The following is a 43,699-nucleotide window of genomic DNA, read 5'->3' as shown; positions in this document are numbered from 1 at the left end:
CCCCGGCGCCAGGCACAGGCTGTCGGTACCGCCACTGGCCGCTTCGACACAGACGAATTCGCTGACCTCATCCCAACTCACCCCCAGCAACGGCCGCGTGCCGGGATGCCAGACCACGGTGTCGGCACTGTCGCCGGTGTCGATGCGCAATTCGCGCTGCCAGGCATGATCCTTGAGCTGCAATTCACCCTCATGCTGGAACACCCGCTGGCAGCCGCCCTCGACCCGCAACTCGCCTTCCTGCTGGCAAACCGCACGGCTCAACTGGTCATAACCCTGGGCACCTTCAAGCCCAGACAGCGCTACCTCACCGACGTCACCGATACGCCAATAGGCGTGCAAGGCCTGGCTCAACTGGCACGGCAGGCTGTCCTGGTGCTCGGTGCTCAAGCGCAGTTCCATGCGCTCACCCAGGTCGGCGTACAAGTCCACTTGCCAGTCGCACAATTGCAGTTGCCAGTGCAGATACACACCGTCTTCATCACTGCGGCTGTCGAGCAGCTTCCAATCGATCAACCGCGCCCAACCATGGGACGGCCAGGCGTTTTCGCTGGGATGACGGCCATACCATGGCCAGCACACCGGTACTCCGCCACGGATCGCACCGACGTGTGGCCATTTGGCCGCGCACCACAACCAGGGCTTCTGGCCTCGGGGCTGGAAGTGCAGCAACTGCGCGCCCTGGCGACTGAACACCGCCTGGCACAACGGGTGATCGATCACCAACACATCGCGTTGCCGATAGCGCTCCCACGCAAATACCGGGCGTTCGCGCAAGGATCTGAAAAAGCGTTGTAGCGGATGCTCATGCATGGGCCGCGGTCCTGGAAGTCATTCAATACTCAACTGTGTACGACTCTTCTTTTTTGTGGCGAGGGAGCTTGCTGTGGGAGCAAGGCTTGCCCGCGACGAAGCTGACGCGGTTTGCCCTGGAACCGAGGCGCCTGTGTCGCGAGCAAGCTTTGCTCCCACAGCTCCCTCGCCACAGGCTCCCCATGCACCCCAACGTGCTCCCCAAAAAAAAGCGGACAGCCTTGGCCGTCCGCAAATATGCGCACATAGAGAGGAGCTTATCGCAACAGCGTTAGAACACCGACTGAATTTTCAGGCCGGCCACCAGCGCGTTGTCGACTTCATCAACACCACCTGGGTGAGTGATGTACTGCAGGTTCGGACGCACGGTCAGCCAGTTGGTCACGTGGAAACCGTAGTTGACCTCGTAGTTGTACTCGGTGTCACGCAACGGCGCGAACAGCGGATTATCGTAGTCGCTGACGCCATTGGCGGCGTTGACCAGTTCAGAGTTTTTCTTCACATCTTCGTTGACATGGATACGGGAGAAACCGATGCCGACATCGTCTTTTGGACGCGCATCGAATGGTCCCTTGTACACGAACATCAGCGACTGGTAGTTGTCGACGACGTTGGTTTCCTTGTCATGGAAGGTGGCGTTGGCCGCGATGTTCAGGCCGCGCGAAGCATCACCGTTGTGGGTAGTGAGTTGTTGTTGCGCGACGAACCAGTAGCCGTCCTTGCTGCTGTGGCTGCGATAGGCGTTGCCGGTGGTCGCGGCGTCGTTGCCATTGTCGTCCTCACGGACGTCATCGGCCTTGGCCGTACTTTTGTAGTAACCGACACGGTACTCGCCCGGCAGGCTATTGATGGTGGGTGACCAGACCAGCTCGACGGGAATGAGGGTACCCTTGGTACCGCTGCCGCTGAGCTTGTAGCGGTTCTTGTTTTCCAGTTGCGAAGGGTTCTGGTTGTATGCACCGATTTGCACATAGAGCTCAGGCGTGAGGTTGTACTTGACGCGAATCGCCGCCTGCATGATCGGCCAGTTGTACCAGATGCCGGTCGCCCAGTTACCCGCTTGTGAACCGCAGAACGCCAGGTTCTGGAACTCGCACGGGAAGGTGTTGAAGTCTTCGCCCTCACCGAAGTAACCGGCTTTGACATCCAGTTTGCTGTCGAAGTACTTCTGTTTGATCCACAACTGGGTCAGACGAGTGGTTTGCCCACGGCCCCAGACTTCCTGGGAAGAACTGAGGGTACCGGCACGTGGATCACCGATACGATCGTTGGAGATGTTGCGACCGTCACGCCGGGTGAACTGGATCTTGGCTTCCGTATCGCCCCAGCCTGCCAGCTTCTCCAGATCGAGCGCGACGCCCAGGCCAAACTGCTGGGACCAGCGCGCGGTCTTGTCATCGTTGTAGCCGCCGTGGAGGTTGGCACCCATCTCCCCGACAAAGTCAGCCTTGATATCGATACCTTGCTCGATCAGCTTGGTCCGCTCACCGCCCCAATCGCCCGTCATCCACCTCGAGTCGGCGCTGAACGCGTCGGCTGCGTGTGCGCTACCGGCCAGCATCATCGCCGCAACGGCTGACAACTGGCAGATAAGCTGGGCGTTGTTTTTCTTTTTCATCCCTACATCCTCGTCTTTATTTATTGTTATTAACTGTTTTTATCTAACGCGGTTTACAACGATTGCGGCGAATGTCCCCATCCACCGCATACTCCTTTCCTGTGGGAGCAAACCTGTTCCCACACTTATTCTTCACCGCCCCTTGAACTGCGCTACGTTTGCAGTCCGGGCATCTGTTTGCGGCTGACCGGCCACGCCCAGGCGTTCGCCGGACTGGGCATCGAACAGCAGCACTTTCGATGGATCGAATTGCAGCGTCAGGGTCTCCCCGACTTGCGGCGCCACGTCGGGTGCCAGGCGGCAGCAAACCTTGGTGTCGTTGAGGCTGACGAACACCAGGGTGTCCGGCCCGGTAGGCTCGGTGACCTGCACTTCGGCGCGAATGGTCGGCAAGCCATTGGGCTCGCTGCCCGCCAGCATGATCTGCTCCGGGCGCATGCCCAGGATCACTTCGCGGTCTTCCAGGCCGGCGTCCTGCATGCCCATCGGCAGTTCGCAACGGGCCTGGCCGCTGTCTAGCAGCGCCAGCAGGCGACCGTCCTTGCGTTGCAGGCGCAGCGGGATGAAGTTCATCGGCGGCGAACCGATGAAGCTCGCCACGAACAGGTTGGCCGGGTTGGTGTAGATGTCTTTCGGGGTGCCGAATTGCTGGATGATCCCGTCCTTCATCACCGCCACTTTGTCGCCCAGGGTCATGGCTTCGATCTGGTCGTGGGTCACGTAGACCGTGGTGGTCTTCAGGCGCTGGTGCATCAGTTTCATTTCAGTGCGCATCTCGACCCGCAGCTTGGCGTCGAGGTTGGACAGCGGTTCGTCGAACAGGTAGATCTTCGGCCGCCGCGCCAGCGCCCGGCCCATGGCCACGCGCTGTTGTTGGCCGCCGGAAAGCTGGCCGGGCTTGCGATTGAGCAGGTGCTCGATCTGCAGCAGCTTGGCCACGCGGTTGACTTCTTCGTCGATGGCCGACTGGTTCATCTTGCGGATTTTCAGGCCGAACTCGATGTTCTCGCGCACGCTCATGGTCGGGTACAGCGCGTAGGACTGGAACACCATGGCGATGTCACGATCCTTCGGGCTCATGCCGCTGACATCCTGGTCACCGATCATGATCGCGCCGCCGGTAATGGTCTCGAGGCCGGCGATGCAGTTCATCAGCGTCGACTTGCCGCAGCCCGAAGGTCCGACGAGGATCAGGAACTCACCGTCCTTGATCGACAACTCGATGTTCTTCAGGGTGTCCGGCAGGCCGGCACCATAGGTCTTGTTTACATTGCGAAGTTCAAGCGTTGCCATGATTACCCCTTGACTGCGCCGGCCGTCAGGCCGCGCACGAAATACTTGCCTGCGACCACATAGACCAGCAGGGTCGGCAGCCCGGCGATCATCGCCGCCGCCATGTCCACGTTGTATTCCTTGGCCCCGGTACTGGTGTTGACCAAGTTGTTCAGCGCCACTGTGATGGGCTGCGAATCACCGCTGGAGAACACCACGCCGAACAGGAAGTCGTTCCAGATCTGCGTGAACTGCCAGATCAGGCACACCATGATGATCGGGGTGGACATCGGCAGGATGATCCGCCGAAAGATGGTGAAGAAACCCGCACCGTCCAGTCGCGCCGCCTTCACCAGTGCATCGGGAATGCTCACGTAGTAGTTACGGAAGAACAGTGTGGTGAACGCCAGGCCGTAGACCACGTGCACGAACACCAGGCCCGTGGTGGTGCTGGCCAGGCCCATCTTGCCGAGGGTGAACGAGGCCGGCAGCAGCACAGTCTGGAACGGCAGGAAGCACCCGAACAGCAACAGGCCGAAGAACAACTGCGAACCGCGAAAGCGCCACATCGACAACACGTAGCCGTTCAAGGCACCGATGGCGGTAGAGATCAGCACCGCCGGGACGGTGATCTTGATCGAGTTCCAGAAGTAGCCGTCCACCGTGGCCCAGGCCTTGACCCAGCCGATGCCGCTGACCACGGTCGGCCAGCTCAGCAGGTTGCCGGTGCTGATGTCTTCCGGCGTCTTGAAGCTGGTCAGCAACATGACCACCAATGGCACCAGGTAAAGCAGTACGGCGAGGATCAGCACCGCGTAGATCGCGATGCGACTCAGGCTGATGGAAGGTTTGGCAGCGAGACTAGTCATGACGCTTGGTCCTCAGCTCGGAGTACAGGTAAGGCACGATGATTGCGAGGATCGCACCGAGCATCAGGATTGCGCTGGCCGAGCCCATGCCCATCTGGCCGCGACTGAAGGTGAAGGAATACATGAACATCGCTGGCAGGTCGGAGGAATAACCCGGGCCACCGGCCGTCATCGCCGCCACCAGGTCGAAGCTCTTGATCGCGATGTGCGCCAGGATCATCACGGCGCTGAAGAACACCGGGCGCAGGCTCGGCAGCACCACTTTCCAGTAGATGCGCGGCATGCTCGCGCCATCGATCTGCGCGGCACGGATGATCGATTGATCGACACCCCGCAGGCCGGCCAGGAACATCGCCATGATGAAGCCCGAGGCCTGCCACACCGCCGCGATCACCAGGCAGTACACCACGCGGTCCGGGTCGATCAGCCAGTCCAGGCGGAAGCCTTCCCAACCCCAGTCACGCAACAATTTGTCCAGGCCCATGCCCGGGTTGAGCAGCCATTTCCAGGCCGTACCGGTGACGATCATCGAGAGCGCCATCGGGTACAGGTAAATGGTGCGGATGAAACCTTCGCGACGAATGCGCTGGTCGAGAAACACCGCCAGCAGCACGCCGATCACCAGGGTGATGCCGATGAACATGCCACCAAAGAGCACCAGGTTCTTGCTCGCCACCCACCAGCGGTCGTTGTCCATCAGCCGGGCGTATTGCGCCAGGCCGGCCCATTTGTAGTTCGGCAAGAACGTCGAGGTGGTGAACGACAGGACGAAGGTCCACAAGATATAGCCATAGAAGCCCACCAGAACGATGAACATGCTCGGCGCCAGCACCAGTTTCGGGAGCCAACGCTGTAATGCATCGAACGGCGAGGCCTTGCTGAACACAGCGACAGAACTCATGGGAAGATCCAAAACAAGGTTACAAGGGCATCCCTTTGTGGGAGCGAGCTTGTGTGGGAGCTGAGCGTGCTCGCGATGAAGGCGCCTCGGTCTTTCTAATGACCGCGTTATCGTTCATCGCGAGCAAGCTTTGCTCCCACAGGCTCGTTCCCACAAGGGACCGCGGCGCAAATTACTTGGCAGACTGAACCGCTGCGCCCAGTTTCTTGGCAGCATCGGCCGGGTCGGCTTTCGGGTCGTTGATGTAGTTGGTCACCACGTCAAAGAACGCACCCTGTACCGCCAGCGTGGTCGCCATGTTGTGCGCCATGCTCGGTTGCAGGCCGCCGGACTTGGCGTCCGTCAGGAAGTCCTTGGCCGCGGTCTGGGCGCAGGAATCGAAACCGTACTTGGCCATGTCGCCCAGCATGTCGTTGCGCACCGGGATCGAGCCTTTGTTGATGCTGAAGACTTTCTGGAAGTTCTCACCCAGCACGACCTTGGCGATATCCTGCTGGCCGGCCGCGGTGCCCGCGTCCTTCTGCTTGAACACCGCCAGGGAGTCGATGTTGTAGGTGAAGGCCTTGTCGGTGCCCGGGAAGGCCACGCACTCGTAGTCCTTGCCGGCGACTTTCTTCGCCGCGGTCCACTCGCTCTTGGCCCAGTCACCCATGATCTGCATGCCGGCCTTGCCGTTGATGACCTTGGCCGCTTCCAGGTTCCAGTCCTGGCCCTTGCCGTCGGCGTCCATGTAGGTCGCGACTTTCTTGAGTTCGGTCAGTGCCTTGACCATTTCCGGACCGGTCAGGGCCTTGTTGTCCAGGTCGACCAGGGCCTTCTTGTAGCCATCTGCACCCATCACCGAGAGCACCACGGCTTCGAACACGGTGCTGTCCTGCCAAGGCTGGCCACCGTGGGCGAGCGGAATGAAGCCCGCAGCCTTGAGCTTGTCGCCGGCCGCGTAGAATTCTTCGAGGGTGGTTGGGTTCTTGGTGATACCGGCTTTCTTGAAGACTTCCGGGTTGATCCACAGCCAGTTGACGCGGTGGATGTTCACCGGCACGGCAACGTAGTCACCGTCGTACTTCACGGTATCGGAGACTTTCTTGTCGAGCAGGCTGTCCCACTTCTCGGCCTTGGCAACGTCCTTGAGGATGTCGGTGTCGAGCAGCCCGGTGGACGCCCATTCCTGGATGTCCGGGCCCTTGATCTGGGCGACACCCGGTGGGTTGCCGGCCACGGCACGGCTCTTGAGCACGGTCATGGCAGTGGAACCGCCACCACCGGCGACAGCGCCGTCCTTCCAGGTAAAGCCGTCTTTCTCTACCTGGGCCTTGAGCACATCGACCGCGGCTTTTTCACCACCCGACGTCCACCAGTGGACGACTTCCACGGAACCTTTGGATTCGGCGGCAAGGGTAGTGACAGGGAAGGCTGCGACGGGAAGCAGGGAAGCAAGAGAAATGACAGTAGCGAGGCGAGAAATCGCATTCATCTAGAATTACCTTTCTTGTTGTTATGCATGCAAGTCTGGTGCTTGCGCTGCATGGATTCTAATCAGAGGGAATCCCTTCGCAGGTAACGAAGGGACGTGCAAATGTCACGACATGGTTACACAGGCGCTGGGCTGGATAACCGCGCCAGGGCTGACGCCATGCTCGGTGCCAGGGGCAGGCGCGGGATCAGGACCGCCTGCCAGGCGTGATACAAGTCCGGCTTGCCCGGCCAGATATCGGCGCTGGGACGGTTTTGCGGATCGAGTTCGTGATGCCAGCTGCCGTTGCAGCGATCGATGAAATGTTTGTCGCAGAATTCCCAGAAGCACCGGTACCAGGCTTCGTACTTCGCCTCGTCGGTGCGCTTGAGCAAGGCGCTGGCAGCGGCCGCCGCTTCGGCGTGAACCCAATGCAGGCGGTGACGAACCACCGCGCGGTTGTCCCAGTCCAGGGTGTAGACAATGCCCGGCGCGCCATCGACGTCCCAGCCATGGCGGCAGTTCTGGTCGAAGAGTTTTTGCGCGTCCTGGGCCAGCCACCCTGGGGTCAGCATGCCGATCTGGACCCGTGCGGCTTCAAGGTGCAGCAGCAGCCGCGCCCATTCGAAACCGTGGCCGGGGGTGGTGCCATAGGGGCGGAAACCATCGGCAGGATTGTCCTGGTTGTATTCGCGCAGCGGCTGCCAGTGACGGTCGAAATGCTCCACCACCAGATAGTCGTTGGCGGCGGCATGGCCGTGGATCACCCGCTCGACGATACGCAGGGCACGAACCAGCCAACGAGGATCGTCGGTGGCATCGGCCAGGGCCAGGAAGGCTTCGGTGGCGTGCATGTTGCTGTTGGCGCCGCGATAGGACTCTTCCTCGCTCCAGTCGCGGTTGAAGGATTCGCGCAACGCGCCCTCCTCCTCACACCAGAAATGCTCATCGATGATCCGCACCGCTTCGTCCAGCAACGCCGCAGCGCCAGGACGCTGGGCCACCACCGCGGAACTGGCCGCCAGGGCAACGAATGCATGCAGGTAGGCCGCCTTGCCAGCACCGTCTTCATCAGGCCGCGTCGTGGCGAACCAGCCACCGTGCTCGGCGTCGCGCAAACGGCCATTGAGTGCCTGGATGCCGTGGTCCACCAACTCGGCAAAACCCGGCAGGCCCTGGATGTGAGCCATGGCGAAGCTGTGGGTCATGCGCGCGGTGTTCATGGTTTCGGCCCGGGCATCGGCCGGCAGGCGCCCAAGCTCATCCAGGTTGCCAAAGCCGTCCGGCAGCTTCGAGGCCTTGGCGAACGCCAGCAGCCGCAAGCCTTCGGCGGCAAGCCATTGCTGGTGGGCAGGGGCATTCAGCCAACTGCTGAAGGCCGGTTGGAAGGTGTCCATCGGGGTACCTTTTTTGTTGTTTTGACGCAGGGAGTCTAAACAAGGGATGGCGGGTGGCAGGTAACGAAAGGGGCGAGTTATGTCACTGACTCGTGACATTTGACTGGGAGAGATGGGTTGAGACGAATGGCGCCATCGCGAGCAAGCTCGCTCCCACAGGGGTTTTGTGAACGCCGAAGATCCAGTGTGGGAGCGAGCTCGCTCGCGATGAACGATGACGCGGTCTGATCAATCCACACTGCGAGGCAACTGCAAGGTCACCCGCAACCCACCCTCACGCAGGTTTTGCAGGCTCACCTCCCCCCCATGGCTGTGGGCGATATTGCGGGCTATGCCCAGGCCCAGGCCATAGCCCTGCTGTTGCCCGGCGAGGCGGAAGTGCGGTTCGAAGACTTGCTCCAGGCGCTGCTCCGGCACACCCGGCCCTTCGTCGTCGACGTGCAGGATGAACGCGGTTTCATCGTCATCGATGTGCAGGTGGGCGTTCTGTCCGTATTTCAAGGCATTGTCGATCAGGTTGCCGATGCAGCGCTTGAGGGCCAGCGGCTTGCCGGGATACGGCGCCAGCGCCCGACCATCCTGGGTCACCCGGCCGTTGCCGTTGGGTGCCAGGTAAGGCTCCACCAGGCAATCGAGCACATGGTTGAGGTCCACCGGCTCGATGTTTTCGTGGATGTCGGTGTCCTTGACGCATTGCAGCGCGCCTTTGACCAGCAGCTCCAGCTCATCCAGGTCACGGCCGAACTTGGCTTGCAGGTTTTCGTCCTCCAGCAGCTCGACCCGCAGCCGCAATCGAGTGATCGGTGTGCGCAAGTCGTGGGAAATCGCGCTGAACAACTGGCTGCGCTCCGTCAGGTAACGGCTGATGCGTTCGCGCATGGCATTGAACGCTCGCCCCACTTCCACCACTTCGCTGCCACCGCCCTCGGCCACCGGTTCCACTTCGGCCCCCAGGGACATGTCGCGCGCGGCCCGGGCCAGACGCTTGAGGGGCCGGCTTTGCCAATGCACCAGCAAACCGATGAACAGCAACAACAGGCTGCTGGTGAGCACGATGAAACCGACCTGTTGCTTGGGCAGGTCTTGTTCTTCGAGGCTGGTGTAGGGTTCGGGCAGCAACGAGGCGATGTACAGCCATTCCCCCGGCGCCATCTGGATCTGCGTGACCAGCACCGGCGGATTCACCGGTTCCAGCGTCAGGGCATAGTGGGCCCACGAACGAGGCAGTTCATCGAGCTTGAGCCCGGCATTGAAAATCCGCAGGTCGTCGGGGCTGACAAACGTCACCGAGATGTCGGCGTTAGTGCCCAAGGAGCGACGCAGCACTTCATCCACGGCCTTGAGCACCGCCTGCTTGCGCGGCGTCACCGGCAGCACGTCCATGCCCAGGGGCTTGTCGTTGAGGGTGACGACGAACCGCGTACCGCCCATGCTGCGCAGTTGGTCCAGCACCAATGGCCGGTACGCCACCGGCAGCGAACGCAAGTAACTGACGCTGGCGGTCATCGAATGGGCCAGGCTACGGGCGCTGGTGACCAGGCCTTCGAGCTGGGTGGCGCGCAGTTGCGAGACCCAGATCAGGCTGGACAGGGTCTGGGCGAACAACACCACCAGCAAGGTCAGCAGTAGCATGCGGCCCAGCAACGAGCGCGGTACCGGTACCCGCCGGGCGATTTTCCTGATCCAGTCAATGCCCATTGCTGGCAACCACGCTGGCCGCCAGTTGATAACCGCTGCCACGCACCGTGCGAATCAGCCGCGGTGGTTTGTCGGTGTCACGCAGGCGCTGGCGCAGGCGACTGACCGCCATGTCGACGATCCGGTCCAGGGGCATCAACTCACGACCACGGGTCGCATTGCCGATGGTGTCGCGGTCGAGGATTTCCTGGGGATGATCGAGAAACAGCTTGAGCAGGGCGAAGTCGGCGCCGGAGAGAATCACTTCTTCACCGTCGGTGTGGAACAGCCGATGGCTGACCATGTCCAGCCGCCATTCATCGAAGGCCAGCACTTCACCGCCGGAGCGTTCCTGGCCGAATTGCGCCCGGCGCAGCAGCGCCTTGATGCGCGCCTGCAACTCACGCGGGCTGAACGGTTTGCCCAGGTAATCATCGGCGCCCAGCTCAAGGCCGATGACCCGGTCGGCCTCGTCGGAACTGGCGGTGAGCATGATGATCGGCACATGGGCCTGGCGTGGGTGCTGGCGAACCCAGCGGCAAAGGCTGAAGCCGTCTTCATCGGGCAGCATCACATCGAGGATCACCAGGTCGCTCGGCGCATCGTTAAACGCCTGGCGAAACCCGGCGCCGTCGGGCGTGGTACGCACCTGGAACCCCGCACGGCTGAGGTAGGTGTCCAGCAGTTCGCGAATCTCCTGGTCGTCGTCGACCAACAAAATCGATTTGTTTACTGAACTCACGGGCCTCGTCCTTGTTGTTTGGATTGGGGCGATTATGCCTGATGGACAAGGCCTACAAACACACCACAAAAACTCTGTGGGAGCGAGCTTGCTCGCGATAGCGGTGCAACAGTCAACCTCAACGGCGACTGCCACTCCATCATCGCGAGCAAGCTCGCTCCCACAGGGGTGGGGTACCTATCGAACCTTAGGCGGCGGCGGATTGCTCCAACGCCACGCCCGCGCCCATCAGGCCGGAGTAGGGTGCGGTCACCAGCCAGACCGGAATGCCCTTGAAGTAATCGCTCATGCAACCCTTGTCGGCGAAGCAGCGGGCGAAACCGCTTTCGAGGAAGAAATCGGCAAAACGCGGGACCACGCCACCGACGATGTAGACGCCGCCGCGTCCGCCCAGGGTCAACACGTTGTTGCCGGCCACGCGCCCCAGCCAGCGGCAGAACTGCTCGAGCACTTCCAGGGCGATGGGGTCGCCGGCCAGGCCGGCCGCGGTGATGGATTCGGGGGTGTCGAGTACCGGCACATGGCCGTCCACTGCGCAAATGGCCCGGTACACCCGAGGCAAACCGCTGCCGCTCAAGGCGGTTTCGGCGCTGACGTGGCCGATCTCGTTGTAGATGTGCTGCCACAGCTGGGTTTCCCGCGGGCTGCTCATGGGCAGGTCGACATGGCCGCCCTCCCCCGGCAACGCGGCGAAACGGCCCTCACCCAGGTCCAGCAGCGTGCCGACGCCCAGCCCGGTGCCCGGCCCGATCACCACCGCCGGACGCATCGGCTCCGGGGTGCCTTCGCACACGACCCGGTACTCATCGGGACGCAAGCAGGTCATGCCCAAGGCCATGGCCGAGAAGTCGTTGACCAGCAACAGCTTCTCCACCTGCAGGGTCTTGCAGAACGCCAGATTGCTCAGGCGCCAGTGATTGTTGGTAAAGCGAAACTCATCGCCGCTCACGGGACCGGCCACCGACAGGCACACCGAACCGATGGCGCCCGGTTTCAGGCCCAGACCGCTCAGGTACACCTGGATGGCATCTTCCGGGCAGGCGTAATCCGCCGTTGCCAACACCTGGATGTTTTCCAGGGTGTGGTTTTTCCACAGCGCGAAGCGTGCGTTGGTCCCACCGATGTCACCGACCAAAGCCAGTTTCAATTAAGCGTCTCCAGGGCAGATGTGAAGGCGCTGGCGCCCTGCTCCGCCGAGCTGAAGGCCATGCGCATGAAACCGAACAGCTCGCGACCGGTGCCGATGTTGTTGCCCAACAGGCCCTTGGCCGGCGTGCGCGCGGCGAATTCCTCGGCGTCCACCTTCAATTCCAAGGTGCCTTTGACGCCATCGACACGGATGATATCGCCCTCCTGCACCCGGGCCAACGCACCACCGACATAAGCTTCGGGGCTGACATGAATGGCCGCCGGGATTTTCCCCGACGCGCCGGACATGCGCCCGTCGGTCACCAGCGCCACTTTGAAGCCACGGTCCTGCAACACACCCAGGAATGGCGTCATCTTGTGCAGCTCCGGCATGCCGTTGGAGCGCGGGCCCTGGAAGCGCATCACCGCGACAAAATCCTTTTCCAGCAGGCCGGCCTTGAACGCGTCTGCCAGGTCCTGCTGGTCCTGGAAGACCATGGCCGGGGCTTCGACAATCTGGTTTTCCAGGGCCACGGCCGAGACCTTCATCACCCCACGGCCCAGATTGCCTTCCATCACGCGCAACCCACCTTCTGGCGAGAAGGCGCGGGCCACCGGGCGCAGGATGTTTTCGTCGAGACTTTCGATCGGGCCGTCGCGCCATACCAACTCGCCATCCTCCAGGAACGGTTCCTGGGTGTAGCGGCTCAGGCCGTGGCCGAGCACGGTGTTGACGTTTTCATGCAGCAAGCCGGCTTCCAGCAACTCACGGATCAGGAACGACATGCCGCCGGCAGCCTGGAAGTGGTTGATGTCGGCCTTGCCGTTCGGGTAGACGTGGCTCAGGGTCGGCACCACCTCGGAGAGGTCGGCCATGTCTTGCCAGGTCAACTGGATACCCGCTGCCATGGCGATGGCCGGCATGTGCAGGGTGTGGTTGGTGGAACCGCCGGTGGCGTGCAGCGCAACGATGGAATTGACCAGCGAGCGCTCGTCGACGATTTCGCCGATGGGCATGAAATTGCCGCTTTGCTTGGTCATGCGCGTCACCTGGAACGCCGCTTCACGGGTCAGGGCATCGCGCAGCGGCGTGTTCGGGTTGACGAACGAGGCGCCCGGCAAGTGCAGGCCCATCACTTCCATCAACAACTGGTTGGTGTTGGCGGTGCCGTAGAAGGTACAGGTGCCGGGGCTGTGGTAGGACTTCATCTCCGATTCCAGCAGCTCTTCGCGGGTGGCCTTGCCTTCGGCGTAGCGCTGGCGCACGTCGGCTTTTTCCTTGTTGGAAATGCCCGAGACCATCGGCCCGCCTGGCACGAAGATCGTCGGCAAGTGACCGAAGCGCAGCGCGCCCATCATCAGGCCCGGGACGATCTTGTCGCAGATGCCGAGCATCAGCGCACCGTCGAACATGTTGTGGGACAGCGCCACCGCCGTGGAGAGCGCGATCACTTCGCGGCTCGGCAGGCTCAGTTCCATCCCCGCCTCGCCCTGGGTCACGCCGTCGCACATCGCCGGCGTGCCTCCGGCGAACTGGCCGACCGAGCCAATCTCGCGCAGGGCTTTCTTGATTTGTTCCGGGAAGGTTTCGTAGGGCTGGTGGGCCGAGAGCATGTCGTTATAGGACGACACGATGGCGATGTTGGCGGCGTTCATCATCCGCAGGTGGTGTTTGTCTTCGGTGCCGCAACCGGCCACGCCGTGAGCGAAGTTGGCGCACTGCAGCTTGCCGCGCATCGGACCGTCGCTGGCGGCATCACGGATCAATGCAAGGTAAGCCTGACGCGTGGCGCGGCTGCGGGCGATAAGCCGTTCGGTGACCTCAAGAACGCGGGGATGCATGTGTAGAACTCCAGGCTAACGGGTGTGGCGACCTGATTGTCTATGCTGGTCAAAAGCCCGCTGCGCGCTGTGTGGAAGGCGAGGCGACAGACGATTTTTGACCATTCGGACCAGTTGATTCAGGTCACTCGTTGTAGATAAAACAAAATATTGCCACTAAAAAGGCTTGTTTTCTATTTTTATGCGAATAATCTTGTAATTCCAACAACAAATCGACGGCGGCGCAGTTAATGACTCTTCGAATCGCAATCAATGGTTTTGGCCGCATCGGCCGCAACGTCCTCCGTGCACTGTATACCCAAGGCTATCGTCGCGACCTGCAGATCGTCGCCATCAACGACCTGGGCGACAGTGCAATCAATGCCCATCTGCTCAAGTTCGACACCGTGCATGGCACCTTCGACGCCGACGTCCAGCACGATCACGAAAGCCTGACGGTCAATGGCGACCGCATCTCGGTCAGCGCCATCCGCAACCCGGCCGAACTGCCTTGGGCGGCCGAGAAGATCGACGTCGTGTTCGAATGCACCGGTCTGTTCACCGACCGCGCCAAGGCCGCCGCCCATATCAGCGCCGGCGCCCGCAAGGTGATCATTTCGGCCCCGGCCAAGGGCGCCGATGCCACCGTCGTGTATGGCGTGAACCACGACATCCTGCGCCAGTCCCACCAGATCATCTCCAACGCTTCGTGCACCACCAACTGCCTGGCCCCGGTGGCCCAGGTGCTGCACCGCGAGCTGGGCATCGAAAGCGGCCTGATGACCACCATCCATGCCTACACCAACGACCAGAACCTGACCGACGTCTACCACAGCGACCCGTACCGTGCTCGCTCGGCCACGCAGAACATGATCCCGAGCAAGACCGGCGCCGCCGAAGCGGTGGGCCTGGTGCTGCCGGAACTGGCCGGCAAGCTGACCGGCATGGCGGTGCGCGTACCGGTGATCAACGTCTCGCTGGTGGACCTCACCGTGCAGCTCAAGCGCGAAGCGTCGGCCGAGGAAGTCAACGAACTGCTGCGCCAGGCCAGCCAGCATTCGAAGATCCTCGGCTACAACACCCTGCCGCTGGTCTCCAGCGATTTCAACCACAACCCGCTGTCGTCGATCTTCGACGCCAACCACACCAAGGCCAGCGGCAAGCTGCTCAAGGTACTGGCCTGGTATGACAACGAATGGGGTTTCTCCAACCGCATGCTGGATAACTGCCTGGCGTTGTGTAACGCCGAATAACTGACACGGCAGTATTGAGCCTTTCTGTGGGAGCGAGCTTGCTCGCGATAGCGGTGTATCAGCCAACATCGATGGCGACTGACACGCCATCATCGCGAGCAAGCTCGCTCCCACAAGGGTTCACACTCGTGAAATGAATCAAGGCTTGACCCGCAACGTAGATGATAAGCATTATCATCCACTCGAACCGGATCGGGCCCTACCGTGAGTCAATCGCGCTTTCATCACGTCTTCCTCGCCCAGCGCACGCCGCTGCTGCGCACCCTCGAGCGCATGGTCAGCAACCCCAGTACCGCCGAAGACCTGCTTCAGGAAACCTACCTGCGTGTCACCCGTGCACTGGCCGAACACACGGTCGAGCACCTCGAACCCTTTGTTTTCCAGACCGCCCGCAACCTGGCGCTGGACCATTTGCGTGCCCGGCGCATCCAGGCCCGAACCCTGCTGGATGACGTGCCGCTGGAAGTCGTCCAAAACGTCGTCGCCCCCCAGAGCAGCGCCGAGGACGCCGCCCATGCCCAGCAACTGCTCGAGCGCCTGAATGTCAGCCTGCAGGCCCTGAGCCCGCGACAACGGCAGATCTTCATCCTCAACCGCCTGCATGGCCACAGTTACCAGGAAATCGCCGAACGGCTGAGCGTGTCCCTGAGCACGGTGCAAAAGGAACTGAAACTGATCATGGCGATCTGTGTGGGTGTGGCTGAACGCAGTCTATAGTTTCACGTTGCGCACAGGCTTGCCTCCTACTGCCTGCGGCTTGTAGCTTGTGCTGGCCGCTAATACGAGAACCCACCGTGACGGACAACTCCCCTTCTCCTGCGCCGACGCCGGAAACCGCCCATGCCATGGAGCAGGCGCTGGACTGGCTGATCCTGCTGGACAGCCCCAGCGAGGAACAGACGCGGCAGTTCCAGGCCTGGCTGGCGGCCGATCCACGTCATGGCGAGGCCTTCGCCCGGGCCCACGCGATCTGGAATGGCCCACAGGTGATGGCCAGTGCCCGTCGACTTGAAACCGCGCCCAAGGTCACCGCGCTGTCGCGCCTGCGTGCCCACTGGAAACCCCTGGCCACCGCCGCCGTGTTGTTTCTCGGCCTGTTCAACTTCAGCGACCTGCCCCTGCGCTTGCAGGCCGATCACCTGACCGTGGTCGGTGAGCGCCAGCGCCTGCAATTGGAAGACGGCTCCAAGGTCCTGCTCAACACCGACTCGGCGTTCTCCAGCACGTTCAACGAACAACGGTACGTGGCCCGCTTGTACAAGGGCGAGGCCTTCTTCGAAGTCCCGGGCAACCGTACCCTGCCGCTGGAAATCGACGCCGGCCCGGTCACCGCCAGCGTCAGCGACACCACGTTCGCCGTGCGTTACCTCGACGGCGTGGCCCAAGTCCAGGTGCAGCGCGGCGATGTGGATCTGCGGGCCAACCGCAACGACACCCATGTGCGGCTGTCGGCCGGGGAGAGTATCCGCATCGGCCCCAATGGCTTCGACCGCCCGGCCCGTCTCGATGCCAACACCGACCTGGCCTGGGTCCAGGGTCGGCTGGTGTTCGAGAACCGGCCGCTGAGCCAAGTACTGGCCGAGCTGCGCCGCTACTACCCCGGCTGGATCATCAACAGTAACGAACAGCTGGCCAATGTCGCGGTGACCGGCAATTACCGCCTCGATCAGCCGCTGGACGTGGTCCGCTCCCTGGCCCATATCACCTCGGCGCGGCTTCAGGAATTCCCAGCGCTGGTGATCTTGAACTAAATGAGAATTATTTTTACTCGATAGGCTCCGCTGGTTCGTCTCGTTATAGCCAATGCAATTGATTCGCATCCAGCGATGCGATCTGCACCTATAACAGATGCGACACGGAGCGCTATCGATGTCCTCTCGCCTTACTTGCCGGTTTCTTGCCCCCTCTTGCACGCTGTCATTGCTCACCGCCGCCATCCTGATGGCCGGCACTGCGCCGCTCGCCCTGGCTGCCACCGCCGTACAACCCCCTGCCCGCAACATGGGCGACTACACCTTTGCCATCGCCCGACAGCCACTGGTCTCGGCCTTGAATGCATTCACCGCGGTCACCGGCTGGCAAGTCGGCATGCCGGCGGAACTGGCCGAAGGCGTCGCCTCGCCAGGGGTGAACGGCTCGCTGCCGCCTGAAAAAGCCCTGGAGCGCCTGTTGGTGGGGACCCAGCTGGGCTACCGCAAGCTGGGCGACAACAGCATCGTGCTGGAAAAGCGCAGCAGCGGCAGCGCGATGGAGCTGCAACAGGTGACCATCAGCGCCACCCGCCAGGAACAGGACATCACCAGCGTACCCAGCACGGTCACCGTCCACGACCGCCAGGAACTGGACCGCAACAACGTCAATACCCTCAAGGACCTGGTGCGCTATGAACCGGGCGTGTCGGTGGGCGGTGCGGGCCAGCGCGGCGGCATCAGCGGCTATAACATTCGCGGCATCGACGGCAACCGGATCCTGACCCAGGTCGACGGCGTGGAAGTACCCGGCGGTTTCTTCAACGGCCCCTACGCCAAGACCCAGCGCAATTACGTCGACCCGGAAATCATCAAGCGCGTGGAAATCCTCCGCGGTCCGGCCTCGGTGCTGTACGGCAGCAATGCCATTGGCGGTGCCGTCAGCTACTTCACCCTCGATCCGGACGACATCATCAAGCCCGGCCAGGACGTTGGCGCCCGCCTGAAGACCGGCTACAGCTCCGCCGACGAGAGCTGGCTCAAGTCCGCCACCGTCGCCGGCCGCAGCGGCCCATTCGATGGCCTGCTGCACTACAGCCAGCGCGACGGTCACGAAACCGAATCCTACGGCAGCCACAACGGCACCGGCCTGGACCGCACCGCCGCCAACCCGGAAGACGTGCGCGCCAACAACGTGCTGGCCAAGCTCGGCTGGAACTACAGCGATGACGCACGCCTTGGCCTGGTCTACGAGAAGTACAAGGACGACCGCGACAGCGACCTGAAAAGCGCCTACGGCGGCCCCTACGCCAACGGCCAGCCGGCGATCCCCGACTTTGTACTGCCCGGCGGCATGTACCAGTGGCGCACCGGCAACGACACCATCACCCGCGAGCGTTTCGGCCTGGAGCACAGCTTCGCCCTCGACAGCTTGCTGGCCGATCACATCAAGTGGAGCCTGAATCACCAGGTCGCCAAGACCGACCAGAGCACCGCCGAGTTCTATTTCCCGATCACCCGCCAGGTCCTGCGCACCCGGGATACCCTCTACGAAGAAAAGCAGTGGGTCTTCGATGCGCAACTGGACAAGGCCTTCAGCATCGCCGACACCGATCACGCGCTGACCTACGGCACCACGATCAAGCAACAGAAAGTCACCGGCTCGCGCAGCGGCAATGGCGTGTGCCTGGCGGTGGGTGTCGGTTGCTCTGCGGTGGGCGCCATCAGCACCCGGGACGTGCTGGCAAAAGCCAGTGACTTCCCGGACCCGACCATCAACAGCTACGCCCTGTTCGTCCAGGACCAGATCAGTTGGGACAAATGGACCTTCACGCCTGGCCTGCGCTACGACTACACCCAGCTCAAGCCGCACCTGACCGAGGAATTCCTCAACACCGTGGACCCCACCAGTGGTGGTGAGGTCAGCGACAAGAACAAGACCTGGCACCGCGTCTCGCCGAAATTCGGCGTGACCTATGCCCTGACCGACCAGTACACCTGGTACGGGCAGTACGCCGAGGGTTTCCGCACCCCGACCGCCAAGGCCCTGTATGGCCGTTTCGACAACCCTGGCGCTGGCTATAGCGTGGAGCCCAACGCCGACCTGGAAGCGGAAAAAAGCCAGGGCTACGAGACCGGCCTGCGCGGCCGCTTCGACTCCGGCTCGTTCGACGTGGCGGTGTTCTACAACAAGTACCGCGACTTCATCAACGAGGACGCCATCACCCCCGGTGCCGACCAGTTGACCTTCCAGAGCAACAACATCAAGCACGCCACCATCAAGGGTGCCGAAATCAAGGGACGCCTGGACCTGGACGTGCTGGGCGCGCCAAAGGGCCTGTACACCCAAGGTTCGGTGGCCTACGCCTACGGTCGCAACAACGACACCGGCGAGCCGCTCAACAGCGTCAACCCGCTCACCGGCGTGTTTGGCCTGGGCTACGACCAGGAGCAGTTCGGCACCTTGCTCAGCTGGACCCTGGTCAAGAAAAAGGACCGCGTCGACGACAGCAACTTCAACTCGCCCGATGGCGTGAGCAGCCAGTTCAAGACGCCAGGCTTCGGCATCCTCGACCTGACGGGTTTCTACAAGGTGACCCGCGACGTGACCGTCAGTGGCGGCCTCTACAACCTCACCGACAAGAAATACTGGCTGTGGGATGACGTGCGCGGCTACGACAGCGTCGGCGAAGCGGCCGTGCTGAGCCCCGCCAACCTCGATCGCCTGACCGCGCCCGGGCGTAACTTCGCGGTGAACCTGATCTGGGATATCTGACCCGATTTCCCAGGCAACACAAACACCTGTGGCGAGGAGAGTCATGTGGGAGCAAGGCTTGCCCGCGATGAAGGCGATGCGGTCTTTCAGAGATCGAGGCGCCTGTTTCGCGAGCAAGCTTTGCTCCCACAGCCCTCGCCACAGCGATCTAATTCAAAGGAATTGTTCATGACCACACAACGTCCCGCTTCACGTTCCCAACGCCTGAACCAGATCACCCACGAGCCTCACAGCAAGCTCGACGCCCTGGTCAAGGCCCACGCCCCGTTCGAAACCCCGGCCAGCTTCGCCCGTTTCGTCCTCGCCCAGTACCTGTTCCAGTCGGAACTGGTGGCGCTGTACAACGACGCCGAGCTGTCCGCCCTGATTCCCGACCTGCCGGCCCGTTGCCGGGCCGACGCAGCCAAGGCGGATCTCGCCGACCTGGACACCGAAGTCCCCGCGCCGGTGGCCGGTGCGGTGAACAAACCGACCCAGGCCGAAGCCCTGGGCTGGTTGTTCGTCTCCGAAGGTTCCAAGCTCGGCGCCGCGTTCCTGATCAAGCGTGCCGTGGGCCTGGGGCTGAGCGAAACCTTCGGCGCCCGGCACCTGGCGGAGCCTGCCGGCGGGCGCGCCGAAGGCTGGAAAACCTTCACCCGCACCCTCGACGGCCTGGCCTTCACCGCACAGCAGGAAGCCGAAGCGGATAAAGGCGCGCTGGATGCTTTCAACCGCTTTACCGTACTGCTGGAACAGGCTTATGCGGCCGAGCCGGCTTGATCTGTGGGAGCGAGCTTGCTCGCGATGGCGGACTTTCAGCCACCTTATTGGCCACCTGATACACCGCTATCGCGAGCAAGCTCGCTCCCACAAGGTAAAGTGCATGTCGGATAGAAGTACATGAGCCGCACGCCCTCCAAACTCACCCAACTGCTCTTCGCCCTGCTCGCCTACACCAGCCTGGCCATCGGCCTGGTCGCCATCGTCGTGCCCGGCCTGCCGACCACCGAATTCATCCTGCTGGCCGCCTGGGCCGCGACCCGCAGCTCGCCGCGCCTGAGCGCCTGGCTGGAGAGCCATCGATTGTTCGGGCCGATGCTGCACAACTGGCGCAATGGCAAGGTCATCCCGCGCCGGACCAAGGTGGGTGCCACCGTCAGCATGCTGCTGTGTGCCGGGCTGATGCTGGTGATGCTCGACCACGGCTGGCCGGTTTACCTGGCGCTCGCGGGTATGGGCCTGGGCAACCTGTGGATCTGGTCGCGGCCGGAACAGGCACAGGACACTTGTGGCGAGGGCGCTTGCTCCCGCTGGGCCGCAAAGCGGCCCCCAACGGATTTTTGATCTATGATCGCCCTCTCGTACTGGAGGGCTTTCGATGTCAGATCTGCTCACGTCCATGCAAACCGCACTCGGCTTGCCCACGACCCCAATCACCTTCAGCGGCGAAGGCGCCCTGCCCTCGGCCTTCGCCGTCACGGAGTTGGCCAGCGCCAGCATCGCCGTGGCGGGCCAGGCGACCGCCGCGCTCATCCACCAGCAAACCGGCCGCCTTCGGCCCGTCGAGGTCGACCGGCGCCTGGCGTCGTTCTGGTTCTCCACTTCCCTTCGCCCCATCGGCTGGAGCGTGCCGCCGATGTGGGACCCGGTGGCCGGTGACTACGCCTGCGCCGACGGCTGGATTCGCCTGCACACCAACGCACCGCATCATCGCCTGGCCGCGGAAAAAGTCCTCGGCACCTGCACCGACCGCGCCGACATGGCGGCGAGGGTGGCCCGTTGGAACAAGGCCGAGCTGGAACAGGCCGTGGTCGACGCCGGCGGTTGCGCCGCCGAGATGCGCTCGTGGCAGTCCTGGCAGGCCCATCCCCAAGGCATGGCGGTGAATGCCGAACCGCTGGTGCATCTGAGTGAAACGACTGCAGAACAGCGCAAGCCCTGGCTCGGCTCCGTGACCCAGCCACTGGCGGGCCTCAAGGTGTTGGACCTGACCCGCGTGCTGGCCGGCCCCGTCGCCAGCCGCTTCCTCGCAGGCCTGGGGGCCGACGTGCTGCGCATCGACCCGCCGACCTGGAACGAACCCGGCGTGGTCCCGGAAGTCACCCTGGGCAAACGCTGCGCCCGCCTCGACTTGCATCGGCCCGACGACCGCGCAGCGTTCGAGGCGCTGCTCAAGGACACCGACATCCTCCTGCATGGCTATCGCGCCGACGCTCTCGAACGCCTGGGCTATGGCGCCGAGCAACGCCAGCAAATCGCCCCGGGGCTGATCGATGTGAGTCTCAACGCCTATGGCTGGAGCGGCCCGTGGCAGCACCGCCGTGGCTTCGACAGCCTGGTGCAGATGAGCAGCGGCATTGCCGAAGCCGGCATGGGTTGGAAACATACTGACAAACCGACACCGCTGCCGGTGCAGGCACTGGACCACGGCACCGGCTACCTGATGGCGGCCAGTGCCCTGGTGTTGTTAACCCGGCGCCTGGAGAGGGGGCACGGCGGCTCGGCTCGCTTGTCCCTGGCGCGCACGGCGAAGCTGTTGATCGAGCGTGGCCCAGGGGACCCGACCCCATTGCGCGCCGAGGACAAGGATGATCAGGGCCTGGTGGTCGAACAAACGCCATGGGGGCCAGCCCATCGCTTGCAGGTGCCGTTGAAAATCACCGGGACGCCGTTGCAATGGACCTTGCCAGCGGCAGAACTGGGCGCCCATCGCCCGCAGTGGTAAGGGGATTGATGTGGGAGCAAGGCTTGCCCGCGATGGAAGCGCCGCAGTCTCTCAGAAATCGAGGCGCCTGTTTCGCGAGCAAGCTTTGCTCCCACATAACCCTCTCGCCAAGGCGTCACCTCAACCTCCCGGTAAGCCTCACAACGCCAAAAACCCACTGTACAACCCATACGCCGCCAAGCCCGCCCCGGACATCACGCAGGCAAAGACGCCTTTTTCCACATGGGTGAACAAGGGTTGGCGCTGCTCGCGCTTGGCCTGGGCAAACAGGATCACCCCCGGCGCATACAACAGCGCCGACAGCAGCAGGTACTTCACGCCGCCGGCATACAGCAACCACACCGCATAGCACAGCGCAACGCCACCGATACACAGGTCCTTCATGCGCCGGGCCGAGGCTTGTCCATAGGTTTCGCCCCGTGCGCAAAGCAACACCGCATAGGCTGCCGACCACAGGTACGGCACCAGGATCATCGATGACGCGAGGTAGATCAGGCTGGTATAGGTGCCCGCGGAAAACAGGGTAATCAGCAAAAACAACTGGATCATGCCATTGGTCAGCCACAACGCGTTGACCGGCGCACGGTTGGCGTTTTCCTTGGTCAGGAACGCCGGCATCGTCTTGTCCCTGGCGGTGGCATAGAGAATTTCGGCGCACAACAGCGCCCAGGACAATAGCGCGCCCAACAACGACACCGCCAGGCCGAGGCTGATCAACAACGCGCCCCAAGGCCCGACGATATGCTCCAGGACACCGGCCAGGGAGGGGTTCTGCAGTTGCGCCAGTACAGGCTGGGTCATGATCCCCAGGGACAACACGTTCACCAGTACCAGCAGCGCCAGGACCCCGAGGAAGCCGATCACTGTCGCCCGCCCGACATCCGCGCGTTTTTCCGCCCGCGCCGAATAGACACTGGCGCCTTCGATGCCAATGAACACGAACACCGTGACCAGCATCATGTGGCGCACCTGGTCCATCACGCTACCCAGGTCCGGGTTCATCTCGCCCCAGATGTCCCGGGTGAACACCTCGGCCTTGAACGCCACCGCGGCGATGACAATGAACATCACCAATGGCACCACTTTGGCGATGGTGGTCACCAGGTTGATGAACGCTGCTTCCTTGATGCCGCGCAGCACCAGGAAATGCACCGCCCACAGCAGCAACGATGCACAGGCGATGGCCACCGGCGTGTTGCCTTGGCCGAACACCGGGAAAAAATACCCCAGGGTGCTGAACAGCAATACGAAGTAGCCGACGTTGCCCATCCAGGCACTGATCCAGTAGCCCCACGCGGAAGAGAAACCCATGTAGTCGCCGAAACCGGCCTTGGCGTAGGCATAGACACCCGAGTCCAGTTCCGGCTTGCGATTGGCCAGGGTCTGGAACACGAAGGCCAGGGTCAGCATGCCGACGGCGGTAATGGCCCAACCGATCAGCACCGCTCCAACGTCGGCCCGGGCCGCCATGTTCTGCGGCAGGGAAAAGATCCCGCCACCGATCATCGACCCCACCACCAGCGCCACCAGCGCACCGAGTCGTAACTTTTCAATCGGCTGCGGCATCTTTCTCGCTCATTAAGTAAATAATGCGACATAACGTTTTTGAATAACGTCACGCGCGCAAAGTCCGAGGGATTATTAATCCGACCATTGTCCAGGACAGCAATTAAGAAAGACCACGCCAGACGATTATTTCTGTCATGAAAACAACCTACAAAATAGTTGCGATCCAGAAAAAATCAACTAGCGTGAATAATCCTACGGGATGAAACCCGCCTCGCCACACCTTGCCGAAGCCTCTAAAACGGGCCTCCTGGCAACTTATGGACGTGAAGGAAAGCACTCAACTCCTTCATTAACAATGGAATGTTGTCATGCACTGATCCAGATCAGGTATTCAACTTTCAAATCGACTTATTCTGTCGACTCTCTTCTCCTGCATTGGAGTCTCGTAAATGTCTGATACCCCCGGAAAACTTCGATTGGGTGCGTTAGTTGCCCTGGTTGTCGGCTCCATGATCGGCGGCGGGATATTTTCCCTGCCACAAAACATGGCCGCCAGCGCGGATGTCGGTGCGGTACTGATTGGCTGGGCCATTACCGCCGTCGGCATGCTGACCCTCGCTTTTGTCTTTCAGACCCTCGCCAATCGCAAGCCCGACCTGGACGGCGGCGTGTATGCCTACGCCAAGGCCGGGTTCGGCGACTACATGGGTTTCTCTTCCGCGTGGGGCTACTGGATCAGCGCCTGGCTGGGCAACGTCGGCTACTTCGTACTGCTGTTCAGCACCCTGGGCTACTTCTTCCCGATTTTCGGTGAAGGCAACACCGTTGCCGCGGTGATCGGCGCCTCGGTATTGCTGTGGGCAGTGCATTTCCTGGTGCTGCGCGGCATCAAGGAAGCGGCGTTCATCAACCTGGTGACCACCATTGCCAAGGTCGTGCCGTTGCTGCTGTTCGTGTTGATCGCAGTGTTCGCCTTCAGGCTCGACATCTTCACCGCCGACATCTGGGGCGTGAAAAACCCGGACCTGGGCAGCGTGATGAACCAGGTGCGCAAGATGATGCTGGTCACCGTGTGGGTGTTCATCGGCATCGAGGGCGCCAGCATCTTCTCCGCACGGGCCGAGAAACGCTCCGACGTCGGCAAGGCCACGGTCATCGGTTTCATCACCGTGCTGCTGTTCCTGGTGCTGGTCAACGTGCTGTCACTGGGCATCATGACCCAACCTGAACTGGCCAAGCTGCAGAACCCGTCCATGGCCGCCGTGCTGGAGCATGTCGTGGGCCACTGGGGCGCGGTGCTGATCAGCGTCGGCCTGATCATCTCGCTGCTTGGCGCCCTGCTGTCCTGGGTGCTGCTGTGCGCCGAGATCATGTTCGCCGCCGCCAAAGACCACACCATGCCCGAGTTCCTGCGCCGGGAGAATGCCAACCACGTACCGGCCAACGCCCTGTGGCTGACCAACGCGATGGTCCAGCTGTTTTTGGTCATCACGCTGTTCTCGGCCAGCACTTACCTGTCACTGATCTACCTCGCCACCTCGATGATCCTGGTGCCGTACCTGTGGTCGGCGGCCTACGCCGTGCTGCTGGCGGTGCGCGGCGAGACCTACGAAGGCTTCGCGGCCGAACGGCGCAAGGATCTGCTCATCGGCGCCATCGCCCTGATCTACGCGGTGTGGCTGCTGTATGCCGGCGGGATCAAGTACCTGCTGCTCTCCGCCCTGCTCTATGCCCCCGGCGCGATTCTGTTCGCCAAGGCCAAGCACGAGTTGGGCAAACCGGTTTTCACCTCTGTCGAGAAGCTGATTTTCGCCGCAGTGATCGCAGGCGCCCTGGTGGCCGCCTATGGGCTCTACGACGGCTTCCTGACCTTGTAGCTGGCTGATTGTTTTAACGGGAGGATTTGTAATGACCACGGAAAAAGTGAAGTACGGCGTTCATTCCGAAGCCGGTAAATTACGTAAAGTCATGGTGTGTTCCCCAGGCCTGGCCCATCAACGCTTGACCCCGAACAACTGCGACGAGCTGCTGTTCGACGACGTGATCTGGGTCAACCAGGCCAAGCGCGACCATTTCGATTTCGTCACCAAGATGCGCGAGCGTGGCATCGACGTGCTGGAAATGCACAACCTGCTGACCGACATCGTCGCCATCCCCGAAGCCCTGGACTGGATCCTGCAGCGCAAGATCACCGCCAACTCGGTGGGCCTGGGCCTGGTGAATGAAGTCGGTTCGTGGCTGCGCAGCCTGGAGCCACGCCATATCGCCGAGTTCCTGATTGGCGGCGTCTCGGCCGACGACCTGCCGGACAGCTTCGGTGGCAAGACCATCCAGATGTTCCGCGACTTCCTCGGGCACTCCAGCTTCATCCTGCCGCCGCTGCCCAATACCCAGTTCACCCGCGACACCACCTGCTGGATCTACGGCGGCGTGACCTTGAACCCGATGTACTGGCCGGCGCGGCGCCAGGAAACCCTGCTCGCCAGCGCCATCTATAAATTCCACCCCGAGTTCACCCAGGCTGACTTCCAGATCTGGTACGGCGACCCGGACCAGGAACATGGCAACGCCACCCTCGAAGGCGGCGACGTGATGCCCATTGGCAACGGCGTAGTGTTGATTGGCATGGGCGAGCGCTCGTCCCGCCAGGCCATCGGCCAACTGGCACTGAACCTGTTCAAGCACAAGGCCGTGGAGCGGGTCATCGTCGCCGGCCTGCCGAAGTCCCGCGCCGCCATGCACCTGGACACCGTCTTCAGTTTCTGCGACCGCGACCTGGTCACGGTTTTCCCGGAAGTGGTGAGCCAGATCGTCGCCTTCTCCCTGCGCCCTGACGAGAGTAAGCCCGGCGGCATCGATGTGCGCCGCGAAGAAGGCAGCTTCCTCGACACCGTGGCCGCTGCCCTCAAGCTGCCGGCCTTGCGCGTGGTGGAAACCGGCGGCAACAGCTTCGCCGCCGAGCGTGAACAATGGGACGACGGCAACAACGTGGTGGCCGTGGAGCCGGGCGTGGTGATCGGCTACGACCGCAACACCTACACCAATACCCTGCTGCGCAAGGCCGGGGTGGAAGTCATCACCATCAGCGCCAGCGAGCTGGGCCGTGGCCGCGGCGGTGGCCACTGCATGACCTGCCCGATCATCCGCGACCCGATCGACTACTGACCTTCGAGCCTGGGCCAGTGTTTATCGAACGCAGCCCAGGGGATAACCGAAACCCAAGGAGATCCATATCATGGCTTTCAACATGCGCAACCGCAGCCTGCTGAGCTTGATGCACCACACCAACCGCGAGCTGCACTACCTGCTGGACCTGTCCCGCGACCTCAAGCGTGCCAAGTACACCGGCACCGAACAGCCGCACCTCAAGGGCAAGAACATCGCGCTGATCTTCGAGAAAACCTCGACCCGCACCCGCTGCGCCTTCGAAGTCGCGGCCCATGACCAGGGCGCCCACGTCACCTACATCGACCCGGTGTCGTCGCAGATCGGCCACAAGGAAAGCATGAAAGACACCGCCCGGGTCCTGGGGCGGATGTTCGACGCCATCGAGTACCGGGGCTTCGAACAGGAGATCGTCGAGGAGCTGGCCAAGTTCGCCGGCGTGCCGGTGTTCAACGGCCTGACCGCCGAATTCCACCCCACCCAGATGATCGCCGACACCCTGACCATGCGCGAGCACAGCGACAAGCCGTTGCATGACATCAGCTACGCCTACCTGGGCGATGCCCGCTACAACATGGGCAATTCGCTGCTGATGATCGGCGCCAAACTGGGCATGGACGTGCGCATCGGCGCGCCGAAAGCCCTGTGGCCGCATCAGGATTTCATCGACCAGTGCCAGGCCTTCGCCGTCGAGAGCGGCGGGCGCATCACCATCACCGAGGATCCGAAAGAAGCGGTCAAGGGCGTGGACTTCATCCACACCGATATCTGGGTGTCCATGGGCGAACCGGTGGAAGCCTGGGATGAACGCATCGAGCAGTTGCTGCCTTACCAGGTCAACGCGCAAATGATGAAAGCCTCGGGCAACCCACGGGTGAAATTCATGCATTGCCTGCCGGCGTTCCACAACAGCGAAACCAAGGTCGGCAAGGACATCGCCGCCCGCTATCCGAACCTGGCCAATGGCGTGGAAGTGACCGAGGAGGTGTTCGAGTCCCCGGCCAACATCGCCTTCGAGCAGGCGGAGAATCGCATGCACACCATCAAGGCGATCCTGGTGTCGGCGCTGGCGGATATCTAGGACCTCATGCATTCGCGCGCTCTGGAGCAGAACTGTGGGAGCAATACCTGTGGGAGCAAGGCTTGCCCGCGATGGCATCGCCTCAGTCCATCAGCTACACCGAGGTGCCTGCATCGCGGGCAAGCCTTGCTCCCACAAACCCCACAGGGGTACTGCGTTCCCGATCCATTTTTGAAAGGACAGCACCATGCGCATCGTCGTTGCCCTGGGCGGTAACGCCCTCCTGCGTCGGGGTGAACCCCTGACCGCTGCCAACCAACGTAGCAACATCCGCACCGCGACCGAACAGATCGCCAAGATCCACCCCGGCAACCAACTGGTCATCGCCCACGGCAACGGCCCGCAGGTCGGCCTGCTGTCGTTGCAGGCGGCGGCCTACACCGCGGTCACGCCGTATCCGCTGGACGTGCTCGGCGCCGAAACCGAAGGCATGATCGGCTACATCATCGAACAGGAACTGGGCAATCTGCTGGACTTCGAAGTCCCCTTCGCCACGCTGCTGACCCAGGTCGAAGTGGATGGCAACGACCCGGCCTTCCAGAACCCTACCAAGCCCATCGGCCCGGTCTACAGCAAAGCGGACGCGGAACGACTCGCTGCCGAGAAAGGCTGGGCCATCGCCCCGGACGGCGACAAGTTCCGCCGGGTGGTCGCCAGCCCACGGCCCAAGCGCATCTTTGAGATCCGCCCGATCAAATGGCTGCTGGAAAAAGGCAGCATCGTGATCTGCGCCGGCGGTGGTGGCATTCCGACGATGTACGACACCGACGGCAAGCTGCAGGGCGTGGAAGCGGTGATCGACAAGGACCTGTGCTCGGCGCTGCTGGCCGAACAGCTGGAAAGCGATCTACTGGTGATCGCCACCGACGTCAACGCCGCGTTCATCGACTTCGGCAAGCCGACCCAGAAAGCCATCGCCCAGGCCCACCCCGACGAAATGGAAAAGCTCGGCTTCGCCGCCGGCTCCATGGGGCCGAAGGTGCAGGCGGCCTGCGAGTTCGCGCGCAACACGGGCAAGGTCGCGGTGATCGGGTCGCTGTCGGACATCGATGCTATCGTCCAGGGCCAGGCCGGCACTCGCATCAGCACGGCCACAGCGGGCATCACTTATCGATAACAGGAAACTTGCAGGGCGGATCCGGGGTCTGCCCTACACCCACGCCCTTGAGGAGAGTCGTTTATGGCCATGTTCGAACCCGGTCACCTGCACATGGAGCGCCACGCGCTGACCAAAGAAGATTTCAGCTACAACCTGTGCATCGACTATAAGGTCGACCAGGACGGCAAGGAAGGCACGGGCATGTCATTCCGGGTGCATGGCACCGTCGAAGACAAATCACTGGACGAGACATTCTTCCTGGCCAAGGACCAGGCCTTCGATTTCGCCCGCTACGCCACGCGCATTGCGCGGAAATATGGCCTGCCCAAGACCGCCAGCATCGGCTCGATGCACGAGTACTACGACAAAATGTTCGAAGACGTGCGCAAGCAACTGGACGTCAAGCCGGGCGATCCGATGAAGCCGGAACACCTGGCATAACCCGGTTAAAAGACCACCCCAATCCCCTGTGGAACTGATCTGTGGGAGCAAGGCTTGCCCGCGATGCAGACACCTCGGTGTAGCGGATAAACCGAGGCGATGCCATCGCGGGCAAGCCTTGCTCCCACAGGCCTTGCTCCCACAAGCTCGCTCCACAGGGGCATCAGCGTTCTGAATATCGAGTTACATGCGATACCGGCCTGGCTGGCAACCCGCCACGGCTGACCTATGCTGAAAGTAGTACCCCCGGGTATTCGTTCAGAGGTCACCGCCATGAACATCAAAACAAGAAGACGCCTCGCCATTTTCGTCACCTGCGCCGCCACGCTTGCGCTGTATGGCACTGCGGCCTACCGGGTCGAGCAGGCCAGGCAACTGCCCCGTGAATACGCCAGCTGCAACTTCGAACGCTGCATCCCCCACAGCGCAACCCTGAACGCCCTGCGCTGAGGCGTGGTCAGTCGTCCTGTTGATCGGTCTTGAGCCGGTCCCGGAACGCCTTGGGCGAGATGCCGACGCGCCGGCGGAACAGCCGGGTGAAGTTGGTCGGGTCGGAAAAACCGAGCAGTTCGGAAATCTCGTAGATGGTCATGCCGGTGTAGGTCAGCAGGCGCTTGGCTTCCAACAACTGGCGCTCGTGCATGATCTGCAACGCCGGTTGCCCCGCCAGTTCCCGGCAGGTGCCGTTGAGGTGCGACACGGAAATGCCCAGGCGATGGGCCAGGTCTTCGACCTTGACGTGCTCGCGATAGGTTTCTTCCACCAACTGAATGAACCCGTTGAGGTATTCCCGGGCCCGTTGCGGGCGCTGGGCCTGGGTGTGTCGCTGCATCACCTGGCGGCTGACCCAGACCATGATCACGCTGACCAGCGCATGCATCAGCATTTCCCGAGCCGGCTGATGCCCCATGTATTCATTCTGCAGGGCGCTGAACAGGCTGTTGAGGTACTCGGCATTCTCGAGGGCCGGGTAGCTTTCGGCCTGGGCCAGCACATTGACCGAATGCCCCAGCTGCGCTTGCAGGTGCGTGACCAGCGGCGCCGCCAGGGTCACCACGTAACCTTCCACATCCTCGGAAAAACGAAAGCCATGGACCGACAGCGGCGGCAGGATCTGCACGGCCGGCTCGGTGAGCTGTGTGCGCCGGCCTTCGATTTCCAGTTCCGCCTGGCCCTTGAAGACAAACAGCAACTGACACAGATCGGCATGCCGATGGGGTTTGATTTCCCAATGATGCTCGCGGCTGCGTTTGGAAATGGTTTCGCAGTGCAGCAGGTCCGGGGTCGGCCATTCCTGGCTCTCACCGTAGAGCTTGAACACCGGGATCGAAGGCAGGTCAGGTTTTTTCATAACGTGGATCCGGGCCTGGGGTTGCGGGCGATAATCGCACCAATTGGCAGAAAGTACAGGTATCGGCTCAGTTTTCCCCTTCAACTGACAGGTCCGCAAGCGAAAAATGTAGGCACTCGATTTCTAATAATCAACACCGACCCTGGTCGCGTGCTTCGTGCGAGTCATAAGAACAATGAAAACCCTCAAGACCCAAGTCGCTATTATCGGCGCCGGCCCCTCTGGCCTGCTGCTCGGCCAGTTGCTGCACAACGCCGGCATCGACACTGTCATCCTCGAACGCCAGACCCCGGACTATGTACTGGGCCGCATCCGCGCCGGGGTGCTGGAGCAAGGCATGGTCGAACTGCTGCGCCAGGCTGGCGTCGGCCAACGCATGGACGCCGAAGGCCTGCCCCATGACGGCTTTGAACTGGTGCTCAACGATCGGCGGGTGCACATCGACCTCAAGGGCCTGACTGGCGGTAAAAACGTCATGGTCTACGGCCAGACCGAAGTGACCCGTGACCTGATGGCCGCCCGCGAAGCCGCCGGCGCCCGCACGTTGTACCTGGCCAGCAACGCCCAGCCCCACGACATGCAAACCGAGCACCCTTTCGTGACCTTCGAGCATGAAGGGCAAACCTTGCGCCTGGACTGCGACTACATTGCCGGTTGCGACGGTTTCCACGGCGTGGCGCGACAGTCCATTCCGGCGGAAAAACTCAAGGTCTTCGAACGCGTCTACCCATTTGGCTGGCTCGGCGTGCTGGCCGACACCCCGCCGGTTCACGAAGAGTTGGTCTACGCTCGGCACGCCCGCGGCTTTGCCCTGTGCAGCATGCGCTCCAAGACCCGCACCCGTTACTACCTGCAAGTCCCTGCCGAGGAACAAGTGGCCGACTGGCCGGACGAGCGTTTCTGGCATGAACTGAAAAACCGCCTGCCCACCGACCTGGCCGAAGCCCTGGTGACCGGCCCGTCCATCGAGAAAAGCATCGCGCCGCTGCGCAGCTTCGTGGTCGAGCCGATGCAGTACGGGCGGATGTTCCTGGTGGGCGACGCGGCCCACATCGTCCCACCGACCGGGGCCAAGGGGCTGAACCTGGCCGCCAGCGATGTCAGTACGTTGTTCAACATCCTGCTCAAGGTCTATCGCGACGGCCGTGTGGACTTGCTGGAGCAGTATTCGGCCATCTGCCTGCGGCGCGTCTGGAAAGCCGAACGGTTCTCGTGGTGGATGACTTCGATGCTGCACCGCTTCGACGACGATGCCTTCAACCAGCGCATCAGCGAAGCCGAGCTCGAGTACTTCCTCGACTCCGAGGCCGGCCGAAAAACCATTGCGGAAAATTACGTTGGACTTCCTTACGAGGCTATCGAATAGCCGCCTACCGACTTAAACTGCGGGCTCCGTCCCATTTGCCTCTTCGGCGCAATGCCCGCAGGTTCTGCCGTGACTCAGCTCAATACACTCCAAGCCCCGAAACCGGCCATCCGCAGCGTGCTGGTGGCCCTGATGCTGGCGATTTTCCTGGGCGCGCTGGACCAGACCATCGTCGCCGTCTCGATGCCGGCCATTTCCGCACAATTTGCCGACGTCAGCCTGCTGGCCTGGGTGATTTCCGGCTACATGGTCGCCATGACCGTGGCGGTGCCCATCTACGGCAAGCTCGGTGACCTCTACGGACGCCGGCCGCTGATGCTGTTCGGCATGGGCCTGTTCACCCTGGCCTCGCTGTTCTGTGGCCTGGCGCAAAACATGGAGCAACTGGTGCTGGCGCGGATCGTCCAGGGCATCGGTGCCGGCGGGATGATTTCGGTGAGCCAGGCGATCATCGGCGACATCATCCCGCCCCGCGAACGGGGGCGCTACCAAGGGTATTTCAGCAGCATGTACGCGGTGGCCAGCGTGGCCGGGCCGGTGCTCGGTGGCTACATGACCGAATACTTGTCGTGGCGCTGGGTGTTCTGGATCAACCTGCCGCTGGGCCTCGCGGCCTGGTGGGTGGCCCGACGCACCCTGGTGGGGCTGCCAGTACCGCAACGCACGCCGATCATCGATTACCTGGGCACCGTGTTGCTGATCATTGGCCTGACGGCGTTGCTGCTGGGGATCACCGAGGTCGGCCAGGGCCATGCCTGGCACAGCCGTGAAGTGCTGGGGTTGCTGGGTTGCGCGGGGATAGCCCTGGGGACGTTCGCCTGGTATGAGCGCCGGGCGCGGGAACCGTTGCTGCCGATGCACCTGTTCGCCAACCGCAGCGCGGTGCTGTGCTGGTGCACGGTGTTCTTCACCAGTTTCCAGGCGATTTCCCTGACGGTGCTGGTGCCGTTGCGCTTCCAGAGCGTGACCGGCGCCGGTGCCGACAGTGCGGCGTTGCACTTGTTGCCGCTGGCGATAGGGCTGCCGATCGGTGCGTATTTCGCCGGCCGCCGGACCTCGGTCACGGGGCGCTACAAACCGATGATCCTGAGCGGTGCCCTGCTCTTTCCCTTCGCCATCCTCGGCATGGCCTTCACTGCGCCTGACGCGTTCTGGCTCAGCAGCCTGTTCATGCTGCTCAGCGGCATCGCCTCCGGCATGCAGTTCCCCACCTCATTGGTGGGTTCGCAGAACTCGGTACAACAAGCGGATATCGGCGTCGCCACCAGCACCACCAACCTGTTCCGTTCCCTTGGCGGCGCAGTGGGCGTGGCGTTGATGTCGGCCTTGCTGCTGGCCTTGCTGCAGGATTCAAGCCTGGCCCAACTCGCCGGCGCGTCGTTGATCGGTGAAGGACATGCCGGCAACGTCTTGCTGGACGGCCTCAACGCCGCCCCGGGCGAGGCCCAGAACGCCTTGCGCCAGGCATTGCAGGCGACATTCCGGCAGTTGCTGTTGATCAGCGCGGCGGTATCGCTGTTGGGGCTGGCGGCCGCGGTGGCGATGCCCAATCGCTTGCTGCGTGGGCGGGATGAAAAGGCTGGGTAACCTGTATCGGTGAAGAAGGATTGTGGGAGCAAAGCTTGCTCGCGAAACAGGCACCTCGGTTTTTTGAAAGACCGCATCTCCTTCATCGCGGGCAAGCCTTGCTCCCACACAAGCCTTGCTCGCACAAATGCTATCAAGCCGTCGCCGCGACACCCTGCGACATCACCTGCGCGCTCATCCCGTCCTTCATCCGCTTGGCATCGCGCACGAAGCAGCGTGACGCCAGGAACAGGAACACCATGGTCAACAGCAGCGCCACCGGGATCAGGTACATCGCATCGTGCAGGCCGATGGCCTTGAATGCTTCGGTCATCTGGTCGACACCCGCGCTGGCCATGGCCGTGCGGGCGAAGTAGTCGGACAAGCCGCCCACCACCACCGGCCCCAGGCCGCCGCCGAGCAAATACAGCCCGGCAAAGTACAACGCCATCGCCGTGGCGCGCAGGCGTGGCTCCACCACGTCCTGGATCGCGGTGTAGACGCAGGTGTAAAAGTTATAGGCAAACAGCCAACCCACGCTGAACACCGCCACGAACACGCCGATTTCAATGCGTCCGGCATGCAGGGCCCACGCCGTGGTGACCGTCGAGATCGCCAGGCTGAACGCGGCAAACAGCAGGCGGCCGTTGGGCACGCGCTGGTGGATCTTGTCCGCGACCCAGCCGCCCAGGGTGAGCCCGAACAACCCCGTCACGCCCACCATGATCCCGGTGGCCACGGCCGCCTCGTGCAGCGGCATCAGGAAATAACGTTGCAGCATTGGCACCAGGAAGGAGTTGCAGGCATAGGTGGCGAAGTTGAAGCACAGCCCTGCCAGCACCAGCCACAGGAAGGTGGGAATCGCCAGCACCCGGCGAACCGGCTTGTCGATTTTTTCCTGGGAGACCTGCACGGTTTCCGCCGCGCCGCGCTTGGGCTCCTTGATGAAAAACATGAACACCGCCAGCACCAGCCCCGGCACCGCCGCGATGAAGAACGGCGCACGCCAGCTGTCGAACGCCTTGACCATCGCGCCAATGGTGAAGAACGCCAACAGCAGGCCCAGGGGCAGGCCGAGCATGAAGATGCCCATCGCCCGAGCCCGACGGTGGGCCGGGAACAGATCGCCGATCAGTGAGTTGGCGGCGGGTGCGTAGCTGGCCTCGCCGATACCGACGCCCATGCGCACCACCAGGAACGCCCAGAAACTGCCCACCAGGCCGTTCACCGCCGTCAGTCCGCTCCAGGCCGCCAGGCCCCAGCCCATCAACTTGCTGCGCGAACCGGTATCGGCCATGCGCCCCAGCGGCAAGCCGGCGATGGCATAAACGATGGTGAAAGCGGTGCCGATGATGCCGATCTGGAAGTCGCTGAGGCTCCACTCCATGCGGATCGGCTCGATGATGATCGCCGGGATGGTGCGGTCGAAGAAATTGAACAGGTTGGCCAGGAACAACAGGAACAGAATGCGCCAGGCATTCGCCGCTTGGGTCGAGTTCTGCATGGGTCCGTCTCTTTTATTGTTATGGGCCAACGGTCCGTGGCCTGGATATGCAATCTAGACAGCGGCACGGGAGCTGTCTCCAATCATTCGCAAGGCTGATACCCGCCCATGGGACGCGGCGTATTTCTTGATGCCGATCAAACTCCTGTAACAATTGCCATCATTTTGCCTTTTGCTGGTTAAAGATCGAAGTCCGGTGGCCGATTCAACGTGATCAGGAAAAGATTATCCCGAGCGCTGCTCAGGCCGTAGCCCTGACCGCTTGGACCGATTTTCGCGTTTACCCAGGCGCGAACTCCCATCCGCGAGCGTTCGATGATCGCATTCGTCGAGCCACCAGTTCAGGCACATGGCGCACAATGACCTCAAAAAAAACAGCCACTGCGGTATCCGATCTGACCTTGAGCCCGGCCGCCAACGGCCCGGAAGTCTCGAAGCCGTCGAGCCCCCCGCGCCCTCTGTCGACCCAGCAGTATCTGTATTTCACCGAAACCAACACCGACCGTATCCTCGATAACCTCGACGGCCTGCGTGACACCGTGTTCCCGCGCCCGCCGCACCTGGTGGACGACGAATACGACCGCGCCCAGCAGGAGTTCCCGTCGGTGTGCCTGATCGGCCTGGGTCGCTGCGGCTCCAACATCGCCCTGGACGTGGCCGAGCTGGTGTACAACGCCCGCAAGTTCTACCTCAACGAATTCAACGCCGAAGACAAAGGCTACAGCGACAAGGGCTACAGCCCCGCACAATGGATCCGCAACAACCTGCGCCTGGGCACCAGCAAGGCCAGCAAGCCGGTGTTCCTGGTAGAGCCGCTGGTGATGCTCGGCGACCTGGACAAGGACATCGCCGGGCGCATCCGTTTCTCGCGCAAGGGCGAAAAAAGCGGCTTCTTGCGCGACTACAGCAAAATGAAAATCATGGACCTGTCGGAAGTCCACGCCGGTGGTGCCGGTAACGCGCCGATCCTGGGCCAGTACCTGGCCAAGATCATCCTGAACAAGGACACCCAGCGCTTCTCCAGCCCCGACTGGAAAATGATCCACTCGTACCTGATCGACAGCTGCGGCATCAAGGCCAACCAGTCGCGCCTGTACTTCTCGATCTTCAGCGCCGGCGGCGGTACCGGCTCGGGCATGGCCTCGGAGTTCGGCCTGGCCCAGCAGTACTCGTACATGAACAAGACGTTCGACACCAAGCCGATGGACGAACACGACAGCAAGAGCGGCCACTCCTTCGTCTTCGAGCCGATCTTCACCAGCGGCATCTGCGTGCTGCCGAACATTTCCGACCACCGCAGCGAAATGTCCGAAGCCTTGCACATCAACGCCGGACGCCTGCTGTGCAAGTACCTGTCGGAAGAATGGGATTTCTCGTACAACTTCGCCAACGAAGACAGCAGCGAAGCCAGCGTGATGGGCCGTATCCGGCCGTGGAACGCGATGATGCTGATCTCCAACGACATCATGCGCTACGCCGAAGAAAGCGATGACGGCAACATCCAGAACATTGATGTCAATGCCATGGAGAAGCATGCCAACCAGTACATCTCCCAGCAGATCTTCAACATCCTGACGGCCCAGGCCGTCACCACCGACTACGACCAGAACTACTTCCGCCGTGCCGGCATCGACATCGGCGAAACCATTCGCCTGGACGCCAACGACCTGTTCATGAGCCTGGCCGGCCCGGTGGCAATCGCCTACGCCGAGTCTGTCGTCCCGGAAACCCCGGTGCCGAGCGGCGACAAGTTCAAGGTGTTCGAGAAAGAGCCGCCGCGCCTGAACATCGACGACCTGTTCTTCCGTTCCATCGACCTGCCGCACTTCAACAAAGTCACCCAGGCCATCGAAGGCATCAGCCTGTTGCCGATCGAATCCAAGCGCTACCGCGCCTCCCTGGAGCAATACAAGAATTCCGGCTACGACGCCGCGGCCCTGCATGACCTGCACTTCTTCAAGAACTGCTCGTCGGTGGTGTCCATCGTCTCCTTGCCCAAGGACTACAAGCTGTCCTACATGGACCTGAACCGGCTCAAGACCCACCTCAACAGCCTGTTCCCCAACACCACGCTCAAGCGTTACGCGCTGGTGATCGGCGCCTCGGCGAACCTGTCGCTGACCACCCTGATCGCCAAGAGCCCGTGCCTGTCGGATGATTTCCTGACCTTGATCGTCGCCTTCATCAAACGCTGCTTCGCCCGCACCCCGTACCGTTTCGACGAAACCCTGGACAACTCGATCCTGGACTTCATCATCAATGAGGACTTCGACGAAGCACGCATCGACGACCTGCTCAACGAATTCGAAAACCCGGCGAAGATCCTCGACACCAACTGGTACGCGATCAAGCCGATGTACGAGAAGAAGTACCGCGAGCTGATCAATGACAAGGACAAGTTCGTCTCGATCAACGACATCCGCCTGTCCCGCGACTGCGTGAAGAAATCCATCAAGTACCTGCGCGAGATCTACCGTCACCGCATTGGCAAGACCAAGGTTATTTCCCTCAATAACCATACTGGCAGGACTTACTGAGGCTGGTGCAGGGACCGCGTCGCCTCGATCGCGAGCAAGCTCGCTCCCACAAGGGTTTGTATACACAGGCCCACTGTGGGAGCGAGCTTGCTCGCGATAGCGGTCCTGAATCCTGCACCTGAACAACATCCAGAAACAATTGAGCAGCCCAAAGGCTGCTCCATGAACTGTTCCCGTTACGTATACGTCACCCTGCCCTGTGGCGTTTCGCCACGGCAGGGTGCCATCACGCTACTCACCTACACACTTTTTCAAACGCAAAAACACGAACCAACTTGGTGCACCAATCAATTCGACGCCCTTTCCTGGATCATAATCCACGGCGAAACCACCACCGCCCAAAGCTGCGGATCGCGCTCCAGAAAATCCAGCGCCCGCGTTTCAGACAGCTTGGCGAGCTGGTCGGCGGCCAGCCAGGCGGCGACTTTGGTACCTTCGTCCTGGGCGACGGCCTCGGCGGCGGCGATCAAATCCAGTGCCGGATCGACCCACAATAGGGCACCCTTGGCAAAGAACGGCTCCAGCTCTTTCCAGGTGATGGATGCGGTTTCTCCAAGCAGCTTGGCATAGAGGGTGCTAGGTTCTTGATTCATGGGACCTGTCCGGAAAAGAAATCGGCGCGAATGATAACGTCGGTGGTCTGGCAGAAAAACCCGGTAGCAAATTGCGGTACCGATTGAAAAGCGCAGGAAAGCCAAGGATTGCCGAAACGACCGGACAAACCCCGCCGCTATTCTGTCTTTTTCTTTCAATTAAGCGACACCTCCAGGTTTTGCCCCCAAGCGCCAGCTTCCCTTGCCAACAATGGGCGCTCTACACTGTACCGGTACAGTTGCCGGGGGCATTTTCCGCGAGGGTATCCAAGATATCTGACCCGGTTCTGCTGCTACGGCGCCAGGACTATAAAAACTACAACAGCATGAGTGGAGCACTATGACTAAGGCTACTAAGCAGATTTCCAAACTGTTTGCCGCTATGGTTCTGGCCGGGGTTGCCAGCCATTCGTTTGCCGCCGACACCATCAAGATCGGCATCGCCGGCCCGAAGACCGGCCCTGTAGCCCAATACGGCGACATGCAGTTCAGTGGCGCGAAAATGGCCATCGAACAGATCAACGCCAAGGGCGGCGTCGACGGCAAGCAGCTCGTCGCCGTCGAGTACGATGACGCCTGTGATCCAAAACAAGCGGTCGCGGTCGCGAACAAAGTCGTCAACGACGGCGTCAAGTTCGTGGTCGGCCACCTGTGCTCCAGCTCCACCCAGCCAGCTTCCGACATCTACGAAGACGAAGGCGTGGTCATGATCACCCCGGCGGCCACCAGCCCGGACATCACCGCTCGCGGCTACAAGATGATCTTCCGCACCATCGGCCTGGACAGCGCCCAAGGCCCTGCGGCCGGCAACTACATCGCCGACCACGTCAAGCCGAAGATCGTTGCGGTCCTGCACGACAAGCAGCAGTACGGTGAAGGCATCGCCAGCGCCGTGAAGAAAACCCTCGAAGGCAAAGGCGTGAAAGTGGCCGTCTTCGAAGGCGTGAACGCCGGCGACAAAGACTTCTCCTCGATGATCGCCAAGCTCAAGCAAGCCAACGTCGACTTCGTCTACTACGGCGGCTACCACCCGGAGCTGGGCCTGATCCTGCGTCAATCCCAGGAAAAAGGCCTGAAGGCCAAGTTCATGGGTCCGGAAGGCGTGGGTAACGACTCCATCTCGCAAATCGCCAAGGAATCCTCCGAAGGCCTGCTGGTGACCCTGCCGAAATCCTTCGACCAGGATCCGGCCAACGTTGCCCTGGCTGACGCGTTCAAGGCCAAGAAAGAAGACCCGAGCGGTCCGTTCGTGTTCCCGTCCTACTCCGCAGTGACCGTGATCGCTGACGCCATCAAGGCTGCCAAGAGTGAAGACGCAGGCAAAGTGGCTGAAGCCATCCACGCCGGCACCTTCAAGACCCCTACCGGTGACTTGAGCTTTGACGCCAAAGGCGACCTGAAGGACTTCAAGTTCGTGGTCTACGAGTGGCATTTCGGCAAACCTAAAACCGAAGCTTCGCCTCAGTAAGGCCTGGCCTGACTGACTGCCAATAAAGCCCACGGCGTGCCGTGGGCTTTGTTTTAAATGTATTGGGCCGCGCTGGCGTGATCCGCCAGCCTCCCCACCTGAAAATCTCAAAACCGTCATCAGCGGTTCGCTGGCAAACCTCGTGTTCGAAGTGGATGCAGATCCACGGGGCCCGGGCGGGAAAATGACTCCACCAGTGAAATGCGTATCAGGTTTTTAGGAGCGCTGTAATGCCTGACATCTATCACTTCTTCCAGCAGCTGGTTAACGGCCTGACCGTTGGCAGCACGTATGCCCTGATCGCCATCGGCTATACGATGGTCTACGGCATCATTGGAATGATCAACTTCGCCCACGGCGAGGTGTACATGATCGGCTCCTACGTGGCGTTCATCGCCATCGCCGGGCTGAGCATGATGGGACTCGACAGTGTCCCGCTGTTGATGACCGCGGCGTTTCTCGCGAGCATCGTCGTCACCAGCTCCTATGGCTACAGCATCGAACGGATCGCCTACCGCCCCCTGCGCGGCAGCAACCGTCTGATCCCGCTGATCTCCGCCATCGGCATGTCGATCTTCCTGCAGAACACGGTACTGCTTTCGCAAGACTCCAAGGACAAATCCATTCCCAACCTGATCCCGGGCAACTTTGCCATCGGGCCAGGCGGGGCACATGAAGTGCTGATTTCCTACATGCAAATCGTGGTGTTCGTGGTGACCCTGGTCGCCATGCTCGGCCTTACGCTGTTCATCTCCCGTTCCCGCCTCGGCCGCGCCTGCCGCGCCTGTGCCGAGGACATCAAGATGGCCAACCTGCTGGGCATCAACACCAACAACATCATCGCCCTGACCTTCGTCATCGGTGCGGCCCTGGCGGCCATCGCCGCGGTGCTGTTGAGCATGCAATACGGCGTGATCAACCCCAACGCCGGCTTCCTCGTGGGCCTGAAGGCCTTCACCGCCGCGGTACTGGGCGGCATCGGCAGCATCCCCGGGGCGATGCTCGGCGGGTTGGTGCTGGGCGTGGCGGAAGCCTTTGGCGCCGACATCTTCGGCGACCAGTACAAGGACGTCGTGGCGTTCGGCTTGTTGGTTCTGGTTCTGTTATTCCGGCCGACCGGCATCCTGGGCCGCCCGGAGGTTGAGAAAGTATGACTAGGCATCTCAAATCGGCGCTTTTCAGCGCCCTGCTGGTCTGGGCCGTGGCCTACCCGGTACTGGGTCTTAAACTGACCATCGTCGGCATCAACCTGGAAGTGCACGGCACCAGCCCGGCGATCCTGGCGACCATCGCCGTGTGCTCGCTGCTGATGTTCGTGCGCGTGCTGTTCAGCACGCAGATCAGCGCGGCGTGGAAGTCTTCACCCGGCCTGCCGGTGATCCCGGCCAAGGCCAGCCACTTCCTGACCCTGCCGAGCACCCAGCGCTGGATCGTGCTGGGCCTGATCGTCGTGGCCCTGGTGTGGCCGTTCTTCGGCTCTCGCGGCGCGGTGGACATCGCCACGCTGATCCTGATCTACGTGATGCTGGGCCTGGGCCTGAACATCGTCGTAGGCCTGGCCGGCCTGCTGGACCTGGGTTACGTCGGTTTCTACGCCGTCGGCGCCTACAGCTACGCGCTGCTGTCCCACTACTTCGGCCTGAGCTTCTGGATCTGCCTGCCCATCGCCGGGATGATGGCCGCCACCTTCGGTTTCCTGCTGGGTTTCCCGGTCCTGCGCTTGCGCGGCGACTACCTGGCGATCGTGACCCTGGGTTTTGGCGAGATCATCCGCCTGTTCCTGCGCAACCTGACCGACATCACCGGTGGCCCGAACGGCATCAGCAACATCGAGAAACCGACGTTCTTCGGCCTGACCTTCGAACGTAAAGCCGCCGAAGGCCTGCAGACCTTCCACGAGTACTTCGGCCTGGAATACAACTCGATCAACAAGGTGATCTTCCTCTACCTGGTTGCCCTGCTGCTGGCCCTGGCCGCGCTGTTCGTCATCAACCGCCTGCTGCGCATGCCGATCGGCCGCGCCTGGGAGGCACTGCGTGAAGACGAAATCGCCTGCCGTGCCCTGGGTCTCAACCCAACCGTGATCAAACTGTCGGCCTTTACCCTCGGCGCTGCGTTCGCCGGTTTTGCCGGCAGCTTCTTCGCCGCTCGCCAAGGCCTGGTGACGCCGGAATCCTTCACCTTCATCGAGTCGGCGATCATCCTCGCCATCGTGGTGCTGGGCGGGATGGGCTCGCAGTTGGGCGTGATCCTGGCGGCGATCGTGATGATCCTGCTGCCGGAAATGATGCGTGAATTCAGCGAATACCGCATGTTGATGTTCGGCGCCTTGATGGTGCTGATGATGATCTGGCGTCCTCAAGGTCTGCTGCCTATGCAACGCCCCCACATGGAGCTGCGCAAATGAGCCGCGAGATCCTGAAAGTCGAAAACTTGAGCATGCGCTTCGGCGGTTTGCTGGCGGTCAACGGCGTGGCCCTGACCGTGAAAGAGAAGCAAGTGGTTGCCCTGATCGGGCCGAACGGCGCGGGCAAGACCACCGTGTTCAACTGCCTGACCGGCTTCTACCAGCCCACCGGCGGCACTATCCTGCTGGACGGCGAGCCGATCCAGGGCCTGCCCGGCCACCACATCGCCCGCAAGGGTGTGGTGCGTACCTTCCAGAACGTGCGGCTGTTCAAGGACATGACGGCGGTCGAGAACCTGTTGATCGCCCAGCATCGTCATTTGAACACCAACTTCTTTGCCGGCCTGTTCAAGACCCCGGCGTTCCGCAAAAGCGAACGCGAGGCCATGGAGTACGCCGAGTACTGGCTGGACAAGGTCAACCTCACCGAGTTCGCCAACCGTACCGCCGGCACCCTGGCCTACGGTCAGCAACGGCGCCTGGAAATCGCCCGTTGCATGATGACCCGTCCGCGGATCCTCATGCTCGACGAACCGGCCGCCGGCCTGAACCCGAAGGAAACCGAAGACCTGAAGGCCCTGATCGGCGTGCTGCGTGAGGAGCACAACGTCACCGTGCTGCTGATCGAGCACGACATGAAGCTGGTCATGAGCATTTCCGACCACATCGTCGTGATCAACCAGGGCACGCCCCTGGCCGACGGTACGCCGGAACAGATCCGCGACAATCCTGAAGTGATCAAAGCCTACCTGGGGGAAGCGTAAATGCTGCAGTTCGAAAACGTTTCCACCTTCTACGGCAAGATCCAGGCCCTGCACAGCGTCAACGTCGAAGTCCGCCAGGGCGAAATCGTCACGCTGATCGGTGCCAACGGTGCCGGCAAATCCACCCTGCTGATGACGCTCTGCGGTTCGCCCCAGGCCCACAGCGGCAGCATCCGCTACATGGGTGAGGAACTGGTGGGCCAGGACTCGGCGCGGATCATGCGCAAGAGCATCGCCGTGGTACCTGAGGGCCGTCGGGTATTTGCCCGACTGACCGTGGAAGAAAACCTCGCCATGGGCGGATTTTTCACCGACAAGGGCGACTATCAGGAACAAATGGACAAGGTCCTGCACCTTTTCCCACGCCTGAAAGAACGCTTTACCCAGCGCGGCGGCACCATGTCCGGCGGTGAACAGCAAATGCTCGCCATCGGCCGTGCGCTGATGAGCAAACCCAAGCTGCTGCTGCTCGACGAGCCTTCCCTGGGCCTGGCACCGATCATCATCCAGCAGATCTTCGACATCATCGAGCAACTGCGCAAGGATGGCGTGACGGTGTTCCTGGTGGAGCAGAACGCCAACCAGGCGCTGAAAATCGCCGACCGGGCGTACGTGCTGGAGAACGGCCGGGTGGTGATGCAAGGCACCGGCGAAGCCCTGCTGACCGACCCGAAAGTGCGCGAGGCGTATCTGGGCGGTTGAGTCTGTCACAGTAAAAGAAACGGCCTTCGGGCCG

36 protein-coding genes are annotated in these 43,699 nt (G+C 61.9%); 21 read left to right on the top strand and 15 right to left on the bottom strand.

The window, feature by feature from the left end:
• The 11 genes from J4E53_RS12395 to edd form a co-directional block, all read right to left on the bottom strand.
• On the bottom strand, positions 1-813 hold an 813-nt coding region (locus J4E53_RS12395; protein ID WP_207268146.1), incomplete at its 3' end, for a D-hexose-6-phosphate mutarotase.
• 271 nt (positions 814-1,084) lie between these two features.
• The gene (locus J4E53_RS12390) at positions 1,085-2,431 is read right to left on the bottom strand and encodes a carbohydrate porin (protein WP_103308810.1); all 1,347 of its coding nucleotides are present in this window, start codon (positions 2,429-2,431) and stop codon (positions 1,085-1,087) included.
• Between the two features lie 132 nt (positions 2,432-2,563).
• A complete protein-coding gene (locus J4E53_RS12385; RefSeq protein WP_060738868.1) occupies positions 2,564-3,724 on the bottom strand; it encodes an ABC transporter ATP-binding protein in 1,161 nt (386 codons plus the stop codon).
• Positions 3,725-3,726: 2 nt separating this feature from the next.
• Positions 3,727-4,572 carry a carbohydrate ABC transporter permease gene (locus J4E53_RS12380; protein WP_003198539.1) on the bottom strand — a complete coding sequence of 282 codons (846 nt, stop codon included), beginning with the start codon at positions 4,570-4,572 and terminating at the stop codon, positions 3,727-3,729.
• Positions 4,565-5,473 carry a carbohydrate ABC transporter permease gene (locus J4E53_RS12375; protein ID WP_060738869.1) on the bottom strand — a complete coding sequence of 303 codons (909 nt, stop codon included), beginning with the start codon at positions 5,471-5,473 and terminating at the stop codon, positions 4,565-4,567. Before J4E53_RS12375 ends, J4E53_RS12380 begins: the two co-directional genes overlap by 8 nt.
• A gap of 172 nt (positions 5,474-5,645) precedes the next feature.
• Positions 5,646-6,947, bottom strand: a complete 1,302-nt coding sequence (locus tag J4E53_RS12370; protein ID WP_060738870.1) for an ABC transporter substrate-binding protein — start codon at positions 6,945-6,947, stop codon at positions 5,646-5,648.
• Between the two features lie 116 nt (positions 6,948-7,063).
• Positions 7,064-8,323 carry an AGE family epimerase/isomerase gene (locus J4E53_RS12365; RefSeq protein WP_103308809.1) on the bottom strand — a complete coding sequence of 420 codons (1,260 nt, stop codon included), beginning with the start codon at positions 8,321-8,323 and terminating at the stop codon, positions 7,064-7,066.
• Positions 8,324-8,551: 228 nt separating this feature from the next.
• A complete protein-coding gene (locus tag J4E53_RS12360) occupies positions 8,552-10,021 on the bottom strand; it encodes an ATP-binding protein (RefSeq protein ID WP_103308808.1) in 1,470 nt (489 codons plus the stop codon).
• Positions 10,011-10,742: a response regulator gene (locus J4E53_RS12355; RefSeq protein WP_060738873.1), complete on the bottom strand. Its 732-nt coding sequence runs from the start codon at positions 10,740-10,742 to the stop codon at positions 10,011-10,013. Before J4E53_RS12355 ends, J4E53_RS12360 begins: the two co-directional genes overlap by 11 nt.
• Positions 10,743-10,929: 187 nt before the next feature.
• On the bottom strand, positions 10,930-11,889 hold the full coding sequence (locus tag J4E53_RS12350) for a glucokinase (RefSeq protein WP_103308807.1): 960 nt from the start codon (positions 11,887-11,889) through the stop codon (positions 10,930-10,932).
• Entirely contained in the window at positions 11,886-13,712 is a 1,827-nt protein-coding gene (gene edd, locus J4E53_RS12345; RefSeq protein WP_060738875.1) for a phosphogluconate dehydratase, read from the bottom strand. Before edd ends, J4E53_RS12350 begins: the two co-directional genes overlap by 4 nt.
• Before the next feature lie 230 nt (positions 13,713-13,942).
• Between edd and gap the strand changes: the two genes are divergently transcribed.
• The 7 genes from gap (at position 13,943) to J4E53_RS12310 (ending at position 22,112) form a co-directional block, all read left to right on the top strand.
• Complete coding sequence (gene gap / locus J4E53_RS12340; RefSeq protein ID WP_047228368.1) at positions 13,943-14,944, top strand: type I glyceraldehyde-3-phosphate dehydrogenase; 1,002 nt, start codon at positions 13,943-13,945, stop codon at positions 14,942-14,944.
• Positions 14,945-15,148: 204 nt separating this feature from the next.
• Positions 15,149-15,661, top strand: a complete 513-nt coding sequence (locus tag J4E53_RS12335; RefSeq protein ID WP_103308806.1) for an RNA polymerase sigma factor — start codon at positions 15,149-15,151, stop codon at positions 15,659-15,661.
• 128 nt (positions 15,662-15,789) lie between these two features.
• Positions 15,790-16,695 carry a FecR domain-containing protein gene (locus J4E53_RS12330; RefSeq protein ID WP_103308805.1) on the top strand — a complete coding sequence of 302 codons (906 nt, stop codon included), beginning with the start codon at positions 15,790-15,792 and terminating at the stop codon, positions 16,693-16,695.
• 118 nt (positions 16,696-16,813) lie between these two features.
• Positions 16,814-19,408, top strand: a complete 2,595-nt coding sequence (locus tag J4E53_RS12325; protein WP_103308804.1) for a TonB-dependent receptor — start codon at positions 16,814-16,816, stop codon at positions 19,406-19,408.
• 168 nt (positions 19,409-19,576) lie between these two features.
• Positions 19,577-20,167, top strand: coding sequence for a biliverdin-producing heme oxygenase (locus tag J4E53_RS12320; RefSeq protein ID WP_103308803.1), 591 nt, complete (start codon positions 19,577-19,579; stop codon positions 20,165-20,167).
• 120 nt (positions 20,168-20,287) lie between these two features.
• Positions 20,288-20,731 (top strand): YbaN family protein, encoded by a 444-nt coding sequence (locus J4E53_RS12315; protein ID WP_103308802.1) that lies wholly within the window; start codon positions 20,288-20,290, stop codon positions 20,729-20,731.
• 34 nt (positions 20,732-20,765) lie between these two features.
• Positions 20,766-22,112, top strand: a complete 1,347-nt coding sequence (locus tag J4E53_RS12310) for a CoA transferase (RefSeq protein ID WP_103308801.1) — start codon at positions 20,766-20,768, stop codon at positions 22,110-22,112.
• Between the two features lie 138 nt (positions 22,113-22,250).
• Here the strand turns inward: J4E53_RS12310 and arcD (J4E53_RS12305) are convergent, their stop codons facing one another.
• A complete protein-coding gene (gene arcD / locus J4E53_RS12305; protein WP_060738882.1) occupies positions 22,251-23,678 on the bottom strand; it encodes an arginine-ornithine antiporter in 1,428 nt (475 codons plus the stop codon).
• A gap of 392 nt (positions 23,679-24,070) precedes the next feature.
• Between arcD (J4E53_RS12305) and arcD (J4E53_RS12300) the strand changes: the two genes are divergently transcribed.
• From arcD (J4E53_RS12300) to J4E53_RS12275, 6 genes are all read left to right on the top strand, one after another.
• Complete coding sequence (gene arcD, locus J4E53_RS12300) at positions 24,071-25,498, top strand: arginine-ornithine antiporter (protein WP_103308800.1); 1,428 nt, start codon at positions 24,071-24,073, stop codon at positions 25,496-25,498.
• Positions 25,499-25,529: 31 nt separating this feature from the next.
• Positions 25,530-26,786 carry an arginine deiminase gene (gene arcA / locus J4E53_RS12295; RefSeq protein ID WP_060738884.1) on the top strand — a complete coding sequence of 419 codons (1,257 nt, stop codon included), beginning with the start codon at positions 25,530-25,532 and terminating at the stop codon, positions 26,784-26,786.
• A 70-nt stretch (positions 26,787-26,856) separates the two neighbouring features.
• Positions 26,857-27,867, top strand: a complete 1,011-nt coding sequence (locus J4E53_RS12290) for an ornithine carbamoyltransferase (protein ID WP_103308799.1) — start codon at positions 26,857-26,859, stop codon at positions 27,865-27,867.
• 187 nt (positions 27,868-28,054) lie between these two features.
• Positions 28,055-28,984 (top strand): carbamate kinase, encoded by a 930-nt coding sequence (arcC, locus tag J4E53_RS12285; RefSeq protein ID WP_103308798.1) that lies wholly within the window; start codon positions 28,055-28,057, stop codon positions 28,982-28,984.
• A gap of 63 nt (positions 28,985-29,047) precedes the next feature.
• Complete coding sequence (locus J4E53_RS12280; RefSeq protein ID WP_060738887.1) at positions 29,048-29,407, top strand: DUF5064 family protein; 360 nt, start codon at positions 29,048-29,050, stop codon at positions 29,405-29,407.
• 273 nt (positions 29,408-29,680) lie between these two features.
• Positions 29,681-29,857, top strand: a complete 177-nt coding sequence (locus J4E53_RS12275; protein WP_162843733.1) for a hypothetical protein — start codon at positions 29,681-29,683, stop codon at positions 29,855-29,857.
• A 7-nt stretch (positions 29,858-29,864) separates the two neighbouring features.
• Here J4E53_RS12275 and J4E53_RS12270 read toward each other — a convergent pair whose 3' ends face one another.
• Positions 29,865-30,758, bottom strand: a complete 894-nt coding sequence (locus J4E53_RS12270; RefSeq protein WP_092203951.1) for a helix-turn-helix domain-containing protein — start codon at positions 30,756-30,758, stop codon at positions 29,865-29,867.
• A 175-nt stretch (positions 30,759-30,933) separates the two neighbouring features.
• Between J4E53_RS12270 and pobA the strand changes: the two genes are divergently transcribed.
• Both pobA and J4E53_RS12260 read left to right on the top strand, forming a co-directional pair.
• Positions 30,934-32,124, top strand: coding sequence for a 4-hydroxybenzoate 3-monooxygenase (gene pobA, locus J4E53_RS12265; RefSeq protein WP_060738889.1), 1,191 nt, complete (start codon positions 30,934-30,936; stop codon positions 32,122-32,124).
• A 51-nt stretch (positions 32,125-32,175) separates the two neighbouring features.
• A complete protein-coding gene (locus tag J4E53_RS12260) occupies positions 32,176-33,711 on the top strand; it encodes an MDR family MFS transporter (RefSeq protein ID WP_219734429.1) in 1,536 nt (511 codons plus the stop codon).
• 133 nt (positions 33,712-33,844) lie between these two features.
• On the opposite strand, the gene J4E53_RS12255 is transcribed toward J4E53_RS12260, so the two are convergent.
• Complete coding sequence (locus J4E53_RS12255; protein ID WP_060738891.1) at positions 33,845-35,194, bottom strand: MFS transporter; 1,350 nt, start codon at positions 35,192-35,194, stop codon at positions 33,845-33,847.
• A 359-nt stretch (positions 35,195-35,553) separates the two neighbouring features.
• Between J4E53_RS12255 and J4E53_RS12250 the strand changes: the two genes are divergently transcribed.
• A complete protein-coding gene (locus tag J4E53_RS12250) occupies positions 35,554-37,731 on the top strand; it encodes a hypothetical protein (RefSeq protein WP_060738892.1) in 2,178 nt (725 codons plus the stop codon).
• A gap of 287 nt (positions 37,732-38,018) precedes the next feature.
• Here the strand turns inward: J4E53_RS12250 and J4E53_RS12245 are convergent, their stop codons facing one another.
• A complete protein-coding gene (locus J4E53_RS12245; protein ID WP_053119051.1) occupies positions 38,019-38,324 on the bottom strand; it encodes a DUF2288 domain-containing protein in 306 nt (101 codons plus the stop codon).
• A gap of 340 nt (positions 38,325-38,664) precedes the next feature.
• Here J4E53_RS12245 and J4E53_RS12240 point away from each other — a divergent pair, with 340 nt between their 5' ends.
• The 5 genes from J4E53_RS12240 (at position 38,665) to J4E53_RS12220 (ending at position 43,665) form a co-directional block, all read left to right on the top strand.
• A complete protein-coding gene (locus tag J4E53_RS12240) occupies positions 38,665-39,792 on the top strand; it encodes a branched-chain amino acid ABC transporter substrate-binding protein (protein WP_103308796.1) in 1,128 nt (375 codons plus the stop codon).
• A gap of 230 nt (positions 39,793-40,022) precedes the next feature.
• The gene (livH, locus tag J4E53_RS12235; RefSeq protein ID WP_060738894.1) at positions 40,023-40,946 is read left to right on the top strand and encodes a high-affinity branched-chain amino acid ABC transporter permease LivH; all 924 of its coding nucleotides are present in this window, start codon (positions 40,023-40,025) and stop codon (positions 40,944-40,946) included.
• A complete protein-coding gene (locus J4E53_RS12230; RefSeq protein WP_060738895.1) occupies positions 40,943-42,199 on the top strand; it encodes a high-affinity branched-chain amino acid ABC transporter permease LivM in 1,257 nt (418 codons plus the stop codon). The genes livH and J4E53_RS12230 overlap by 4 nt, the downstream gene beginning before the upstream one ends.
• Positions 42,196-42,963, top strand: a complete 768-nt coding sequence (gene livG, locus J4E53_RS12225; protein ID WP_060738896.1) for a high-affinity branched-chain amino acid ABC transporter ATP-binding protein LivG — start codon at positions 42,196-42,198, stop codon at positions 42,961-42,963. Before J4E53_RS12230 ends, livG begins: the two co-directional genes overlap by 4 nt.
• The gene (locus J4E53_RS12220) at positions 42,964-43,665 is read left to right on the top strand and encodes an ABC transporter ATP-binding protein (protein ID WP_003184675.1); all 702 of its coding nucleotides are present in this window, start codon (positions 42,964-42,966) and stop codon (positions 43,663-43,665) included.
• Positions 43,666-43,699 lie beyond the last annotated feature (34 nt).

The sequence above is a fragment of the Pseudomonas sp. FW305-28 genome (genome assembly GCF_017351395.1).
GTDB classification, from domain to species: Bacteria; Pseudomonadota; Gammaproteobacteria; order Pseudomonadales; family Pseudomonadaceae; genus Aquipseudomonas; species Aquipseudomonas fluorescens_AA.
The sequence above is the reverse complement of the archived record's forward strand: the minus strand, read 5'-3'. Positions and strand labels throughout refer to the sequence as shown.

What these genes read in the sequence shown, in the direction of transcription:
- J4E53_RS12220 (WP_003184675.1), top strand. Translation starts at nt 42,964, where the DNA reads ATGCTGCAGTTCGAAAACGTTTCCACCTTCTACGGCAAGATCCAGGCC.
- J4E53_RS12320 (WP_103308803.1), top strand. Translation starts at nt 19,577, where the DNA reads ATGACCACACAACGTCCCGCTTCACGTTCCCAACGCCTGAACCAGATC.
- J4E53_RS12280 (WP_060738887.1), top strand. Translation starts at nt 29,048, where the DNA reads ATGGCCATGTTCGAACCCGGTCACCTGCACATGGAGCGCCACGCGCTG.
- J4E53_RS12385 (WP_060738868.1), bottom strand. Translation starts at nt 3,724, where the DNA reads ATGGCAACGCTTGAACTTCGCAATGTAAACAAGACCTATGGTGCCGGC.
- J4E53_RS12255 (WP_060738891.1), bottom strand. Translation starts at nt 35,194, where the DNA reads ATGCAGAACTCGACCCAAGCGGCGAATGCCTGGCGCATTCTGTTCCTG.
- J4E53_RS12375 (WP_060738869.1), bottom strand. Translation starts at nt 5,473, where the DNA reads ATGAGTTCTGTCGCTGTGTTCAGCAAGGCCTCGCCGTTCGATGCATTA.
- J4E53_RS12260 (WP_219734429.1), top strand. Translation starts at nt 32,176, where the DNA reads ATGCCCGCAGGTTCTGCCGTGACTCAGCTCAATACACTCCAAGCCCCG.
- livG (WP_060738896.1), top strand. Translation starts at nt 42,196, where the DNA reads ATGAGCCGCGAGATCCTGAAAGTCGAAAACTTGAGCATGCGCTTCGGC.
- J4E53_RS12245 (WP_053119051.1), bottom strand. Translation starts at nt 38,324, where the DNA reads ATGAATCAAGAACCTAGCACCCTCTATGCCAAGCTGCTTGGAGAAACC.
- arcD (WP_060738882.1), bottom strand. Translation starts at nt 23,678, where the DNA reads ATGCCGCAGCCGATTGAAAAGTTACGACTCGGTGCGCTGGTGGCGCTG.
- J4E53_RS12290 (WP_103308799.1), top strand. Translation starts at nt 26,857, where the DNA reads ATGGCTTTCAACATGCGCAACCGCAGCCTGCTGAGCTTGATGCACCAC.
- J4E53_RS12360 (WP_103308808.1), bottom strand. Translation starts at nt 10,021, where the DNA reads ATGGGCATTGACTGGATCAGGAAAATCGCCCGGCGGGTACCGGTACCG.
- arcA (WP_060738884.1), top strand. Translation starts at nt 25,530, where the DNA reads ATGACCACGGAAAAAGTGAAGTACGGCGTTCATTCCGAAGCCGGTAAA.
- J4E53_RS12365 (WP_103308809.1), bottom strand. Translation starts at nt 8,323, where the DNA reads ATGGACACCTTCCAACCGGCCTTCAGCAGTTGGCTGAATGCCCCTGCC.
- J4E53_RS12240 (WP_103308796.1), top strand. Translation starts at nt 38,665, where the DNA reads ATGACTAAGGCTACTAAGCAGATTTCCAAACTGTTTGCCGCTATGGTT.
- J4E53_RS12310 (WP_103308801.1), top strand. Translation starts at nt 20,766, where the DNA reads ATGTCAGATCTGCTCACGTCCATGCAAACCGCACTCGGCTTGCCCACG.
- J4E53_RS12275 (WP_162843733.1), top strand. Translation starts at nt 29,681, where the DNA reads ATGAACATCAAAACAAGAAGACGCCTCGCCATTTTCGTCACCTGCGCC.
- J4E53_RS12315 (WP_103308802.1), top strand. Translation starts at nt 20,288, where the DNA reads ATGAGCCGCACGCCCTCCAAACTCACCCAACTGCTCTTCGCCCTGCTC.
- pobA (WP_060738889.1), top strand. Translation starts at nt 30,934, where the DNA reads ATGAAAACCCTCAAGACCCAAGTCGCTATTATCGGCGCCGGCCCCTCT.
- J4E53_RS12330 (WP_103308805.1), top strand. Translation starts at nt 15,790, where the DNA reads ATGGAGCAGGCGCTGGACTGGCTGATCCTGCTGGACAGCCCCAGCGAG.
- J4E53_RS12325 (WP_103308804.1), top strand. Translation starts at nt 16,814, where the DNA reads ATGTCCTCTCGCCTTACTTGCCGGTTTCTTGCCCCCTCTTGCACGCTG.
- arcC (WP_103308798.1), top strand. Translation starts at nt 28,055, where the DNA reads ATGCGCATCGTCGTTGCCCTGGGCGGTAACGCCCTCCTGCGTCGGGGT.
- J4E53_RS12380 (WP_003198539.1), bottom strand. Translation starts at nt 4,572, where the DNA reads ATGACTAGTCTCGCTGCCAAACCTTCCATCAGCCTGAGTCGCATCGCG.
- J4E53_RS12390 (WP_103308810.1), bottom strand. Translation starts at nt 2,431, where the DNA reads ATGAAAAAGAAAAACAACGCCCAGCTTATCTGCCAGTTGTCAGCCGTT.
- J4E53_RS12370 (WP_060738870.1), bottom strand. Translation starts at nt 6,947, where the DNA reads ATGAATGCGATTTCTCGCCTCGCTACTGTCATTTCTCTTGCTTCCCTG.
- J4E53_RS12250 (WP_060738892.1), top strand. Translation starts at nt 35,554, where the DNA reads ATGACCTCAAAAAAAACAGCCACTGCGGTATCCGATCTGACCTTGAGC.
- edd (WP_060738875.1), bottom strand. Translation starts at nt 13,712, where the DNA reads ATGCATCCCCGCGTTCTTGAGGTCACCGAACGGCTTATCGCCCGCAGC.
- livH (WP_060738894.1), top strand. Translation starts at nt 40,023, where the DNA reads ATGCCTGACATCTATCACTTCTTCCAGCAGCTGGTTAACGGCCTGACC.
- J4E53_RS12230 (WP_060738895.1), top strand. Translation starts at nt 40,943, where the DNA reads ATGACTAGGCATCTCAAATCGGCGCTTTTCAGCGCCCTGCTGGTCTGG.
- gap (WP_047228368.1), top strand. Translation starts at nt 13,943, where the DNA reads ATGACTCTTCGAATCGCAATCAATGGTTTTGGCCGCATCGGCCGCAAC.
- arcD (WP_103308800.1), top strand. Translation starts at nt 24,071, where the DNA reads ATGTCTGATACCCCCGGAAAACTTCGATTGGGTGCGTTAGTTGCCCTG.
- J4E53_RS12270 (WP_092203951.1), bottom strand. Translation starts at nt 30,758, where the DNA reads ATGAAAAAACCTGACCTGCCTTCGATCCCGGTGTTCAAGCTCTACGGT.